The organism is Paenibacillus sp. JNU01 (genome assembly GCF_059130585.1).
In genome coordinates, this window is the sequence record NZ_CP169723.1 from 1,672,471 (window position 1) to 1,730,141 (window position 57,671).

Annotated in this window: 51 protein-coding genes (2 of these 51 only partly in view); 14 read left to right on the top strand and 37 right to left on the bottom strand. The window is 46.9% G+C overall.

The genetic code is table 11. The features are described from left to right. Together NLBNIHML_RS07145 and NLBNIHML_RS07150 are read right to left on the bottom strand one after the other, a co-directional pair. Positions 1-230, bottom strand: the 5' portion of a protein-coding gene (locus NLBNIHML_RS07145; protein ID WP_253438881.1) for a sugar phosphate isomerase/epimerase family protein. The gene continues 739 nt to the left of window position 1, outside the view; the window shows 230 of its 969 coding nt (coding positions 1-230); the start codon lies at positions 228-230; the stop codon falls past the left edge of the window. Positions 231-431: 201 nt separating this feature from the next. Continuing rightward, positions 432-1,544 (bottom strand): Gfo/Idh/MocA family protein, encoded by a 1,113-nt coding sequence (locus NLBNIHML_RS07150; RefSeq protein ID WP_339235559.1) that lies wholly within the window; start codon positions 1,542-1,544, stop codon positions 432-434. A gap of 190 nt (positions 1,545-1,734) precedes the next feature. On the opposite strand from NLBNIHML_RS07150, the gene NLBNIHML_RS07155 reads away from it, so the two are divergent. Beyond that, entirely contained in the window at positions 1,735-2,553 is an 819-nt protein-coding gene (locus tag NLBNIHML_RS07155; RefSeq protein ID WP_017687546.1) for an AraC family transcriptional regulator, read from the top strand. A 25-nt stretch (positions 2,554-2,578) separates the two neighbouring features. Here the strand turns inward: NLBNIHML_RS07155 and yxiS are convergent, their stop codons facing one another. Both yxiS and NLBNIHML_RS07165 read right to left on the bottom strand, forming a co-directional pair. Continuing rightward, a complete protein-coding gene (gene yxiS / locus NLBNIHML_RS07160) occupies positions 2,579-2,893 on the bottom strand; it encodes a protein YxiS (RefSeq protein ID WP_091028755.1) in 315 nt (104 codons plus the stop codon). 32 nt (positions 2,894-2,925) lie between these two features. Continuing rightward, a complete protein-coding gene (locus NLBNIHML_RS07165) occupies positions 2,926-3,864 on the bottom strand; it encodes a Gfo/Idh/MocA family protein (RefSeq protein WP_494354083.1) in 939 nt (312 codons plus the stop codon). A gap of 199 nt (positions 3,865-4,063) precedes the next feature. Here NLBNIHML_RS07165 and NLBNIHML_RS07170 point away from each other — a divergent pair, with 199 nt between their 5' ends. Beyond that, complete coding sequence (locus NLBNIHML_RS07170) at positions 4,064-4,675, top strand: TVP38/TMEM64 family protein (protein WP_342570587.1); 612 nt, start codon at positions 4,064-4,066, stop codon at positions 4,673-4,675. Between the two features lie 180 nt (positions 4,676-4,855). Continuing rightward, a complete protein-coding gene (msrA, locus tag NLBNIHML_RS07175; protein ID WP_339235569.1) occupies positions 4,856-5,818 on the top strand; it encodes a peptide-methionine (S)-S-oxide reductase MsrA in 963 nt (320 codons plus the stop codon). Positions 5,819-5,876: 58 nt separating this feature from the next. Here msrA and NLBNIHML_RS07180 read toward each other — a convergent pair whose 3' ends face one another. Continuing rightward, positions 5,877-6,677, bottom strand: a complete 801-nt coding sequence (locus NLBNIHML_RS07180) for a lipid II flippase Amj family protein (RefSeq protein WP_494354084.1) — start codon at positions 6,675-6,677, stop codon at positions 5,877-5,879. Between the two features lie 317 nt (positions 6,678-6,994). Here NLBNIHML_RS07180 and NLBNIHML_RS07185 point away from each other — a divergent pair, with 317 nt between their 5' ends. Further along, entirely contained in the window at positions 6,995-7,465 is a 471-nt protein-coding gene (locus NLBNIHML_RS07185) for a DUF2188 domain-containing protein (RefSeq protein ID WP_339256249.1), read from the top strand. Between the two features lie 205 nt (positions 7,466-7,670). Here NLBNIHML_RS07185 and NLBNIHML_RS07190 read toward each other — a convergent pair whose 3' ends face one another. Then, the gene (locus NLBNIHML_RS07190) at positions 7,671-8,405 is read right to left on the bottom strand and encodes a YitT family protein (protein ID WP_494354085.1); all 735 of its coding nucleotides are present in this window, start codon (positions 8,403-8,405) and stop codon (positions 7,671-7,673) included. Positions 8,406-9,255: 850 nt separating this feature from the next. Here NLBNIHML_RS07190 and NLBNIHML_RS07195 point away from each other — a divergent pair. The 4 genes from NLBNIHML_RS07195 to cysK all read left to right on the top strand — a co-directional run bounded on the left by NLBNIHML_RS07195 (position 9,256) and on the right by cysK (position 12,632). Further along, on the top strand, positions 9,256-10,293 hold the full coding sequence (locus tag NLBNIHML_RS07195; RefSeq protein WP_339235578.1) for a nucleotide-binding protein: 1,038 nt from the start codon (positions 9,256-9,258) through the stop codon (positions 10,291-10,293). After that, a complete protein-coding gene (locus tag NLBNIHML_RS07200; protein ID WP_017687536.1) occupies positions 10,290-10,523 on the top strand; it encodes a hypothetical protein in 234 nt (77 codons plus the stop codon). The genes NLBNIHML_RS07195 and NLBNIHML_RS07200 overlap by 4 nt, the downstream gene beginning before the upstream one ends. A 423-nt stretch (positions 10,524-10,946) precedes the next feature. Further along, positions 10,947-11,330 (top strand): YhjD family protein, encoded by a 384-nt coding sequence (locus tag NLBNIHML_RS07205; protein ID WP_253438912.1) that lies wholly within the window; start codon positions 10,947-10,949, stop codon positions 11,328-11,330. Between the two features lie 345 nt (positions 11,331-11,675). After that, positions 11,676-12,632 (top strand): cysteine synthase A, encoded by a 957-nt coding sequence (gene cysK / locus NLBNIHML_RS07210; RefSeq protein ID WP_494354086.1) that lies wholly within the window; start codon positions 11,676-11,678, stop codon positions 12,630-12,632. A 573-nt stretch (positions 12,633-13,205) separates the two neighbouring features. On the opposite strand, the gene NLBNIHML_RS07215 is transcribed toward cysK, so the two are convergent. Then, positions 13,206-15,170, bottom strand: coding sequence for an ATP-dependent DNA helicase (locus NLBNIHML_RS07215; protein WP_494354087.1), 1,965 nt, complete (start codon positions 15,168-15,170; stop codon positions 13,206-13,208). 251 nt (positions 15,171-15,421) lie between these two features. Here NLBNIHML_RS07215 and NLBNIHML_RS07220 point away from each other — a divergent pair, with 251 nt between their 5' ends. Both NLBNIHML_RS07220 and NLBNIHML_RS07225 read left to right on the top strand, forming a co-directional pair. Next, the gene (locus NLBNIHML_RS07220) at positions 15,422-17,014 is read left to right on the top strand and encodes a catalase (protein ID WP_494354088.1); all 1,593 of its coding nucleotides are present in this window, start codon (positions 15,422-15,424) and stop codon (positions 17,012-17,014) included. Positions 17,015-17,667: 653 nt separating this feature from the next. Further along, positions 17,668-19,047, top strand: coding sequence for a right-handed parallel beta-helix repeat-containing protein (locus NLBNIHML_RS07225; protein ID WP_494354089.1), 1,380 nt, complete (start codon positions 17,668-17,670; stop codon positions 19,045-19,047). A gap of 176 nt (positions 19,048-19,223) precedes the next feature. On the opposite strand, the gene NLBNIHML_RS07230 is transcribed toward NLBNIHML_RS07225, so the two are convergent. The 3 genes from NLBNIHML_RS07230 to NLBNIHML_RS07240 all read right to left on the bottom strand — a co-directional run bounded on the left by NLBNIHML_RS07230 (position 19,224) and on the right by NLBNIHML_RS07240 (position 21,188). Beyond that, the gene (locus tag NLBNIHML_RS07230) at positions 19,224-19,502 is read right to left on the bottom strand and encodes a DUF6809 family protein (protein ID WP_494354090.1); all 279 of its coding nucleotides are present in this window, start codon (positions 19,500-19,502) and stop codon (positions 19,224-19,226) included. 143 nt (positions 19,503-19,645) lie between these two features. After that, a complete protein-coding gene (locus tag NLBNIHML_RS07235; RefSeq protein ID WP_339235594.1) occupies positions 19,646-19,975 on the bottom strand; it encodes a hypothetical protein in 330 nt (109 codons plus the stop codon). A 4-nt stretch (positions 19,976-19,979) separates the two neighbouring features. Then, positions 19,980-21,188 carry a WXG100 family type VII secretion target gene (locus tag NLBNIHML_RS07240; protein WP_494354091.1) on the bottom strand — a complete coding sequence of 403 codons (1,209 nt, stop codon included), beginning with the start codon at positions 21,186-21,188 and terminating at the stop codon, positions 19,980-19,982. 653 nt (positions 21,189-21,841) lie between these two features. On the opposite strand from NLBNIHML_RS07240, the gene NLBNIHML_RS07245 reads away from it, so the two are divergent. Next, positions 21,842-22,408: a DUF4879 domain-containing protein gene (locus NLBNIHML_RS07245; RefSeq protein WP_339256259.1), complete on the top strand. Its 567-nt coding sequence runs from the start codon at positions 21,842-21,844 to the stop codon at positions 22,406-22,408. 474 nt (positions 22,409-22,882) lie between these two features. Here NLBNIHML_RS07245 and NLBNIHML_RS07250 read toward each other — a convergent pair whose 3' ends face one another. The 11 genes from NLBNIHML_RS07250 to NLBNIHML_RS07300 all read right to left on the bottom strand — a co-directional run bounded on the left by NLBNIHML_RS07250 (position 22,883) and on the right by NLBNIHML_RS07300 (position 34,098). Beyond that, on the bottom strand, positions 22,883-23,761 hold the full coding sequence (locus NLBNIHML_RS07250) for a prohibitin family protein (protein WP_339256261.1): 879 nt from the start codon (positions 23,759-23,761) through the stop codon (positions 22,883-22,885). Beyond that, entirely contained in the window at positions 23,739-23,897 is a 159-nt protein-coding gene (locus tag NLBNIHML_RS07255) for a DUF8570 family protein (RefSeq protein WP_472896615.1), read from the bottom strand. Before NLBNIHML_RS07255 ends, NLBNIHML_RS07250 begins: the two co-directional genes overlap by 23 nt. A gap of 263 nt (positions 23,898-24,160) precedes the next feature. Next, positions 24,161-24,913 carry a peroxide stress protein YaaA gene (gene yaaA, locus NLBNIHML_RS07260; RefSeq protein WP_494354092.1) on the bottom strand — a complete coding sequence of 251 codons (753 nt, stop codon included), beginning with the start codon at positions 24,911-24,913 and terminating at the stop codon, positions 24,161-24,163. A gap of 118 nt (positions 24,914-25,031) precedes the next feature. Next, positions 25,032-25,316: a hypothetical protein gene (locus NLBNIHML_RS07265; RefSeq protein ID WP_494354093.1), complete on the bottom strand. Its 285-nt coding sequence runs from the start codon at positions 25,314-25,316 to the stop codon at positions 25,032-25,034. A gap of 633 nt (positions 25,317-25,949) precedes the next feature. Beyond that, entirely contained in the window at positions 25,950-26,624 is a 675-nt protein-coding gene (locus tag NLBNIHML_RS07270; protein ID WP_494354094.1) for a hypothetical protein, read from the bottom strand. A 281-nt stretch (positions 26,625-26,905) separates the two neighbouring features. Next, complete coding sequence (locus NLBNIHML_RS07275) at positions 26,906-27,532, bottom strand: cell wall hydrolase (RefSeq protein ID WP_124116443.1); 627 nt, start codon at positions 27,530-27,532, stop codon at positions 26,906-26,908. Between the two features lie 724 nt (positions 27,533-28,256). Next, positions 28,257-29,474, bottom strand: coding sequence for an MFS transporter (locus tag NLBNIHML_RS07280; RefSeq protein ID WP_124116114.1), 1,218 nt, complete (start codon positions 29,472-29,474; stop codon positions 28,257-28,259). 113 nt (positions 29,475-29,587) lie between these two features. Next, positions 29,588-30,403 (bottom strand): carbohydrate ABC transporter permease, encoded by an 816-nt coding sequence (locus tag NLBNIHML_RS07285; protein WP_494354095.1) that lies wholly within the window; start codon positions 30,401-30,403, stop codon positions 29,588-29,590. A 143-nt stretch (positions 30,404-30,546) separates the two neighbouring features. Beyond that, a complete protein-coding gene (locus NLBNIHML_RS07290) occupies positions 30,547-31,419 on the bottom strand; it encodes a carbohydrate ABC transporter permease (protein WP_339235625.1) in 873 nt (290 codons plus the stop codon). 3 nt (positions 31,420-31,422) lie between these two features. Then, positions 31,423-32,697 (bottom strand): ABC transporter substrate-binding protein, encoded by a 1,275-nt coding sequence (locus tag NLBNIHML_RS07295; protein ID WP_339256283.1) that lies wholly within the window; start codon positions 32,695-32,697, stop codon positions 31,423-31,425. A gap of 216 nt (positions 32,698-32,913) precedes the next feature. Next, a complete protein-coding gene (locus NLBNIHML_RS07300) occupies positions 32,914-34,098 on the bottom strand; it encodes an LLM class flavin-dependent oxidoreductase (protein WP_339261470.1) in 1,185 nt (394 codons plus the stop codon). Positions 34,099-34,564: 466 nt separating this feature from the next. On the opposite strand from NLBNIHML_RS07300, the gene NLBNIHML_RS07305 reads away from it, so the two are divergent. Next, a complete protein-coding gene (locus NLBNIHML_RS07305) occupies positions 34,565-35,437 on the top strand; it encodes a helix-turn-helix transcriptional regulator (protein WP_494354096.1) in 873 nt (290 codons plus the stop codon). Between the two features lie 321 nt (positions 35,438-35,758). Here the strand turns inward: NLBNIHML_RS07305 and NLBNIHML_RS07310 are convergent, their stop codons facing one another. The 6 genes from NLBNIHML_RS07310 to NLBNIHML_RS07335 all read right to left on the bottom strand — a co-directional run bounded on the left by NLBNIHML_RS07310 (position 35,759) and on the right by NLBNIHML_RS07335 (position 44,115). After that, complete coding sequence (locus tag NLBNIHML_RS07310) at positions 35,759-36,682, bottom strand: hypothetical protein (protein WP_494354097.1); 924 nt, start codon at positions 36,680-36,682, stop codon at positions 35,759-35,761. Positions 36,683-36,690: 8 nt separating this feature from the next. Continuing rightward, positions 36,691-38,058, bottom strand: a complete 1,368-nt coding sequence (locus tag NLBNIHML_RS07315) for a nucleotide sugar dehydrogenase (protein ID WP_339256293.1) — start codon at positions 38,056-38,058, stop codon at positions 36,691-36,693. Positions 38,059-38,142: 84 nt separating this feature from the next. Continuing rightward, complete coding sequence (locus NLBNIHML_RS07320; protein ID WP_342570616.1) at positions 38,143-38,946, bottom strand: response regulator transcription factor; 804 nt, start codon at positions 38,944-38,946, stop codon at positions 38,143-38,145. Positions 38,947-39,231: 285 nt separating this feature from the next. Beyond that, on the bottom strand, positions 39,232-40,632 hold the full coding sequence (locus tag NLBNIHML_RS07325) for a glycosyltransferase family 2 protein (protein ID WP_339307069.1): 1,401 nt from the start codon (positions 40,630-40,632) through the stop codon (positions 39,232-39,234). A 22-nt stretch (positions 40,633-40,654) separates the two neighbouring features. After that, a complete protein-coding gene (locus NLBNIHML_RS07330) occupies positions 40,655-41,863 on the bottom strand; it encodes a HEAT repeat domain-containing protein (RefSeq protein WP_342570617.1) in 1,209 nt (402 codons plus the stop codon). Between the two features lie 26 nt (positions 41,864-41,889). Then, a complete protein-coding gene (locus tag NLBNIHML_RS07335; protein WP_494354098.1) occupies positions 41,890-44,115 on the bottom strand; it encodes a hypothetical protein in 2,226 nt (741 codons plus the stop codon). Between the two features lie 853 nt (positions 44,116-44,968). On the opposite strand from NLBNIHML_RS07335, the gene NLBNIHML_RS07340 reads away from it, so the two are divergent. Both NLBNIHML_RS07340 and NLBNIHML_RS07345 read left to right on the top strand, forming a co-directional pair. Continuing rightward, positions 44,969-46,213: a DNA polymerase IV gene (locus tag NLBNIHML_RS07340; RefSeq protein WP_494354099.1), complete on the top strand. Its 1,245-nt coding sequence runs from the start codon at positions 44,969-44,971 to the stop codon at positions 46,211-46,213. Then, positions 46,210-46,551 carry a YolD-like family protein gene (locus tag NLBNIHML_RS07345; RefSeq protein ID WP_339256301.1) on the top strand — a complete coding sequence of 114 codons (342 nt, stop codon included), beginning with the start codon at positions 46,210-46,212 and terminating at the stop codon, positions 46,549-46,551. Before NLBNIHML_RS07340 ends, NLBNIHML_RS07345 begins: the two co-directional genes overlap by 4 nt. 211 nt (positions 46,552-46,762) lie before the next feature. Here NLBNIHML_RS07345 and glsA read toward each other — a convergent pair whose 3' ends face one another. The 10 genes from glsA to NLBNIHML_RS07395 form a co-directional block, all read right to left on the bottom strand. Next, entirely contained in the window at positions 46,763-47,704 is a 942-nt protein-coding gene (glsA, locus tag NLBNIHML_RS07350) for a glutaminase A (RefSeq protein WP_339235652.1), read from the bottom strand. 139 nt (positions 47,705-47,843) lie between these two features. Further along, the gene (locus tag NLBNIHML_RS07355) at positions 47,844-48,326 is read right to left on the bottom strand and encodes a GNAT family N-acetyltransferase (RefSeq protein WP_339256303.1); all 483 of its coding nucleotides are present in this window, start codon (positions 48,324-48,326) and stop codon (positions 47,844-47,846) included. After that, a complete protein-coding gene (locus tag NLBNIHML_RS07360) occupies positions 48,313-48,492 on the bottom strand; it encodes a hypothetical protein (protein ID WP_339256305.1) in 180 nt (59 codons plus the stop codon). The genes NLBNIHML_RS07355 and NLBNIHML_RS07360 overlap by 14 nt, the downstream gene beginning before the upstream one ends. A 98-nt stretch (positions 48,493-48,590) precedes the next feature. After that, positions 48,591-49,826, bottom strand: coding sequence for an L-lactate MFS transporter (locus NLBNIHML_RS07365; protein WP_339243137.1), 1,236 nt, complete (start codon positions 49,824-49,826; stop codon positions 48,591-48,593). Between the two features lie 180 nt (positions 49,827-50,006). Beyond that, on the bottom strand, positions 50,007-50,801 hold the full coding sequence (locus NLBNIHML_RS07370; RefSeq protein WP_339235658.1) for a LytR/AlgR family response regulator transcription factor: 795 nt from the start codon (positions 50,799-50,801) through the stop codon (positions 50,007-50,009). A gap of 10 nt (positions 50,802-50,811) precedes the next feature. Next, a complete protein-coding gene (locus NLBNIHML_RS07375; protein ID WP_339243138.1) occupies positions 50,812-52,464 on the bottom strand; it encodes a LytS/YhcK type 5TM receptor domain-containing protein in 1,653 nt (550 codons plus the stop codon). 934 nt (positions 52,465-53,398) lie between these two features. Further along, positions 53,399-53,686 carry a stage VI sporulation protein F gene (locus NLBNIHML_RS07380; RefSeq protein ID WP_278299015.1) on the bottom strand — a complete coding sequence of 96 codons (288 nt, stop codon included), beginning with the start codon at positions 53,684-53,686 and terminating at the stop codon, positions 53,399-53,401. A gap of 114 nt (positions 53,687-53,800) precedes the next feature. Further along, complete coding sequence (recG, locus tag NLBNIHML_RS07385; RefSeq protein WP_339235664.1) at positions 53,801-55,846, bottom strand: ATP-dependent DNA helicase RecG; 2,046 nt, start codon at positions 55,844-55,846, stop codon at positions 53,801-53,803. Between the two features lie 10 nt (positions 55,847-55,856). Then, a complete protein-coding gene (locus NLBNIHML_RS07390; protein ID WP_339235667.1) occupies positions 55,857-56,720 on the bottom strand; it encodes a DegV family protein in 864 nt (287 codons plus the stop codon). Between the two features lie 76 nt (positions 56,721-56,796). Then, positions 56,797-57,671: the final stretch of a DAK2 domain-containing protein gene (locus tag NLBNIHML_RS07395; protein WP_494354100.1), read on the bottom strand. The gene runs 937 nt beyond the window's last position; only the last 875 of its 1,812 coding nucleotides appear in the window; its start codon lies off the right edge, out of view; it ends in the stop codon at positions 56,797-56,799.

The following is a 57,671-nucleotide window of genomic DNA, read 5'->3' on the forward strand; positions in this document are numbered from 1 at the left end:
TTACCGTGACAGCTCAGTGCACTAATTGTCAAACCACGTGACTCCACTGCATTTTTGAAGTTTTTAAGTGCCGTAGGATTGCTTAACAATTCATCCGGCTTACAATGTGCATTGCCTGGATGTCCGCCTGTTCCGATCTCTACTGCTTTTAATCCCTTGGATGCTACATAATCAAGAGCATCCTCCAATTTACGTCCTCCGAATAGTACCAAAAATACGCCGAGTTTCAAGTGCGATTCCTCCCTGGATTAGATATCGAATAATTGCTGAATTCATGAAAATTGAACTGTATACATTTACCGCTCAGAATCATATGCCTGTTTGCTTAGTGTGGAAAATCGAGAGTGTTTCTATCCTGAAATTGAACGTAAGAATACTGGTTATTCTTCATCATTCGTATGGGCATCAAGCGTTAACACTTGTTACTCATACTAGAGCGATTCCACGCTTTCAATCTCAGTTTGAACTGTGCGAGTTACTGCAAAAGCGTCATAGCTGCTCTCCAGATGTATGTGCTTGCCTTCAAGTGAAGAACGCTGGAATGAATGCATAGCTTCCAGTACGTGATAAGCGAGCTTGCCACTGGCTTTGTGTTCGCGTCCGGCACGAATGGATTCAACCATTTCGGTTACGCCGATGCCTCGTTCGTTTTGTCCACTTTCGAAGACTGGTTTGACTGTCTCCCAAGTGTCTTGACCGTATCTGCGAACCTTCACTTCCCCGTTAAAATAGTTGGGGTCCGGTACGCTAAGCGTACCTTCTGTACCGTAGATTTCAATACGTGGCAGATCCGAAGCTCCGCGAATATCGAAACTGGTAATCATGGTCGCAATGGCACCTTCTGCGAAATCAATGGTTCCTGCCAAGTGGGTAGGCGTCTCTACTTGCAACGCTGTACCTTCCTTCGGCCCGGAGCCGATCTTGCGATCTGCAATCTGTATGCCTGCCGAGGCGCTAATTCTGCGTATCGGTCCAAGCAGCGTAATCAGAGCGGTCAGGTAGTAGGGTCCCATATCAAACATCGGTCCACCACCTGCAACATAAAAGAACTCCGGATTAGGATGCCAAGCTTCCGGTCCTCCACCCATGAAGAATGAAGTCGCTGCAATCGGCTTGCCGATCAGGCCATCCTCAATCGCTTTACGAGCCGTTTGAATGCCTGAACCAAGGAACGTATCCGGTGCAGAACCCACGTACAATCCCTTTTCTTCAGCCAGTTCAACAACCTTGCGACCATCCTCAAGCGAAATTGCCAGCGGCTTCTCGGCATACACATGTTTGCCTGCTTCGAGTGCAGCCAGATCGGTCATGGCATGACTGCCAGGAACCGTAAGGTTCAACACAAGTTCAATTTCGTTATTTTGCAGCAACTCATCTACATTGTAAACGTTTGCGATATTAAATTCATCTGCCCGTTCCTGAGCGCGTTCACGAATCAAATCCGCAACAGCCACGACTTCAATGACCGGGTTGTTTTTGAGATTTTCCAGGTAGATGGCGCTGATGTTACCACACCCGATGATGCCTGCTTTCATTTTCTCCACTGTGACGTTCATCTCCTTACGCATGGTGAAAATCTGCGTTTGAATGGTTGAGATACATATGTTTTGTTGGATGTTTCCTGTTCCTTAAATCTAATACTATGGTATTCCGTTTCAGCTTCAATTAAAATGAATAATATGATTGAAACATGAACTATCTGGTCATAATTTTCAAATTGCAAGGAGTATGCCCATGCCGACAGATCAATCCTGCCAAGTTCTTACAGCAGGCTTTTCATTTCATCGTAAACCCTACGCTATGGTGCAGCCTGAAGGGGTCAAGAACTACCTGTTAAGACTGCAAACAGACGGACGTTGCCGTGCACGCATTGACGGGGACATGTCCCTGGTGGATGCGGGCGATCTGCTTCTTTTTGATCCTGATGAGCCCTATGAGCTGAGAATAGACAATGAAACCAATCCGATGGGAGAACGACTGGTGGAGAGTGGTGACTATCACATCTTCTTCAATGGTTCCTGGGTGGATGAGTGGTGGAAGCGTCACAAACGGCCGACACGGATCAAAGTCGAACTGACGGAAAGTCTTTTAGTCCTGTTTCGACAGCTCGTGCTGGAGCAACGCCGCATCTCTAATCCTTATCCGGAAATTTCAAGTTATTATATGCGAATTTTATGTCTCGAAGTGGATCGTCTGCTTGCGGAGCATCCAACGATAACCAATACCAATTATGTGGCTTATGAGATCAAGAACTACATTGAAGAAAACGCTTCCTCTTTATTCAAGCTGGATGATGTGGCAACACACATTGGCATCAGTGTCTCACGGGGTGTTCATCTCTTCAAAGAGGCATTTGGCAAAAGCATCATGCAATACACGCTTGACGTACGGCTGAACATGGCCAGGGAACGGATTATTTTCAGTCCAATGACCCTGGAGCAAGTGTCCGAATCTTCCGGCTTCAACAACTATACCTATTTCCATCGGGTATTCCGTTCCCGGTTCGGCATGTCCCCGAAGGAATTCCGCGTCATTCACCGGGAACAGATGTAATCATACCAGTATACGTAAGTTGAACTTATTTGCGCGCGGCTATGGCCTCAGATACAACCATCGCCAGATCTTCATTGCCAAACATGGACAACACTCCAAGTACCGTATCATCCGGGATCTCACCGGCTTCCTCCTTGGATACAATCAGCTTCTGCACCTGCTGCAAACGTTCGTTGCTCTGCTGATTCGGGTAGGCTTGCCGGTACATCTCTTCCGGGTCCAAACCATTATTCACACACCACTGGGCAAATACGAGGATCATCATCTCTTCTTCCTGTTTATAGGTTTCAATGACCGCTTCCTCGATTTGCTTGTTACGTTCCTTTTCATATTCATCCATGACGTGTAATCCTCCGTATGTGTATTCTCTAACTATTTGCGAATCAATTGTTCAGCCAGTTCATGACTGTCCATGACATGACTTGCACTGATCAGGCAATCATCTGGCGAGTCCAGACAAGCCAGGAAATTATCAACTGCTCCGCTAAAACCTCTGCGTGCTAACACGGTGTCCCAGCTCCCGAACGCTTCTTTGGTTTCCAGACTCCCCTGTTCCAAGTAGCTAATCGTGTCCATGTTCACCACTTCAGCAGAACGTCCACCACCATGCAATTCGACCTTCTCCAGATCTGCCCCAGCTTCACGCACCATATCGAATCGACCGTAGGCTGTTCTACCCAGCTTGGCCGTTCCGGTTGCATGCAGTAATCGGTCCAGATCATTCTTCCGAATCCATTGGTGAAGCAGCTCCACATTATGATTCGAGTACCACAACATCAGATCGAGCATATGGATGAGATCATCATAGATCGTTTCTGCCGCAGGACGATCCTGAATGCCTGTACGATGTTTGGTCACTGTCAGGGAGTCGAAGCCTTTTCCACCCTCCATCCATTGTTTCGCTTTTTGATACATCGGTGCGAATCTGCGGTTGAAGCCCACGGCCAGCAACAGACCTTGTGCCTCGGCAAAAGCAGTCATCTCTTCCGACTCCCGAAGCGTATAGGATAACGGCTTGTCTACATACACGGCTAATCCCTGTTCCAGACATTGCATGACAATGTCAAAGTGCGCTTCTGTTGCTGTATGTACAAACACTGCATCCAAGTCCCAGGACAACAGTTCTTTCAGATCCGTTGTTCCCCGTTCTAATCGATACGCCTCCTGAACGGCTTTGACCGGCTCCGGAGATCGGTTCATAATGCCTACAATCTCCACGTTCGGATGAGCGGTTAACAGCGGCAAATATACTTTACGTGCAATATCGCCGAGGCCGATAATTGCAACTCGTTTACGTTGGGTTGTTTCCATGATGATCATTCCACCTTCAGTTCGGTTCTATATTTCCACGTCCTATAGTGTAACCCTTCGGACAGCAACTTGCCAGTGATTGCAGCAGACTTCTCACGAATTGTTCAGACCATGGGCGAACGTGGTAAACTTATAATGAAAAGCAGTACAGATCGGGACACGACTAGACCTGCCTGATCTGAAAGGAGCGTTTGGGATTTTGCGAAAATGGTTATGGCTTCTGTTATATGTTTTACTTGCAGGAGTCACGTTTATTTACAGATATGAACTGCTGGCCTGGACCGATCTTCATCAGTCCATTCCGCTGTTACTCGCCATGGCAACATTGTTTGCTCTGGTGCCTGTAATTCCTTATAAGTTTGTTATTATCGCCTTTGGTTACAGTTACGGTACTACCACGGCAGCCTGGATATGCTGGCTTGGCACTACACTTGCTGCCATGCTCGTCTATGGCGGAGCAAGAACCATCTTCAGACATCAGGCGAGATCGTACCTCGAACGCATTCGAGGTCTGAGCCGTTTTACCACATGGATGGAAGCACATCCATTTATGGGTGTTATGTCGATGCGATTGTTGCCGGTCGTGCCTCAGATGGCCGTTAATATCTACGCAGGTATAACGTATACGCCATTCTGGGTCTTCATGGTTGCTACGGCTATTGGCAAAATGCCCGCGATTTTTGTTTTTGCCTATGCAGGTGCACAGGCTGAAACCTCGATCTGGCTGAGCTTGGCGATCCTTGCCGGATACCTGGTGTTCATGGCCATTGTATTGCTCCTATTTCGCTTTCGGTCACGAAACAAAGCCTGAATTCAGAATTCGCAAGTATTCAGATCCAGTTTGTTTTCAATCCTGCTTGGTTGGCTTGCCAATTCAGGATATAATAGAAGAGCAAGCCCAATGCTTGTGTTAACAGGTTAATAAAAATGGTAGATTGCTGGAGCTCGAACACGAGCGCTAAATCTTCATCAGAAATGGAGTGACTATAGCATGGAACAACATTCAAGTGAGTTAGCAACTTTTGCAGGCGGATGCTTCTGGTGTATGGTATCCCCCTTTGAAGAACTGCCCGGTATTCACAAGATTGTATCGGGTTATACAGGAGGACATACCGAGAATCCAACATATGAAGAGGTCTGCTCGGAGACAACAGGACATGTAGAGGCTGTGCAAATTACATTCGACCCTGCTATCTTCCCTTATAAGAAACTGGTTGAACTGTTCTGGCAGCAGATCGACCCTACGGATACAGGCGGGCAATTCCATGACCGCGGATCTTCCTATCAGACGGCCATTTTCTATCATAGCGAAGAGCAGCGCCAGATTGCCGAAGCGTCCAAAGCGGAGCTGGGACAAAGCGGGCGTTTTGACAAACCCATCTTCACGCCGATCTTGCCAGCCAAACCGTTCTATGAAGCCGAAGAACATCACCAGAATTATCACCGGAAGAACCCTGCCCACTACAAACGGTACAGCAAAGGTTCTGGACGCGTAGATTTCATCGAACGCAACTGGTCCGGCAAGGTGGACAAAGACGGACTGAAAGAGCGTCTGACGCCGCTTCAATATGAAGTGACCCAGAACAGCGCGACCGAACCTGCATTCCATAACGAATTCTGGGATCACCACGGTGACGGGATCTATGTGGACATCGTATCCGGCGAGCCATTGTTCAGTTCTACTGACAAATACGATTCGGGTTGCGGCTGGCCGAGCTTCACACGTCCATTGCGTGACCACAATGTGAAGGAAAAAACCGATCTCAGTCACTTCATGATTCGTACCGAAGTGAGAAGTCGTGAGGGGGATTCCCATCTGGGTCACCTGTTCAATGATGGTCCTGCCGAAGCTGGTGGAATGCGTTATTGCATCAACTCTGCGGCACTTCGTTTTGTACCCAAAGAAGACCTTCAAAAAGAAGGATACGGTGAGTACGCCGTCCTTTTCCAATAAGTTTGAATACCAAAAAGAGCAGTGGGATGATCCCGCTGCTCTTTTTGGTACTTTACAATCACATCATATTTACAATCCAACCAATCCAATACGCAAATGGAATTAATAACAGCTGTGCCACCAGTGTACCGAATAAACGGGATACGAGCATACAGCCATAAATCTGGTTCATGCGATCCAAACGGATCTCACCACGTAATGATCGGTCACTGAGCAAGGAAATCCGCGGATCAATCAGGATAGTTAGCAAAATAGTCGCTATGCCATTAATTAGCCCGGTCGATTGAGATGCAGCTACAGCCTGACCGGGGTAAAGGTACGCTGCATATAAGCTGGACAGGACACCCGTGGTATAGATTGCGGTTACCGCTACATTCAGCAGCATTAATCGTCTTGGCATCCCATGCTGTACCAATCGTTTGGCCATCTTCCAGGATGGCGGAGTGATGTAATACATTGCATTTCTAATCTTGCTTCGCTTCAGCATTCCGCGAACCATCACAGGAATGGAACCCGCTGCTTCAAAATGCACGACCATTCGGGATGAGAGTTTAACCATGGTCGGAAAACACAATATGGCTAATGCGGTTCCGATGGTAGCCGCCCCCATCAGCCAATGTAGTTGTGCTGCAAAGTGAGGATTAGCTCCACGTGTTGCGGTATCCACCAGATTACCTACCATCGGACCCTGAGCCATATTGGAAGTTCGAGAAACCAACAGCAAAATACCAGCCAATGAAATGGCTAGCGCGATTCTGCGCGTACGCAAGCCACCTAGACGAAGTGCATAAGATAGGCTTTCTGTTGCATGAATCAACATAGTGAATATCATCGGTATTGCCAGACTGAGGCTAAACATATGTATGTACTCCTTTATCTTCCTTTTGTTGAACTTATTTCTTTCATGCACAGCATTATACTCTTCTGTGTTCTAAAAGTATAGGAACGAGATCCTTCTATATTCGTTGTACTAAAGTATATTTACACTTGACACTCCGATGACAGAACAACCTTCCGATCGCTGTTATCCCCAGATTCTTTTGATTCCTTTATGCTTACGGAGTAGCTTTTCACAGAAAGCTTTTAGCTCTGCTTCTTCCCGTTCCTCTTCATCGTTTATCTCTTCCCTCACAGGGTAATATACAACTAATCCATTATTGTACAGGAGGGATTCATATGCCTTGGAACAAACAGGATTATCCGGTATCCATGAAGAACCTGGAACCACGTGTCAGACACAAAGCAATTGAGATTGCGAATGCGCTGCTCGAAGACGGGTATGAGGAAGGACGTTCGATTGCCATAGCGACAGCTAAGGCGGAAGAATGGGATGAAAATCATCCCACACCGGAAGGGTCGAAATCGAACTCCACATCTTCTTCCGAAAATTCTAACCATAAAGAGTCATCTTCCACGCAGCGTCGGCATTCCGAACCTGTCTCATCGTCCAAGAGTCATGACAACATTCATGTGGTGCCTACCGACTCCGGTTGGGCAATTAAGGAAGAAGGAAAGTCTACCTATCTGTCTACATTTGAAACGAAAGCTGAAGCTGTGGATGAAGCTAAAAAACGCAGTAGCCATCAACATATTCGCGCCATTATCCATAATCAGGATGGGCAGATTGCTTCTTCGATTAAGCCTTGAATGAATTGCATTACACCGGAAAATGGCCGTATTCATTGTTGGCTGTTATTCTACAGTTCAGCGAATAATTAATCATGATCTGGACGAAAACAACAAAATCCCTTTTGCTGCTGACATGCAGTCAAAAGGGATTTTGTATGAACGTAACCGTCAATTAAGATCTCAACAAGATCCATACAGGTTATGATTATTCTGAAACGTAAGATCAATGGGATACCCCTCTAACCACCGTAGTCCGCTGTGAAACAGCAGCAGCATTAACTGCTTTGGCTGCAGCCGATGGCATCGGCAATTTCACAGCCGAAGTTGTTACCACGGTTCCACGAGCCGGAACACTAACGACGTACGTAATGACTTTACTGGCGATCCATACGGCCAGAATCGTATATAAAGTTTCTTTTACCGGAAGAAAGAAAAGCGACAATCCCAATACAAAAGCATCACTGACAAAGAAAACGGTCCCCAACTTCCATCCCTTCCAGCGGCTAACCAGCACGGCGAGAATATCGTCTCCGCCTGTCGCTCCGCCGAAACGAAGCACAATCCCAGCGCCTACTCCAGTCAATACACCGGATAGAACTGCCGGAATCCACAGATTTCCGTTAAACGACAACACCAGTGTGGAGTATCGTTCAAAGCCGTCATAGAATAGGGAAAATGCAGCGACGCCAAGCAATGCCTGAATCATGAATTTCCAGCCTTTGAGGAACCAAGCCAGTATCATGACCGGAATGTCGAGCAACAACATACCGATGGCAGGCGATAAGCCTGTTGCGTATTTTCCGAGCAGGGCCAGACCAACAAATCCGCCCTCCGATAAATGATTCTGAAAGTTAATGTGATAATAGGCAAAAGCTAAAATAAATGTACCGAGCAGCATAATGGCGAATTTGATCGCCTCTGTTTTAACGTGTTGTAAGGTTAACGATGTTCTCTTCATTCAGGTTCCCTCGCAGTTTGTAGGTTGGTTTTTTAGACCGACCGTACCCTGCAAAAGGTAAGCCTGGAAGAAATCATCGTGTGTGTCCTTCGAATATTCATTCCAATCCCCTCTTTCGCAGAGTCAGCCGTTTTTTTGAACCGGTTGATGTACTCTACAAGGGGCGCTATGTGTATGAGAGATCGTAACGTTTCCAGATTGTCCTTGGGGAGATTGTCCTTCGGGGACTCATGGTATCCTGATCCTTTCTGTTCTGTTGTGGTTAGCTGTGCTTGGTTAAACATTATACTTTACACTATAATACATCGATAACAGTACCCTCTTCCGATCACTGTTATCCACGGAATTTTTTGATCCCATATTTTAAATGGGAAAATCCGTTGATAAAGGCGAGCACTTCGTTTCTTCAGACGGGTTCTGCACTCTTCGTTACCATGTAAAGATTCTGCTTAAACACCAAAGCTAACTTGCTTGTTCTTCTATTATATAACACCAACGTGACCGGGTCTAAACAGCGGACCCGTCAAATATGCGCATAAAGCAGCATCTGGGCTGCTCCAGCAGTCATACGGGCACACCAGGAGTAGCAATGCTTGCTAATGGTGCAACCTGCTCCTTTATTCTATGACCAAAGCTTCCAAAAATAACTGTCAGTCACCCAACTGTGACAAATTGGGGCCTTTTTTTATTTTCTTGTACTTTTTAAAGGAATCATTTCCCTTTCACACATACACTATAGCAAACGTAATCGGCTTATGATTTGTCCAGTTCAGACGTTTCCAGACTTACTCTGCTGTTTATGGTATAATATAACAATTGAATCCCACTACCGTTTAAGCGAGGCGGATTGATGAAAACGTTAAAGCCAAGAGTCTTTATTGGCTGCTCGCTGGAAGCGAAGCCGATTGCAGCCGCAGTACACGAAAACTTACGTTTTTCAGCTGAAGTTACCCCTTGGTATTCCGGGGTTTTTAATCCAAGCAGCTATACCATGGACGATCTGGAAGTAGAGGTACGCACGACTGACTTTGCGATTTTTATTTTTCATCCGGATGATATATCCAAGATTCGCGGGAAGTACTACGCGTCGGTCCGGGATAATACAATGCTTGAAATGGGTCTGTTTATGGGTCGTCTGGGACGAAAGCGTATTTTTTTCATTCTTCCTGAAGATATTACGGACATCAAGGACACGACCAAGATCGAAGGATTGCGGATGCCCACAGATCTGCTGGGATTAAATCCACTCGTATATGAAATCCGTTCTGACGGAAAGTGGGCACCAGCCGTGTCCGTGGCATGTTCCAAGATTGCAGACAGTATTGAGGAACAAGGACGCTGGAGTGATCCGGAATTGGAGAACATCATTGAGAAGCATAAGCGCACTGAGGGAGAAGCAAGGTTACAATTGCTTAAGTTGCTACGGTTCTTTAGGGAATTGCTGCGTACCCGCAAAGCAGATGCCAAAATGCTGGAACGAATGAGTGATGCCCTGCGTACTGCCTTTGTCTCTCATCCTCCATTCGCTGTACGTGGCACAGCCATATACCGTACAGATGACAGTGGTTATATTGAGCAATTATGTGGTAATGTTGGAGAACCGGGGAGAAAGTATGACTTGTCCGCTAATGACGACAAACAACCGGATGATCCCAAGCGCATCCTGGTGATTGATTCTTACCGGGAGAACAAGATCAAGATCAACCTATATGATGATTACCTTGAGAAAGAGTATCTGCTATGCTATCCTGTAGCCAAGAGGTATGTAATCACCGTTCACATTATTGGACATATTGAAGCGGATGAGGCGGTTTTTCAGCAGATTGACCTACAGAATCGTCAACTGTTCAACGCCATCAACGATTTGTTAGGAGGCGAACCGGAATGAAACCGGAAACGAAAAAAATAAGCAAGCGCTGGGGCAGCGAGAAAAAGGTACGCCTCAGTTCTGCGCCCGAATCATCACGACCGGTTCCGGAACCCAAGGAAGAAGATCGTTTCCACAAGCCGGCCGTACCGCTAACGACTATTGGGCCCTCCCTGAAGGGCAAGGAAAGACCTTATAAGGTCATCCTTGAAAAAGAGGCGTTCTACGAAAAGCCTCAATATCTTGCTTAATTTCTTAAACACGTCATTAAACCTGCCCCTGAATCGGCAGTATTCCATAGGCCCCGCCGCCCAAGGCAGGGGCTTTTTTGTTGCATATTTTTAGTAGAGTGAATTGCTTCCTCTCGTTGTCATAGCATCAGCGTATTAAGGCAAGCCAGCTTTACTTCTGTAGCAGACTGCACTGCATAAGGCTTATTTGGTTTATGGCCTTAGGTTTCCTGCAAAACCCATAAATTATACCTAATTTTGGATCGGGCTTGTCCTTAAATCCACAGCTTCATTCACGATCTGTATCCTCAGGAAAATACGTTAGTGCTTGCTTCCAATATTTCTCGGTTGTATTGTGTATCTCCATTACATATATTGATTATAATATAGGAACACATGTTCTGTAAATAAAAAATTCCAATTAAAGGTTAAGGAAGTGAACATATGACATCCTCAACTTCCGCCCCATCCCCTGCGGATGAAGACCATCGTCTAATTAAAGGTTTGGTTGTACGTACCCTATTGCTGGATGTACTTGAGCGAGATATTCGAACGTTGGATACACTTATGCTTAAGATGCCTGAAGTCTACATTCTTTCGCTGACCCGTATTCAGAACAATGTGCTCAAGGAAATGTTGGGTCTTCGCAAGCAGATGAGAATTCGCGGTGTCAAAGTTCTGGAAGAGAATCGTGAAGCTGATGGTATCGAAACTCTGTATATGTGCAGGGGGTATTGGCAACGGTTCTATATGTTATGGACGTTCGCACGCAATGAAGTCAAAAAAGAACTCAGTCGGCATCTGCAGATGGACTTGGCACAGAGCTGATGCAACTCTATTCCTATTGAACCGGAGCATACGCCTGTTGTTATCCAAACACATATGGATCTGCGTCCATCCGTCATTACGCTTGAATCCAACTCCTACTCGCTTTGTCCGATTCACTGCTCGTATGATTCCGCGCCCTCCGCTTAATTCAAAACAAGTTGACCACAGAAGGTTATGTTCATTAAGATGGAGGAGAGATAACCAACCATTCCAATAAGGCATGATCTAAATTCAATTCCTATACTAAAACAAGCATCCTGCCATTCATGGCAGACAGATTGTTCCGTAAAGTTTGAGTTCAACTGGATATCTCTCAACGTCTTATCAATCAAGGAGCTGTACTTCATGGATCTGAATACACATTCGATTAAACGAACACAAGCACATACAGGCATTGCTGCAGATGTAACCGAACTGATCGGCCAGACACCTGCCGTTAAACTGAACCGACTCACAGGCAGCGACTCTGCTGACGTATACGTGAAACTGGAATACTTCAACCCAAGTGGCAGCGTCAAAGACCGTGCCGCATATAACCTGATCGTTCAAGCTGAACGTGCAGGACTGCTTCTTCCCGGTGCAACCATTATTGAACCAACCAGTGGCAACACGGGCATCGGTTTGGCCATGAACGCTGCTGCCAAAGGATACAAAGCGATCCTGATCATGCCGGACAATATGTCCAAGGAACGCATCAACATCCTGAAAGCCTACGGCGCAGATGTGGTGCTCACCCCTGCTGCGGAGCGGATGCCAGGTGCGATCCGTAAAGCGAAAGAACTTCAGGCAGACATTCCGGGAAGCTTCATTCCCCAACAATTCGAGAATCAGGCGAACCCGGACATTCATCGTATCACCACAGCGCCGGAGATAATGCAGCAGATGGACGGAAGGCTGGATGCCTTCATCGCTACGGCGGGAACTGGCGGAACAATTACGGGAACCGGGGAAGAACTGCGTAAGCAGTTGCCCGATATCCGTATCTATGCGGTGGAGCCCAAAGGTTCTCCGGTGTTGTCCGGTGGCGAGCCCGGACCACATAAGCTCGTCGGTACAAGTCCGGGGTTCATTCCGGACATCCTGAATACCGACGTGTGGGATGCCATCATCCAAGTGTCCGATGAGGACGCACTGGATACGATGCGGCAGCTTGCTGCCCGGGAAGGGCTGTTGCTCGGCCCTTCCTCTGGCGCTTCGGTGTGGGCCTCCCTTCGCATCGCGAAGGAACTGGGGCCAGGGCACCGGGTGCTCTGCATTGCGCCGGATACCGGGGAACGGTATCTGAGCATGGATATTTTTTAACACAGCTAACATCTTTACACGTCAAAAAGGGGCTTCCATGTCCCACAAGCCATGAGCCCATAAGTTATAAGCTTGACAGAGGCCCTCCCTTATGAGCATTCATTTAGTACTCACACATGTATTGTTCATTTAGCGCTCATTGCTTCTAATGAACCTGAAACACGCTATTCGCTCCTATTTATGCAGGTTTGAAGTGTAACGAATCACAGCGGCGTTATTTCCCCGAATTGGGTTGATTTACGGGCTTAGAAGCTATTTTTGGCGGGATAACGTTACTGAGATTCGTTAGAATTTACATCTCTTCATTATCACCCCAATAAGGTATGATAGGTTCGTTAGAATTTTGGAGCGATTGGTAGCGAGGAGCGAGGGGAAATCCCTCGAAAAAAAGGGAAGAGAAGTACATTGAAGGAACCATCAAAATAAAAAATAAGCTCTTGCTCACATACGGATGGTGTATCCGCAGAGAACAAGAGCTTTTTTCTGATGGGAGCCATTTCGGCCCGGTTAGAACGCATAATCCAATGTAAATGTAGGATTTAGTACGATTTTGTATGATTTAGAATTCAGTCATTAGTGTGTCAGAGTTGTCCATTCCACACCTTCAGGGAGCAGAGCCGCAATGCGGTCTTTGGCTTCCTTTTTGGTATACAGGGATTCATCGAGAATGACCGCGGAACCGGAATCCGTGCTTGTCCGAATCAGACGTCCAAGACCTTGCTTCACACGCAGGAGCATATACGGAAGATCGATCTCTTCGTATGGTGCTGCGGACGCACTGCGTTTCGCGTTGAACACAGGGTCCTGTGGTGGATACGGAAGCGACCAGATCATCACGTTGGATAATGATGGTCCTGGAACGTCCAATCCTTCCCACAGATTGACGGAACACAACACACTTTCCTCATCCTGTTGGAACGCCGCAATCAGATCACTGATCTCCCGATCACCCTCATACATAAAGCGCAAACCTTCTGATTCAGGCACATGAACAATATCCTGCTTGAACGCGCGCAATTCTTCCATCGTACGGAACAGGATCAGCGCACGTCCCCCACTCTCCTGAAGCATGGATACTGCGTCGCGCATGCGATTTTCGTTCTCCGGGTGACCCGGTACAGCTTCATCGGTAATTTTCATCTTCATTTTGTCCGCATAATCATACGGGGAAGCCACCGAGAACGATACAAAATCATCAATGCCCAGGCTGTCCGCCACATAACGGAATGAACTGTCCACAGATAACGTTGCAGAGGAGAACACGATTGGAATACCTGTGTTGAACACACGCTCATTCAGCATTTCCTTCACGGTACGCGGCATGATCGATAATGTCGTCTCGTCTTCACTCTCTTCCGCCCAACAGATATAGCCGTCTTCCTTACGGAATAACGCAAGTGCAGACTGAATCATGTCCAAATGCTCTTCAACGACACGCATCTGGTACCCATCCAGCGAGAACAATCCACTTTCAAATACCAGTTCTTCGCCAATGGCATCCAATACGTTGGTCAGACGTTCAATCTCACGCAGAAGCGGAGCTTCTACCCGAACTTCTTTCCGTTCCGATCCCGGAATCGCCACCGTATACGTATCCAGCAGCGCAAACAGGCGTTCACTGCTCTCAATCGCTTCATCCACACGCTCAGCGAGGGATTCACGAATCTCACCTTCCAGCAGACGAGTCACGAGTTCCTCGAAAATACGGTGTTTCAGCTTGTAACTCAATGCGTTAAGGGCTGCTTCTTCCAGCAAATGTCCTTCATCAAATACAACTGAGCTGTGATCAGGCAGCAGTGGCAGTTGTCCCTCGCGTTTGCGCGCATCATAGGTCCAGACATGCTCCATGTAGTAATCATGGGAACAGATGATGATGTCTTTGGAACGACGGTAATGGTCACGCGACAGCGTCAGGCCGCAGCGTTGTCTTTTTGGACATACAAAACAATCCTGGAACGGGTCCCAGTTGATTTTGTTCCACTGACGATCGTTCAGATGTGGATACTGTTTGCGGTCACCATACGGATGGAAAGTCTGGAGCGTACCCGGCGTATTCACAAAATCCGGAAGGCTCTCGTGCACTTCTTCAATAACAGGCGCATCCTCATCGGCGAATCGCACCGCACTTAATTTGTTCAGACAGACGTACTGGTCCGGGGACTTGCCCAGACGTGCGTCCACTTCCAGATCCAGATGTGCAGCCAGCTTCGCAATATCTCCGCCGGGCTTCACAAGTTGTTCAATCAAGGACTCATCGGCACAGGCGATCACTGCCGGTTTGCCCGTATAACGTGCATAACAGACCGCGTAGAGCAGATAGACTAACGTCTTGCCTGTTCCGACACCGGCCTCCGCCATAATGGTCTTTTTATCTCCATAGGCCCGTTCGAGCTGGTACGCCATAAAAATCTGTTCATCCCGTACCTCGAAGCCGGACTCTGGCAAAATATCGTAAAAAACATCGGCTACCCACTCTCCCAGACGGGATACAAAAGGTTCAGCCGGATCATATGCAAAAGGATAACGTTGTGTAGACAATCCTAGGTCAGCCTCCATTCTTAGACGCGGTCCTCTTTCATTTTCCGTTCAAAAAAGGCCGCAGGGCAAAAGTTAATTATCTCATGCAGTAAGGCTGGTGACAAGCTTTTTTTACGAGGAAATCGAAGGGCAGTAGATTAGTTTTTTCAAAAGGTCGTTTAGATGTTCGTTGGTTGCCACAATGTATAGAACCTGCCCACAGGGAAAATATATACAGGAATCCAACTTAAGGAAAGGTGGCATTCCACTCCATGGATAACCATTCTTCACAATCCGAGCATTCCTCAGACCAATCAAGCGAGACTTTAACGGACCGACAGGGTCACCCCATCACAGACAATCAGAACGTACGAACCGTGGGCAGCCGCGGACCAACAACACTGGAGAACTATCATTTTCTCGAAAAGATCACTCACTTCGACCGCGAACGTATTCCGGAACGGGTTGTGCATGCCCGGGGTGCTGGTGCTCATGGCGTATTTGAAGCGTATGGCACGGCCGGGAATGAACCGGTATCCAAATATACACGGGCACGTCTGTTTCAGGAAAAAGGAAAAGAAACCCCCGTATTCGTTCGATTCTCAACGGTTATTCACGGTGGACACTCTCCCGAGACGCTGCGGGACCCGCGTGGCTTTGCCGTGAAATTTTATACCGAAGATGGCAACTGGGATCTCGTCGGTAACAACCTGAAAATCTTTTTCATTCGTGATCCGCTCAAGTTCCCGGATATGGTACATGCCTTCAAACCCGACCCGTTGACCAACGCACAGGATATGGAGCGGTTTTTCGATTTTGTCTCACTCAGTCCCGAAGCAACCCATATGGTGACGTTCCTCTTCTCCCCTTGGGGTATTCCGGCCAATTACCGTCAGATGCAAGGGTCGGGTGTCAATACATACAAATGGGTCAATCAGGAAGGCACGGGCGTGCTCATCAAATACCACTGGGAACCGCTGAATCAAGGCATACGTAACCTGCTGCAAAAAGATGCGAGCGAGATTCAGGGGCAGAATTTCAACCATGCCACGCTGGATCTGTATCATGCCATTGAACAAGGCGACTATCCCGAATGGGAGCTGTGCGTTCAGGTGATGGAAGATGGCGAGCACCCGGAGCTGGACTTTGACCCGTTGGACCCAACCAAGTTGTGGCCGCAGGATCAGTTTCCTTTTCTACCCGTTGGCAAAATGACGTTGAATCGTAATCCCGAGGATTATTTCAATGAAGTGGAGCAAGCGGCATTTGGTACAGGTGTATTGGTGGACGGGCTGGATTTCTCGGATGACAAGCTGCTGCAGGGACGCACCTTCTCCTATTCGGATACCCAGCGTCACCGGGTCGGTGCGAACTACCTGCAACTGCCTGTGAATGCGCCGAAGAACCGTGTTGCGACGAATCAAAGCGGCGGACAGATGCAGTATCAGGTGGATCGTGCACCGGGGCAGAATCCGCATGTGAACTACGAACCCTCCTCTCTTGGTGGGTTAAAAGAAGCGGCGCCACGCGGCCCGGAACATGAACCGTTGGTGGAAGGCAGGCTAGTGCGTGAGAAGATCGAACGTACGAATGATTTTGGACAAGCCGGGGATACGTACCGGGCATTCGAGGATTGGGAGCGGGATGAGCTGATCAGCAACATGGTCGATGCTCTAGCCCAATGCAAACCGGATATCCGGGAGCGCATGATCTCTCATTTTACCCAAGCGGATGCCGATTACGGTCGTCGTGTGGCGGAAGGACTGGCGTCAGTGCCTACCGATGATAGTGCGACAGTTCAACCGAAACATGAACCAAGTGTCGAGCAAGCGAAGAAGCGCAGTCGTGAGACGGACGGATATTAAAATGGACAGCGTTGTAGAACTCTCTTCTATGCATCGCTTATAAAGCATGAGATTGTTCGGACGATAAGTCCCAGCGTTGGTTTAATGGAGCATATCGCTTGATACGATGAGTCTTGCCATGCAGGACAGTGCCTACAATGATCAGATAATGCCACTTCGAACATCGCCCCAATAGTCTCGTTGCCTCTGGCAGCCGCTATGGGGCTTTTTGTTATGCGTTGATTGCCCCATCATTTCGATAGAGGGAACGGATTACGTTTATGCCCCTATTGGGTGTGTGCTGCTCTTTTTTTGAATATGCGAAGTTCATTTGGGTGGATTGAGGGTGAGTCTCGTGCCTTGAGGGTTGTAAAAGCATGCATCTCGAAGTTCATTTCAGATGATCCATCGTTAAATCAGGGCTACCAGCCAATGTCAGGATTACATGTAACCTGTGAAACCCCATGCACTGGGTACGACTACGCCTAACCTGCCTGTATCTTGACCCATCTGATCAAATGATTATTGAAGATAACGTTTACAACATTTACCATAAAACTATGCTGTACAGAGAGTAATCATCCCATCGCAATGAGCTACTTCATTGATGCATCTGTCTGGCATACCGCAACAGCTCACGCATTCTATTTTCCATTAACCAAGGAGGTCTACTAATGAAATTATTCCCATCCACATCTACTCATGTATCTGCACGATCTGTACATTCCCTGAAGGAGCGCTCCCTCAAATCAAAAATGGCCCAGATCTGTCTGAGTGCCGCATTCCCTCTTTTATTGATTGGTGGTGGATCAGTTAGCGCGGCCGATGTAATCGAGAGCAGCTTGCAAAATAATCCATCAGAAGCCGTGGCTACCTCAAGTGTGACACTTGCTGCGGGTGATCTCTATGTCTCCCCTAACGGCTCAGCCAGCAATCCGGGAACCATAAATAGTCCAACCTCGCTGGCTAACGCATTGACCCAGATCGCTCCAGGTAAAACGATCTATCTGCGCGGCGGCACCTACAGCTTCTCCCAGACCATTACCATAGAACGCGGTAACAGCGGCACCTCCTCACAACGTAAAAATCTGGTGGCGTATGGATCGGAAAAACCGGTCTTTGATTTCTCCGCTCAAGCCTTCGCTTCCACCAATCGTGGACTGCAAATGTTCGGAGACTACTGGTTCGTCAAAGGTCTTGAGGTGAAAGGTGCGGGTGACAACGGAATCTTCATCGGAGGTAGCTACAACCGCTTGGAGCAGATCGAAGCCCATCACAATCGGGATACGGGGATTCAAATGGGACGTTATGCTTCCACCGCCGCCAAGAGTGAATGGCCTGCGTATAATGAAGTGATTCGTTCCTACTCCCACAACAACTACGACCCGGATGACGGTGAGGATGCAGACGGTTTTGCCGCCAAACTGACCGTTGGCCCGGGCAATGTCTTCGACGGCTGCATTGCGGCCTATAACGTGGACGATGGTTGGGATCTGTATAGCAAAACGGACACAGGCGCCATCGGCGCGGTCACGATCCGCAACAGCATCGCCTACGCCAATGGTGCAACATCAGACGGTACCTCCACCTCCAACAGCGATGGTAACGGCTTCAAGCTTGGCGGCGAGAAGATTGCGGTGAATCATATTGTGGAGAACAACATTGCGTTTAATAACAAAAAGCACGGCTTCACCTACAACAGTAATCCCGGCTCGATCCAGATGAAAAACAACACCTCCTGGAACAATGGGCAAAGCAATTTTGCCTTTGATGTAGGCACCCACATCTTCACCAACAACCTGTCCTTCCAAGGCGGCGCCAGTGACAAAACAAGCGGAACCGACGTCAGCAGTACCAACGTCTGGTGGAAGAACAAAAAAAGCGAGAACGCCAAAGGCCTGCTCGCCAGCGCAGCCGACTTTGTCTCCCTCGTGCCTTCGGTCACGCGCAGCGCGGACGGAACGCCTGTTTTGGGTAATTTTCTGAAGCTTGCGGGTGGCAGTGATCTGGTTGGGTCAGGTACGCCATCGGGTACGAATATTGGTGCGCGGTAGGTTGTAGTGTAGGTGGAGTTTGAGTAGGACATGTGTGTTGAGTTCACATATGGATTAAAAGACGCTACGGAATAAACATAAAATCCCCTTCTCTATGCCAGCCAGATTGCCGGTGTTGGAGAAGGGGATTTTTGAGTTGCTATACATACACTGCTGACTTATAAATTGATAGATACTCACGGTTTGCATAAGACCTCAATAATGAGTTTACCGCCTGTACGAAAACCTTGCTCAAACGCTGCTTCAACATACATTGATGTGGATTGTCCGATCAGGTCTACCAGTTGTTCCAAAGCATCGTATTCGTTATCGGTAAGCTGTGTTCTGTAGTCTTGCATCAGGTCCGATATCTGGCGATTGATCTCCTGATATTCAGCTTGCTCAGGATGAATCGACTCGTCTAACCGCAAGTTCCCGTGAAACAAATTCTCGATCAGGTACATGTTATCCTTCATGGTAAGGTCACCTCAGGAAGATTGTACATCAAAAGAGCAGGTGAGATAGAAATTTAGCGGGAAATCCGCTAAGTATATATTAATACCAAAATTCTTCGTTAAGCTCTTAAGTCTAAGCCCTACTCGTAAGTGAGCTAACCTATCTATCCTATAAAAACAACAGCATCTTTGCGCTGAAATGCTAGGGGCAATTTATTTTGAAGAATTGTTATTCTTTCAAACATTTTATTCCTTTTTTCCTCAGTTAAGTTTTTTACCGCCCAATCTTTGATTTGAATTAGTTCCTCAATAATTGACGGTACATCTTCCTCCTCTACATCAACACCTGATGAAAAAAGGTCTGTCCATTGTAACCCTAGTGCTTCAATCGCAGGTTGCCAACATTCTTTAAAAAACGATTCTGTAGCAATGGGAACAAAGAAACTCTGTTCAAAATCATTTTGTGGTTCATATATTACAGCACTGATTGACATGCACTTATTCACCTCCAAAAGTAGCACTAAATTTGTAGTCTGGAAACTCTTCTTTTAGTTTATTAATGCTTTTGTTAACAGCTTGCCTCAATTTGGGTGTATCACCGTCTAGTCTAAAAACAAACTCTTTAATACCTTTTATTTCTTGAAGTGCCGGTATTTCCTGCGACCCATTCACAGTTGTTCTTGTCGATGTGGCGTTCTCTAGAGCAAAAATCCGATTTCGCGTTTTCGTAAGTATTTGTTTATCCGCGAATTCTTGTGGTGTTTGTGCAGGCAGTCCTGTTTTAGGATTAACTTTATGTAGACCTTGAGCAGACTTATCTTCATAAAAGACCCCTTTTTTCAAGTCAATTTCATCAAATTCACCAAGAGATTCTCCCCTTTTATTAATAATCTCAACCTCTTTTGCACTCTTAACCCCTGAAACATCACCCGTCCCCTTAATCTTACTACCTTTCCTTGCCTCAGCCGCTTCCAAATTCTTTTTAATCTTCGCCACAGCTGGATGAGAAGAAGGCAAGCGAAAGGGACCTTTGCCGCCTGGCATACTCCCGCGAACCATCTGAAATGCCATGAATAGTTGGCTAAACTTTAGGGAAGTTAGCATCATCTGAGCATACTTGTCGGATACAGGCTCGCCTGTGAACGGATCGATTCCCATTTCAAATGCCTTGATCTGCATCGCAAAAATATCTTCCCCTGACGGTTCAGCAGTTACAGCCTGCATTCGATTAATATCCAAATGCCCTTGATCTCTCTCATAAGCTTGGAGAGCAGACTGATCCGTAACTCCATTCTCGTTGACAGGCATCGACATCCACTTTCCAAAAACATTGACTTGTGCCATCCCATAGCCCTTATCATCCGAACCGGCATAATATCTTGCGTTTTCCGTCATCGCTACAGCGCCAACAGTACCAACGGCATTACCCAGACTCACCTTTTGAGCATCAGCATTCTCAAACCGCATGGCGATATCCTTAAGTTCCTTGGAGATGCCCACCATACTTTCCAGCGCCTTCTGCAATACAGGGCGCGACTGCTCAAATTCATAGAAGAATCGCTCCTGCGTTACACCCAGCCACATCTGCTGCAGGAACATAATCTGTCTTGAGAGATCCTCCCGTATATACTCCAATTGATGTCTCGCCTGATCTACTTGATTCGATAAGTCATGTAACTGTTCAGGGGTAACTTTAATGGTATTCATCCATTTTCACCGCTCATCTAATATATGATACAACTATGTTAGCAGAAGTTTAATGGCAATGATATCCGGCTAATCTCCTGATTTCCCTGCATCAATCCACGCTTAGAATGATCCATATCCGTCCTTCAGCCCCCTTCGATCTCTATGCAGGTGTATACATGTTCCTGAGGGTTCCTTTTATTTGACGCCTACAGGATACTGTAGCATCTTTACTGCGACGAGTAACACGCTTTAACAATTCATAGAATTAATAAATAAACTTGACTTGAATTGGTAATTAGAGGTACTATATGTTTATATAAATGGAATATATTTCAATTTGGATAATTATTTTGAATTTTATATTTTCACCAAAAGTATCAGGGCCTACCACAACTAAAATTTCAATTATTATAATTGAGTTTACCATTTTGTCTGCAACACATAATCATTGGCAGGCATTCATTTTACATATACATTCCTACTTCATAGAGTTTTCTAGCCTGTAGAGTTCTATCTCTTTATTTCTGTTTTCAGTAAAGAAAAAGAGGGAAGAACCACTTTCATAAGAGGGGAGGGCAAGGGGCTTTAATCTGCAAGCAGGTCTATTTGTCGTTATCCATTTTTTTGTAAAAAAAAGAATACCCATAACAAGAAAGGTGGAATTTATTACTATGAAAAAGTTGGTTGGTTTAGCTCTTATTCTTGTTCTCGTGCTTTCGTTTAATGTAGCTGCCTATGCAGATGGTGATGTGACTCAAGCCAAACCGTTAACAAAGGAAGAAATTATTAATTCCAAAGAATTTCGTGAAGCTGTTGAGGCTGCTAAGGCTGAATTTAAAGCGCAGAAGGCTAAAGATACGGGTGGTCCAGTTCTGTTTGCACCTGCTCCGAACGTATCTCACATTAATGTATACGGTGTTGTATCTCCTAATGGCGGTCAAGAAATTTACGGCTTCAATAACAACCCGCTCTCCACGACCAATGATCATGGTGGGGCTTGGATTCAGTGTATTACGTTCCAGATCGGTTATGACAGCAGTCACTTCGGCAAACTCGCTGGCAATACAATGACAAACAACTGGTCTGAAGCTATTGATCTAGACGGTGATCGTGTAATAGATGCTTTTGCCCATTCTTGGGTTTATGAATCTCCTAATACAACAGGCGGGCAATTTGTAGGTACGGTCTATTCCATTAACATCCCAACACAGTGGACCGCTTGGATTAATGTTCGTTAACAGGAAAGATGTAATCTGAATATTGGAGGAAATGGCTATCCTGGTTCTATCATGAGGAATACGGGAGGTAAGCCCAAAAGCTCATCAGCTTTGGAAACGAATCGGATCGCCCCAATATGATATGACTCTTCTGCTAACAATTACGTTAGCTTGATCAGGCGCAGGGATATTTATCGCTGCGTCTTTTCTCATTGTGACGTTATCCTAAGAGCAGTAGCCGAGCAAAATTGCCAAGCCAATGCCGAGCATCTTTTTGCCACAACAAGCCTGAACTTGTAGCCCAACAATGTCACGTACGTACTACTCTTGAATCCAAATTTTAGACTAAATGTATCCAATGCCTCTTGTCGTACCTCTGAAATGTATCAAAAATAAACAAGCCAGCCCACGATTGGACCGGCTTGTTCATTCGAATTTCAACACATTAAAACATTAATTTGTTGAGAAAGCAAGGCGTGCATTTTCAACCGCTAATTAGGGAGATACGCTTCCTGAGCCACTATTTTGCTCTACTTTAGTACCCGGTAATTGAATCATTGGCGTATTTGACCCACTCACATATGGAAGGGCTCCATCCCATTTCTTAATGGTTTCATATTCAACGAGTTGACTCGATAAGGATTGTTGAAGCTCTTTATTGGCTTTAGCTTGACCCTCTGCTTCGATCAATAGTTTGTCTGCATTACCTTGCGCTTCCACGCGCTTGCGTTCAGCCTCTTTTTTGGCAATCTCCAGTTCAGTCGTTTTACGTTCCAGTTCTTGAGAAGCTTCGACACGTTTATCGATGGCTTCCTGAGTCTTAGCGTCAGGTTGAGGAACACCTACGGTAACGTTGGATACGATAAAACCTAACTCTTTAACGTCATCAGAGAAACGTTGTTGCACGTCCACGCCTGCATCAGATGACTTTTCACCATACACATCAATGACTGTAAACTTGGAAATACCTTTACGAGCTGCGTCACGGAAACGTGTTTTGAGATATGTATCCTCAATTTCTTGAATGCTAATAGGCCCAAATGTGTTGAAAATAGAAGATACTTTACTTGGTTCTACTTGGTAGTTGTAAGCAAAATCGATGGTGATGTTTTTTCCGTCAGATGTAGCAATTTGAATATCTCTGTATTCCACCGTTTGAATTCGGATCGGATATTTGGTTACTTTATCGAACGCTCCAACCAGTTTCCACCCTTGACTCAGTGTGCTATCTTTTACCCCTCCATTGGGTGAATACACAACCCCAACATAACCATTAGGAATTCGTGTGACGAAGAAAGTCACCAATAATACTCCCACGATAATAACCAATGCAACTGTTATTGCCCCTACTCTAAACGTCTTTGAATTTTTCATCACCATTCTCCTCTTGTTTGAATTTATTGTATTTCTTCAGAATTCTACTACCTATTTTATTGAATAGCGGGATCATTAATGCCCATAGAATAAATGCTAGGATCAAGATTAAAATGATTCCCCCAATAAATGGCATATTCGTCCTCCCCTCTTTGGATGTAACCGAGTACAAATTTATAAATAGCAACTAATTATATCCTTCTTTATATATACTTTGTAAATTCATACTAGGTTTCAATGATATTCAGCGTCGCTTCCTGTAGACCTCTGTAGATACCAACATATTCGGAATAAGCCTGCCTTAGTCTTGCAAAAAAAAAGAGCCATCAAATTATTTGATGGCATTTACCAATGTGTAACTCTATACGAACCAAAATTTATAAACCATTGTACAACAGGCTACTGTCCCTCTGAATATATAAATACATAAGTACTCTCTTCCGACTTCTCTTCTGAAAAAACAAAACCTAACCGATCAAAGCTCTTGATATCCTCCACATCTGTAATTTTCCCCTCAGCCATATATCGTACCATCTCACCTCTGGCCATCTTGGCCCGGGTTGCCTTTTCAACAAGTTTTCCATCGACCATTTGTCCGAACACACAAGTGATCATCCGGGTTTCCTCTTTCAGGAAAGGCGTGATGTTCTTGCTATACTCTTTGGAAGCCAAATTCAGAATACAATTGCTTTCAGATTGAAGCTGATCCGCCAACTTGCTGCCCCAGAATTGATAGAGCGATTTGAAACCTGGACCTTGCAGCTTACCCTGCATCTCCAACCGATACGGGGTAACGCCATCCAGAGGCCGTAAAATGCCATAAAAACCGGATAATATGCGTAAATGCTGCTGAAGATACGCCAGTTCCTCATGTTGAAAAACACCCGGAGCCATATATTGATACTGAATGCCCTCATAGGCATAGATGGCTGGCGTAAGATTAGCTTTTATATTCATATTCTGAATCCGTTCCACGTTCTGTTCAGCGATTGCATCGTTACACTTCCACATCGCTTTGAGTTCGTCATAGGATAACTTTTGAAGCAAACTCAATAGCTGTTTTGATTCGTTTATAAAATGCGGCATCTGCGCGATAGCCATCAAATCGGTGTCGATCTTCATCTTTTTAGCTGGTGATATTATAATTCTCATCGTGCTAATCCATCCTTAATCTACCTTTGTTTTTGTCGTTATTCATTGTACAGGATTGGATGGGTAAATCCAATGGTGTTGCATATCATCCTCTATTATCTTAGTTCGTATGATTGAATTATTCATTCGGATCAGGCGTCAGCTGAATCCATTCATCTGCTCTATAGTAGATATATTCCTGCGGATTGTCCTTGAATCGGACGACAACAGGATACATCGGCATTTTGCTTCGACGAGCAGTGATGCTTATAATCGTATTTCCATCTATTCCTTTTTCGGCGGTTAAATATGTTCTCAAGTCATCCTCCAGCTGCTTCATATCACTCTTATACGAGCCATACCATGTAAAAGAAGCGATGACCACTAGTGCAACGATAACTAATGAGGTCTTTAGCAACTTCATTTTTACTCACCTCACTTAGCCTGTAATTTGTATTATCACTAATATCTATCTCTGCCTGTAACACCATTATTTGGTAACAATTATCTTCTCCGAGTTTCCTTCCCAATCAATCTGAACTATAAATTCATTCTCATCCAAAAATGGGGACATCCCTTCACCTTTTCCTCTGATATATATTATTAAAAGGTACTTCTCTCTTTGAATGAATATTTTCACTCATAAATTTGGTTTTAACTTTTTCAATTAATGAAGGATTATCTCCTAAGTACCTAATTTCATATTCATAACTTGCTACATCGCTATTACTTTGAACTGTACATGAAACACTCCAATTCGCACTCTCCCCTGTATATGAAGCGACTTTGTTTGAACAAGCGGATGCTGTCAATAGAAGAAAAAAAAGAAAAAAAAAACGATACTTTCTTCATAATAAATCCTCCTTTTTAGTCAAGCTATAGTAAATACATCTAAGCGAAATAGAGAATTAACATGAGTTTCAAGAAACCCTGATATTTCGTACTAAAAATGAAGTTCTAACATATTCATCAGTACTGATCTACATGTTTGTAAAATCGTTTAAAAATCGTTCTCAGAGGATATGTCACACTTGTTGTGACAATCTGTCAAAGTGAGCTATAACACTCCGTTCAAGCCACCGAATAATCTCCCTAGAATATTAAAATATATTATGATGAAAGATAATATTAAAGATATTGGTAGTATAATCAAATATTTAAGTCTACTCGTAGGAACAATAAATAATAAAACAATAGTCATGATTAGATATATTCCCATAAGTATTGGAATCAAATAATAATGAGTATGCTCCGGCAAGTATGCTTCGCGTAATTGATACCCTTCGGAAAGTAGAGCTGTGATTGGAGTGCATAAAACTAAACTAGATACCCATCCATTTCCACGTGCATACCACATCACATAAGCACACACCGGAGATACTACTGCACATATCCCCCAAAAAACGATTTCTCTCATGGGAAAGAAATGTAGGAAAAACACGGTGTATACATAATAAACGGTTAGCAGCGACAAAAAAAAGAAGAGTACTTTAGCTGCTGCTAGTTTAGGAGAATAACTAAAAACTGATATGAGTGTGGCAACAAAAATCCAAATACCTAGACGTCCACCGATATCATCAAATATAGGGTTAATCCCCTGAGTATCCACAAGCTTTGCCGCTAAGCCTAAAACTATCCCGATCGTTATCACAATTACGATTGAAAGGACATTTTGTTTTGTAGCTGATTGTTTTTCAACTCTAATTTGATTTAACTTATTATGTATTCCCATTTCGATCCTCCAACTTCCATAATTCCTATATTCTAACACATTCGATCCAACCTATTCGATTTGTTCCTCAGATCCATTTTGTAGATATCTCACTAATTACGGTTCTACGCATCAACTCATATCCGACTCTGGTTCTTAAGGAACAGAAACTTCTTCTTTATCGCCTGGGTACTAAACCTATAGATAAAACAAACCTCGGTAGCACGAACTGCATTCAGCAGCGTACAACCGAGGTTCACCCTTATTATCTCAAATATTAAACTACATCTCTCTACTTATACTCATCTCGTAAAATCATGCTGCCCAATGGTCAGCAACGTCGGCCTGCTCTTACTCCATACCGAAGTGGCAATCTTCGGATTGTAATAATACAGCGCTCCATTCGTCGGGTCAACGCCATTTAATGCTTTGCGTGCTGCCTTATAAGAGGTCGCCGTCGGCTTTGTATTAAACTGTCCATCGTCAACCGCCGTGAACTGCCCTTTCTGGAAAATGACCTTGGAGATCGACGACGGAAATGCATCCGAATGCACCCTGTTTAAGACAACCGCTCCTACAGCGACCTGTCCTTCAAAAGACTCCCCACGCGCTTCACCATGAATCAGCTTCGCCAACTGGCGCAGCGTCTCGCCCTCCGCTTTGGCTTTTTTGTTCAGCCTGTTCAGCGTTGCGGGACCTGCAACTCCATCCGCACTCAGTCCTTGCGCCTGCTGGAACTCGCGGACAGCGCTTTTGGTAATCGAACCATAATAACCGGTCATTCCCGCGTCAAAATACCCCAGGTCACTTAATTGTTCCTGCAATTGCAGCACATGTTCACTGCGAACGCCCTGTTCGAGCTTCTGTGCTCCCGCAGAAGGCGCTGCTACGGTCAACCCGACAGCCATCGCACAAGTTCCGAGAAGCATACCCACTCGTCCTGCTCTTTTGCCTGCCTTTCTCCCTCTCCGATGGGTTACTTTTCGGCTAACGGTGATAGGCTCTATGAAGTCAGCACTCAACTGCACATCAGACCCCTCATTTGTGCTACCGGCTCTAACCCGTACATCCTCACTGCCCGTGTACTCCATATTTTTCGTATACGTCATGTTATTCATAATATTAGTGACCTCCATCTCTTTCGTAGGTTTAATTTTATCCACAACATACACATCATACATTTCGTTTATCTCACTACGTCCATTACTGTTATTATCGCGGTACGCTACATGTATGTCGTTATTTCCATGTACTCGCACCATGTCAATCACGTTGATGTGGCTTCCATTTATGCTGTTCGCACGAGTCGCTTCACCCATCGTATTGTTTTCATTGAATTCACGCATCTGATCCATTTCACGCTTGGTCTGCATCTTTTCGTTACCCTCCATTTTCTGAATCCAGATCCTACTTCTTTCCCCTGAATCCTCACGGCTCTACATCCCGAGTGTCATTATAGGATATAGAAAAAGTGCCGTCTATCGGACCGATGGAGCATGTAAAAATGAGTCTTGGACACAACAAAAAAAGGCATGAGCCCATGGTCGTATCAGGGTCACACCTCTTCTTGTATCAACCTTGTACCGCTTGTCTAGCCCCCGTTTCCGTAGGCAGGCAGACCCGTACAAAAGTTGCGCTTGAATATAATGACAATTACTCGGCGAGTTCTTGTCCCTTCGTTTCCCGGCCCCAGAACAGCACAGCCGCTGCGCCAATGAGGATTGTCACGAAGAAAATGGTGAAAATCAGGCTGATTGCCACTTCACGCTGAACCAACATACCGACCATCAGTGGAGCAAGTACGCCACCGATCCGGCCTACCGATGTGGCAAGACCCACACCTGTCGAACGAACAGAAGTTGGATACAATTCCGGGCTGTAGGCGTACAGACCACCCCAGGCTCCCAGGTTGAAGAACGAGAGGCAGATCCCTGCGGCCAGGATCGTTGCTTCCGTTGTTGCCAGTCCGAACGCAATCGCACTGCACGCAGTCAACGTAAGATAGACAACAAGTACGAACTTGCGACCGTAACGTTCAATGAAGTACGCTGCGGTGAAGTAACCTGGTAACTGTGCGATCGTCATGATCAGCACGTACTGGAAGCTTTTAACCAACGTAAATCCTTTCGCCATTACAACCGAAGGCAGCCATAGGAACATGCCATAATAAGAGAAAATGACGGTAAACCACAAAATCCAGAGCATCAACGTTGTACGGCGATGTGGTGCTGACCAGACGGTAGCCACTTTCTCGCGGAACGTGATTTTACGAAGCTTGGCATGATTCTTATACCGCGGCGGGTCCTGAATGGCACGACGCAGATACAGTGCATAGAACGCCGGAAGTGCACCAATCGCAAACGCAATTCTCCATCCGTACTCCGGGATGACAAAGTTGGCAATGAGCGCGGATACAATCCAGCCCCCTGCCCAGAAACTTTCCAATAATACAACGGCACGTCCACGTTCCGCTGTAGGCATCGACTCCGATACCAGTGTGGATGCCACAGGCAACTCTCCGCCAAGTCCAATACCCGCAACCAGACGTAGTGCACACAATACGGCAAATCCAGTCGCTAATGCAGATAGACCGCTTGCAATCGTGAAGATTAACAAGGTCCACATTAGAATGGCCTTCCGTCCAAAACGGTCCGCAAGTGCACCTGCAAGCAAAGCACCGAGTGCCATACCGATGGAGTTAATACTCGTAAGCACCCCGACTTGTCCGGGACTGAGACTCCATTCCTTGGCGAGTGCAGCCACGATAAAGGAGATCATACCCACTTCCATCGCATCAAACAGCCAGCTCATACCGGCACTGAACAGCAGCTTGCGCTGCTTGGGATTCCGCAATACTTCCAGTTTGCTCATCACTTATAGCTCCCTTGATCTCTATGTAGTCACTCTGACACTAAATCATTATTATGCAGAATGCTCCAGAAATCAATGCAAAATAAGCTTTTCCTTCCGATTTCTACGATACCTCACCCCTTGAGTGAACCCGCTGTCAGACCTGCAACGAAGTAACGCTGGAGTAACAGGAACAGCACAATCATCGGAATAGCAGTGACAAGTACACCCGTGAGCATCATCGGATAGTTGGTTACATACTCCCCACGGAATTGCATCAGTGCGAGTGGTAAAGTCAGCTTGGACTTACTGCTGAGCATGAGCATCGGAATAAGCAAGTCATTCCATACCATGACGAGCAGGAACGTCGCTGTTGCCGCCAGCGAAGGTGCAGCAAGTGGCAGTGCAATCCGGGTATAGAGCCTCCATTCGTTTGCTCCATCCATACTGCCCGCTTCCAGAATCTCCGAATTGAGCATACGCATGAAGCCTGTCAGCATGAACACAGAAACAGGCATCAGCATTGCGGCGGATACGACAATCAGGCCCGTCAGACTGTCCGACCATCCAAGCGTCCGCGTGAGGGAATAGATTGGCAGCATGCTCACCTGGGAAGGAACAATTAGGCCTGCCACGAACAGCGCAAATACGATTTTGCCTACGCTGCCGCCCCAGCGGACAATGGCGTAAGCAATCATACTGCTCAGCAGCAGCTCAATCGCAACCGTTCCCAGCGTTACGACCATACTGTTCCCGAAGTATTGCCACATCGGCTGATTGCGAAACATTCCAATGACGTTATCCCACGTGAACGGGTCAGGCCAGCTGAATGGACTGGTGAAGAAGTTGCTGCTTGTTTTGAACGAAGATACAAATACAAAATATAGCGGCACAAGGATTAGTAGCGCGTACACCAACAGGATCAGTCGATTGAACCATTTTAAAACCATATAAACTCCCTCCCTTCTTTTTTAAGTCTATTAGGTCAACTTCGGTGCCGTTCAGGTTCGCCGTTCGGATGGAACGGAAACGACAAATACTTCTACATCTCATTCAGTCACGGCTCACATACTCACGAACACGCGTCCAATCTTCAATAGCTTACCCGGTCGGCACGAAGTGCCTTGAACTGCAACAGCGTCAAGAGCGCGAGCAGCACCAGGAAGATCATCGAACCGGCAGAAGCCAGACCAAATGAATAGCTGCCAAAGGCGGTATGATAGATATATGTGGTCAAAATTTCAGTTGCGTAGTTCGGGCCTCCGTCCGTCATGGTGAAAATGAGGTCAAAGGCCTTGAACGATTGAATGGTCGTATAGGCCACAACAATCGTTGCCGAAGGTGCCAGCAGCGGCCAGGTCACGGTACGGAATACCTGCCATTTGCTGCCGCCGTCCATACGAGCCGCCTCATATAATTCTGCCGGGATGCCTTGCAGACCCGCGATGAATACGATCATCATCTGTCCGGCATGTGCCCAGACTTGGACCGCAGCGATGGAATAGATGGCGATCTTGGGATCTCCAATCCAGTTACGGGCGATGCTGCTCATGCCCGCTTCATTCAGTCCATAGTTGATCAATCCAATGGATGGATCATACATGAACGCCCAGATCAATCCGACCGATACGGAAGACAGAATCGCAGGCAGGAAATATAATGCCCGAAGCACAATGCGTGTCTTGGTATTGCGTACCAGGAGCAGGGCCAGGACAAGTGAGATAAAGGTTTGTGCTATAACTACCGTTAACATGAACTCCACGTTATTACCAAAGGCTTTGCGGAATACGATGCTGCTGAGACTGTCCTTGTAATTATCCAGCCCTACAAATGCATACGACGGGGATACCCCGTCCCAATCCGTAAAGGAGTAGAACAGCCCCGTCAATGTAGGAAATACGAACAGTGCCACGTACAGCAGCAACCCGGGGATCAAAAACAGGGATAGCTGAATACGATTCTTCATCGTTTATTTCCCGATATGCTGATTAATGATCGCTTGTGCCTGCTGTGCTGCTTCTTCTGGAGAAGTGCCGCTCAGCACAGCCTGAATGGAGTTGGTTACAGCTTTTTGATTATCTCCGTTCAGGATGGTGAACCGTGGCTGGAACACGGTCTTTTTGCTTGCCCATTCTCCGGCTACCTGAAGCTCAGGCGTATCGTACTTCACATCATTCACCGTTACATTCTGTCCCGTCTGGTTGGCGTAGTCACTTGCTACATCGGGATTGCTCAAAAATTCAAGGAACTTCTTCGCTTCTTCCGGATGTTTTGATTTGCTATTCACCGCGAGCATGAATGTAGTGGTATGCACCCCTTCATACTTCGCTTGATCTGCACTTACCGTAATTGGTGCGAGTAGTTTTTGCTCCAGATTCGGGTTTTGCTGTTTGTTCTGAGCGAGTTGATATGATCCACTTGCCAGCATGGCTGCTTTTTCCTGAATGAACAATGCGCCTGCAGCAGGGTCTTTCGTACCCAGTGCATCTTGTTGGAAGTAACCTTTATCGTTCAATTCCTTAATTTGAGTCAACGTTTTCACCCAAAACTCATCTGTGAGTTTAGCTTCGCCCGCTTCTACTTTGGTAAAAATGTCGTCACTTGGTGCGTTGTTCATCACCATTGTATTCATGAATTGCCCTGGGCCAATGTCCGCTCCGGCAAAGGCAATCGGAATGATGCCATTGTCTTTCAGCTTCTGGCAAAGGGCCAAGAAGCCTTCCCAATCGGTTGGTGGCGTCAAGCCGTATTTTTCAAACAGTTTCACATTGTAGATTGGATCGTTATATACAAGTTGATACGGGATCGCATATTGCTTGCCATCATGCTGTCCTGCTTCAATCAGCTTCGGATTGTAAGCCGAAAGGAACGATGACCCGCTCAGGTCCGTGAACAAACCCGCTTTGGTGAAAGCTTCGAATTGTGCACCCGGGAAGGATGCAAATACATCCCCTACCGAACCGTCACTGATTTTGGATTGAACAGTGGACTGATATTGATCGGAGGGAAGCGTCTGCATCTCCACGTTGATGTTCGGGTTTTCTTTTTCAAATGCGTCTATGGTCTTGTTGAGTGCTTCGGAATCCTCTCCGCGCCAGTGCATAAAGCTGATCGTAACCTTGCCTGAACCTGAGGAGCCGTTATCTCCAGAGGGCGCGTTATCCCCACCGCCGCAAGCTGACAACAGGATGGACATCACCAGCATACTGACGAGCGGCAGGATCAATTTTTTATTTTTTTTCATGAAAGACGACCTCCTGAGGATGATTAATATGTTAACTAAAGAATGTTTATACTGAGCGCACTCCGATGACAGAATAACCTTCCGATCGCTGTTATCCCCAGATTTATTTGATTCCCTTTTATAAAAGGAAAAATCCGGGGATAAAGGCGAACGCTTCGCTTCTTCACGTTATTTCTGTCCTCTCCGTTTTCGTATAAAAAGATTAGTTGAACCTATTTAGTTAGTAGTAAATGAATGCTGCTTCTGTCTTGTTTTCCATTTCTCGCGAATGATCGGCATCACGGTCCGTCCGAAGATTTCAGCCTCTTCCAGATGCGGGTAGCCGGATAGAATGAAGGTCGTAACGCCGAGATCTCCATATTCCATCAAGCGCTCTGCGACCTGTTCGGCTGTACCTACAATGAGGATTGCACCGCCGGAACGCACAACGGACAAGCCTGTCCACAGGTTGGGACCTACGACAAACTGCTGCTTCTCGGACAGTTCCCGTAACTCGTTCTGTCTGCGTTGGTTGGTTGCATCCGTCTCGGCAAAAGCGGCTTTGGCTTTCTCGATCGCTTCTGGTGGTACTTTGCTAATAATCTCCCATGCTGCTGCCCATGCTTCTTCTTCGGTATCCCGAATGAGGACCTGAGCACGCATGCCGTAACGGAGCTGACGATCTTGTCCCGTTTCCTCTTTTACCTGCTGACGAATGACCTCAATCTCTTCGATCTGCTCCTGAATCCAGTCATGAGGCTCGCCCCACATGAGGAACGTATCTGCATGCTCAACGGCCACCTTCTTGGCAATCGGTGAACTTCCTCCCAGATAGAATGGTGGATACGGATTTTGTACCGTCTCAGGCATGCCTACCGGCCCTTTGAAATTATAATACTGCCCGTTGAATTCAGGATTGGGATCGTTGGATGCATCAGCTCCTGATTGTGTGCCACTTCCGGCAAACTCCGTCAGATTCAGTCCCGTTGATTGCGTCCATGAACGCTTCATGACTTCCATATACTCACTCGCGCGAACATACCGTTCATCATGCGCATGTGCGAGTGGATCTCCCAGTTCCTCCAGATCCCGAACCGAACTGCCTGTCACTACATTGATCATGGCGCGACCACCAGAGAGCTGATCCAGTGCCGCTCCCATGCGTGCAGCGAGTACGGGTGTAACCAATCCCGGGCGAATGGCAACAAGGGGACGCAATGTCTTCGTGTGACTCATTACTGCCGAGCCAACCACCCATGCGTCCAGACAGGCTCCCCCTGTCGGAATTAGTACGAATTCGAATCCTGCCTTCTCCGCCGTCTGTGCTACATCGATCAGATAATCCAGACTCGGCTCCCGCTCCGGGGCAACTCCCACATACTTACCATCCCCTGCTGTAGGCAAAAACCATCCAAACTTCATATCTTCTTGTTCGCTCACAAAAGTCAATCCCTTCTATGATAAATTGTTCTAAAAATGTTTCACTCAAGCACTTCGGTTACAGAAAACCTTTCGAGCACTCTTGTCCCCAGATTTCTTCTTATTCCCCTTTCATCGGGAAATCCGGTGACAAAGGCGCCCGCTTCGCTTCTTCAGGTCCTTTCTGTCCCCTCCGTTGTCGTGTCATTCTTTAAATTGATTTATTAGGCATATTCAGAATCAAATGCCGATTAATTAACTTGGTTTAATAGGTATGGACATCATATCAATTGATTTGTCTGTGAGCAATGTCATTTCGCGGCAATTTCATTTTGTCATTTTGTGGTCTTTTCTCAGATTTAGGTCTTGCTGATCTTGAATATGTATAAAACCCACCTGTATAATAGGTTATAAGTGAAACTTTTAGGATTTACAAACGATACTTATATACATTAAAGAGGTGTTCCTAATGACCGAGAGCATGAAGGAGGACCACCATGAGTTTTTGGATATTATTTTCTTCACTCCATCTGAATTCGAGAAAGCTGGTGGCGCCTGGCCGATTCGCATTGGCCGTAATATAGTCAAAACCAACTATCATATTGGCCCGCGTACCACACCGTATCATTATTTGCTGTTTGTGCTAGAGGGGGAAGGTACATTCATACAGGATGGACAGCGTCATTCCCTTCGTGCCAGGGATGCCTTCTGTCTGTTTCCCCATGTTACGCATGAGTACTGGACAGACCCGGAGCATACGTTGCAGAAAATATTTATTGCATTTGACGGTGCATATGCACCCGAACTGTTGTCTCGAATCGGACTTACACCCGACTCACCGTATCGGTCAGGTGTATTAACACCGGAGACTGCAAGTGCCATGCGCTCGTTCATGGAGGATGTTCGTAAACCGCAGGATGGAGCGAGCGATCTGGGACGACTCACCCGGTTTCTAAGCCTCTTTGACCGGATAGCGCGTTCCCCTGCAACCAAAGGGTTGCAACCGGATTCAGCCACACCTTGGCTCCAGAAAGGCAAGGAATACATGGATATTCATTTTGCAGGTGGCATCTCCGTGGAAGGTGTGTCCGCTCATGCGGGTGTGGATCGAACCCATTTTGCCAAACAGTTCCGCAAAGCCTATGGTCTGTCCCCCGTACAATACATCCAGCAATTAAAAATGAATCAAGCCAAACGTCTACTCGTGCAGACGCCGCTAAGTTTAACTGAAGTGGCTCATTCCGTGGGTTATCCCGACTTGTTCTCCTTCTCCAAAGCGTTCAAAAAGCAGGTTGGACTGCCACCCAATCGCTATCGGACCACAGAAAACACGAAACAGTAAGGGAGCGACCTTCCGCTCCCCAACCTATAAAATTAAGCCACGTGTACCACGCCTTGTATGCGCTTGTGTACAATGTCCCCTTTACCGAACAACGTGCACAAAAGGACTTCGAAGAAGCTTTCCATAAAATCGAAACAGCCTTGTTAGATGAGAATTACAGTGGATTTTGCAGCACTCTTGTACATCATAGTGCTGCAAAACCCATTGCTTAATCCATCACCAAAAAAGGCAAGCCCCATCTACCTGGGACTTGCCTTCTTTCTATACTATAGTTTGATTCAAGTATCATGCAGGAATCAGGGACTTTTCACTGACGTAACGCTATTCCTTTTTCTCATCCTTACGCGCAAGTGGAATACCATTCTCCTTCGCATACCATGCTTCATAATGATGCACAGCCACACCTGCAAAAGAGGAATGGGAAGAACCGAGATCGAACACCTTGGCCATTTCTTCATTCATGTTGCTAACGGGTTTACGGAAAAAGGTCAGGTGATCCCCTTCGTGTGTATCCGCAAGTTCTGCGCCAATCCAGACTTTTTTGCCGAGATCATCCGCTTCGTCCAGTTCTTCCTTGGACAGATCATACATCTGCTGCCCGCTATCCCGATAAGCCATAATCGCCACTGCATCGAAGTGGGAGATAACCCAGCGACTGAATGTACCCTCACCTTCCGCCGACTGACGGGCATCAAGCCAGAACGGAATGGCAGCGCTCATGTACAATCCCGCGGCCTCTCCCGCTTTCGTCCAAGCCTTCATGTTGTCGCTCCACTCCGCAATGACGCTGCTCTCTTCGTCCTCCCAGCGTTTCAGCTGATACGGCTCCACATCCAGTTGAATACCTTGGAAACGTTCATTTTTGGCAGAAGCTGCATTGTAGGCTCTCACTCGCTCGATAAAAGCAAGTCCTTCATCCCGCTTCTGCTCATAGGCCCAGTCTGCATGGCCGTTAAGTCCATGCACTTCAATCTCAGCCTGCCGGGCAGCCGCAATGAATTTGCGGTATGTTGCATCAGGCACCTCATCCTGGATTTGCAGGAAGATGGTATCCACACCCTGCTCTTTGGAAAAGGCAATAATCTCAGGGGCCTGTTCCGCAATAATGGACGCGTCCCACAGCCAGGTCGCTTTGTGTTCCTCCGCCGAGAACCATTTGAACATCCAGGACAGAAGCAGCAGGCACAACACCACAGCCAGAATGGCCCATTTCGCCATCCCCACCAGCTTGCCCCGTTGCTTCATATATTTCCTCAGACGAGCAACGCTTCACTTGGTTCAAACACAGGATGCTGAACCGAGTGACCAATTTTGTAGATGTGCGGATGTGTGTACGAACGGAATGCATTACGTGTATCCAGAATCGGCACACCCATCTCGGCAATATCAAAGTAAGGCAAATCGCTGTGGTTGGTGATCAACACGATGCAATCGTATTTCTTGAACTGTTCCAGATTGAACGCTTCGCTGTGTACCGTCTCCCCATGCTTGTCCTTGAAGGAATCCGCGTGTGGATCATAGTAGCTTACGTTGGCTCCACTTTCCTTGAACAGTTCATATACTTCCAGTCCTGGTGATTCACGCAGGTCGGCAATATTCGGTTTGTATGACATACCGAGCAGCAGGATATTGGATTTACGTACAGATTTCGCGTATTCGTTCAGAATCGTTGACGTTTTGTTCAACACATAATATGGCATGTTGTCATTGGTCGATTGCGCCAGTTCTATGAATTTGCTATAGAAACGGAAACCTTTGGCTTTCCACGACAGGTACATCGGATCAAGCGGGATGCAGTGTCCACCGATCCCTGGCCCTGGATAAAATGGCATGAAACCAAATGGTTTCGTTGCTGCCGCATCAATTACTTCCCAGATATCGATGCCCATGCGGTCGCACATCATCGCCATTTCATTCACAAAGGCAATGTTTACACTGCGGAATGTGTTCTCCAGCAGTTTGGACATTTCAGCCACTTTTGGCGAAGATACCGGTACTACGGTCTCTACATACTTGCCATACAGTGCGGTTCCAAGTTTCAGGCAAGCTTCGGTTGTGCCCCCGATCACTTTCGGTGTATTGAACGTTGTAAAACGTCCGTTGGACGGGTCTACGCGCTCAGGCGAGAAGCACAGGAAGTAGTCTTTGCCTGCTTCATGTCCAATTTTATCCAACTCATCCTGGATCAGTTCCTCGGTGGTACCTGGATACGTGGTGCTCTCCAACGTAATCAGCATGCCTGGTTTCATATGCAGTTTGATCTGATCTACAACCGTCTCGATGTAAGATGTATCCGGGTCCTGATTCTCACTGAGCGGTGTCGGTACACAGATGCTGAGTGCGTCAATGACGCGCAGCATGCTGTAATCTGTCGTTGGCTGGAAGCGACCGCTTTGCATTACTTTTTTCAACTCATCGGACGAAATATCGTGAATATAGGAATCCCCTTGATAGATACTCTCTACTTTGGACGCATCCAGATCAATTCCGATTACCGTGAAACCTTGATTGACCATTTCCACGGCAAGTGGAAGTCCTACGTAACCGAGCCCGACAACGCCGAGTACAGCTTCTTTATTTTCAATCGCATTCAGTAATGTGTGGAATTGTTGATTCTCCATGATATTCCCTCCGGGTAGTGTATTTGATGGTGCTTCAAATCCATGTAAATAGATGGTTATCTGTCTGTTGCTCTTTTTTATCTTCTAATGCAGGCAGCGTCTGATTCGGGCATCCAGCTCTACGGGCGAGAACGGTTTGGTCATGTAATCATCGACCCCGCTGCGGAAGCATTGACTGATCGTTTGCTCAACACGTTGCTCGGTCAACACGACAATTTTGGGCGGTTGCTCCATCTCCAGATTCTGAATATGATGAATGAACGGCAGACCGTCGATGCCATACAGATTCAGTTCAGTGAGCACCAAGTCCGGTGTGACTTTCTCGATCAAGTCCAGTGCAGCCAGTCCATCTACAGCCTCATAGGTTTCGTATCCCTGCATTTTCAAACGCAACTGCAGGAATTCCCGTACCGTAGGATCGTTGTCCACAATCAAAATGCGTTCCGGCTCGTCCGCTGTATTGTCCAGCGTGTAGATATGAATCTCCGACGAATCTACGAGCTTCGAGGATTCAGCCATATGCTGAATGGTTGCTTTCGAAGGGCGCTCACCCTCTGCAAAACTGGCCAGTGTGATCTGTGGATCGGCACCAGGTACGGTCTCTTGAAGCTCATGCTTGATCCGAAGTCCTTTATAATGAACCTCATCCAGTGACAACCCCGGCAGCAGGACGGCAATCGCCTGTGTCGCCCCATCCTTCCACACCTGGAAGGCAGACTCGCTCGTCTGTTCCAGATGTGTCCTGACCTGCTGCTCAGGTTGAGCGTGTCCTGCACAATGGATGAACATTAAGCCGCATGTTTCGGCACCCGTTTCCTTTAATCCCTGTTCTACACTTCGGTACACATTAACGGCAGCCTCACGCTGCAATGTCGCCGTATTTGGCATGTTCTTTTCCACCCTTCTCCTCGATTATCTATACATGTTCAAAATGTTATTTACACTGACACTCCAATGACAGAACAACCTTTTGATCGCTGTTATCCCAGATTTTTCGATTCCTTTTAACAAGGGGAAATCCGGGGATTACATATGCTTTCGATGCAGCTTTCTTTCAAAAAGCTTTTAGGCGCACGCTTCGCTTCATCAGGTTATTTCTGTCCTCTCCGTTATCGTGTAAATATTTAGTTGAACATCTATATTGCTGTTACTGTATTACCATGATCTCTGTACTTAAGCGGCTTCGCTTGTTTTCTTCTCATCCTCGGACCAGCTTTGACGTGTCATGGTCCCCCATGAGTTGTTGTTTTGCAGGAACTGCACATGTCCCTGCAATCTCCACAGTACGCCCAGCTGATGGTAACCCACGAATTTCAGCGCGGAGTAGACCAGCATTTTGACCAGATCGGAGAGTTTGTTGTAACGCTTGAAAGCAATCTCCTCCAGGACAAGTGCGCCTACACTCAGCAGATAACCACTCACGAAGTTCAATAGTCCGAACAGAAGCAGGATTGGCCACTGGGTCATATCCAGAAGGACATATCCAGCGAGAGCTAGCAGTCCGGTAATTCGGAAATACGGGTTGAGTGCTTCAAAAATGACGTTATACGGCATCGTTACCATACCCATCACTTTGTATTTGGGATTGAACAGCATGCCTCGATTCTCCAGCATGTTCTTCAGGTTCCCACGGCCCCAGCGCTTGCGCTGACTGGACAAGATCCGGTAGGAATCGGGGGCTTGTGTCCAGCAAACAGCCTCAGGACAGAAGGCAACCCGGTACTTCAATTTATTTTCCAGCATATAACGGTGCAGCTTGATAATGATGTTCATGTCTTCCCCGGGATAACCATCCCGATACCCACCTACGGCAATTACAGCATCCTTACGGAACATGCCGAAAGCACCGGAGACAATGATCAGACCGTTCATATGACTCCAACCAATCCGTCCGCCCAGGAAGGCTTTGAGATATTCAATCGACTGGAACATGGGCCAGATTTTGCGCGGCAGCGATACATCTTGCACTGCCCCGTTTTCGATTTTGCAGCCATTGGCGATCCGTACATCTCCCCCGATGGCTACTGTCTCTTCCGGATTCTCCATATACATGCGTGCCATGCGGATCAGAGCATCCTTCTCCAGCAATGAATCGGCGTCAATGGAAGAGATCAGCGGATAATGAGACAAGTTGATTCCTGCATTGAGGGAATCTGCCTTCCCGCCATTTTCCTTGTCAATGACATACAGATCAGGGAACTCCGGATTATGGTAAATCCCGCGAATTTTCTGACAGGCGATCTTGCCCCGAATCTTCGTATTGGGTACCGGCTTCAGGCGGTATTCATCCAGCAAAATCTTCAGTGTGGAGTCACTGGAACCGTCATTAACGACGATTACTTCATAAGTTGGATAATTCAGCGTCATCAGACAGTTCACATTTTCAATAATCGTCAGTTCCTCGTTGTATGCCGGTACCAGCAGAGAAACCGAAGGCACCAGTTCCGATCCTGACAAGGTATTATATTTGGAATAATGCGACCGGCGGAAGATCGTCCAGATGTTACGGAACGATAAGGCCAGGATGGAAAAATAGAGCGTATTGACGAAAACAACATAGTAGATTGCGACCATGCCGTAGATTAATAATAGATCCCTAAGCAGTGTAATCCCCTCCTACCGTAGCGACACCTGTGCGTTTCTTGCTGGTTCTGTTCTCCCGTACAGGCCCAAAATAACGATCGTACAGCAGTCTTTTTTTGTTATGAGCAATCATCTGCTCTACAGCTCTGTCATCGGTTCTCGTGTGCTGCATGGTACTCTCGATCTGCTGCATCGCAATCTCGCGTTCAGCACCTGTTCCTTGTACCGCAGCCTGACACAGCGCTTCAAATCCCGGTTCGCCAAGCTTACTCAGACTCTCCGCACTGTTATAACGAACTCTCCAGTCTTCATCCCGCAGCGCTTTGCGCAGCAGTGGAATACTACCCGATGCATGCTTCGAACCGAGTGCTTGCACCACTTCGGCACGAACTTCCGGGTCAGTGTCCTGAATCAGCTTCAGAATCGTCTCATCCCGCAGTGCCGGACTTGCGCTAAGATACAGCTTCACCGCCTCGGCACGTACATCCTGATGTTCGGCTCCTACAAGTCTGTCCAGTGCAGGCATGACTTCAGGCACAGCCTGTCCCCACATCGCAACGAGTCCGACTTTGACAAAATCCGGATTCCGATCTTCCAGCAATTCGATTAGAATTCTGCTGGTATCCAGACTGGTTTCAAGCAGAATATCTGCTGCAAGATGGTGAATGGACTTGCCTTTGTTCAACAGCAACGCCAGCATGTCTTTTAGTTCCCCTTGCCGGGTTGTACATCTTGCGATGGAGCGACCAATCATAATGGCCATCGGCCCCGGCTTCTCATCCTTCAGCAATTCCATCAAGCCGGGAACAGCTTCTGGACAACGCATGCCACCCAAGCGATAAGCCGCATCAATCTGGCGACCGTAACGCAGACGGCCTAATTCCTTCAGATCATGCTCTACAAATCCTGCTTCACGGCATAGTGCAATTAATTTGTCGCGATATTCACCCTTGAACTGGTCGATCCATTCAATCAGCCTGTCCTGAATAACTCTGCGTTCCAGCGGAGCCAGCTTGCCTGGTGGCAATCTCAGCGGGCTATTCTCGGTTAAGGCCGTTTGCAGATAAGTGAAGTAGTCGCGCTGTTTTAATTCATAGAACGCCGTCTTGCGTCGTTTGCCGTTGTGGGACATTTTCATGGCAAACAATACGATGACGCCTACAACAACAAGTGCGATACAGATGTACAAAAACAGATAGGCCAAAGCCAAACTTGGAAACATGTGAAAAGGTCCTCCTTTATACTCATTTATTCGATCTGAAAACTAGGAATTTTCTCGTAGCTCTTCTTCATTTTTTCGTAGCTAAGCTTCAGCCGTTCACTATACTGCACCTGCTCCCAAGGCTGCCAGCTATATACCGGCAAAGTCTTCAGATCCAGGGTTGTCTGTTCACCCCCAGGCCAAGATACTTTCTTCGTGGCGCGGTCCGTTAACCATGGAATGAGGGTGACACCTTCCACAGCAACTGTGGAGAACTCACGTTCATTCTTGAGCGGTCCATAGTCAATCGCTTGCAGTGAACTCGGATCACCGAATCCAAGTAACATCCAGGGAATTCGCATCTCCACCTGATTGCCGTTATACTGCCATGCCGTTAACGAATCCGTGTCGGACTGACCGGGAGCTGTCGTTCCCCGTTTCAAAGTTCCGACCTTTTCATTCATGAATGGATGAGCAGATCGGGTATCCGGCGGTGTCATCCTCAGGCTGACTGCCAGATTCCATGGGTGGAACGGATCTGCGGTGTCTGACTGTTGATCTGGCAGCATGTCGTATCCTTCCTTGCCGTACAGGCGCTGATTGAAGTCATAATCCTTGGCAATCTCCACCTGAGATTCTTCATCCTGCCCCAGTGTAATCACCGTCTCAAGACCATCACTGAGCGTTCGGCCCGGGAGTAACTTATCAGGCTGACTGCCTCCAGCAAGTGTATCAGTCCCGATTCGCAGCACCGTCTGTTTCGGGTCAAAAGGTTGATCCAAGGTCAGCCCAATATACAGATAAGCTTCATCATGGGTCATCTTCATTTCTTGGATGCCGTCCACTTGGCCCTGCCAGGTCGTAACTTCTTCATCCTTCAGATCATCCCAGTCATCCAGTGATCCGTCGATGGTCAACTGTTCCTGTTTCCCCGGGTCCATGGCAAGCAGACCAAACATCTTCTCGTTTGTCAGCACGTTCAGCCAATATGCACGTCGATCAGCAGGAATTTCCAGTGGCATCGTGTTCCATGTTTTTTTGAACCATTCATCCTGCCACATGAACACAATGGCTCCCGAATATCCCTCATCATAGATATCCTGCGTCAGTGACGCGTCAATATCTCCCTGCTCTACTTCGTTATGTCCACCCTGATTCCGGCCTCCCATACCCAGATGGGAAATACCAAGAGAAGATGGTACGCCATACTCTGTAACCATTACAGGAATATCGGAAAACTCGGCTTTGAGTTTGCGCAGATAACTTTTGTACGTGTTGTACTCGCCATTCTCATCCTTGATGGTTTGGAGCGTTTTATCAATATGGAACAGATCCGGGTAATACGGGTACACATGGTAGGCTGCAAAATAACCTCCCTGCCACCCCTCAGGCTGAATATGCCGGGCATCCACACTGACGAGATCCTCTTCATACAGCGGCTCGCCGGGATGATCCAGCACATCGGTCGTTACCCAGTTGGTGAAGGTCATCGGATGCTCCCATCCATACTGCTTCTCCAGTACCGCCGTATGATCCAGCAGCTCTGCGAGCCAGTTCTCAAACGGTGATGCTTCTGGCGTAGCCGAGAAATGAACTCCCTTGTACTGCGGCACGTCCGCATGTTTCTCGTTTGTATTGTCTACCATCGCCGGGTCCCATTCCGTACCCACATGCCAGGCCATCAGATATTTTCCTGCATTTGTCTTGTATTTGCCGCTGGACTCTCCCTGCTTGGCCGGAATGTCCGCATCGCCATAGACAGCAGATACGGCCTTTTCAATCTCCTGCTTGAACGTCTGCTCAATATGGGCGGCGTAGGCATCCTGTTTCTCAATCAACTCTTCCTCAGGTGACCATATGCCCTGTATAAAATATAACGGTTGCTCCCGTCCACGGTTATATTCGACCAATGCGGTGTAGAAAATCGGTTCGTGAACCGTGTATACCCGAATAACATTGGCTCCCAGATCCTCGATCTGTTGGAACCACCGCAAATAATCCTCTTTGGTCAGCGGAAATTCTCCCGGGTAATGCCCCGGTGATGTTGCGCCCAGATTGACACCTTTGACGAACATCTCCCTCCACGTTCCATCCGGCCCGTATTCCATGAACCGGTCTCCATCGGTCTTGAATTTCATTTCCGTGCCGTTCTCCGCTGTGTACGTAACAAGCTTGGGTTGCATATAGTGCCATCCGGCAAATATCCCGCCGGTAACCACCACTGCGCCTGTCAACACCGTTAATAACCAGCGTCTTCGTCTTTGTCTGCTCATGTCGTTAGATTGCTCACCTCTCTAATATCATCCTGCTTCAACATCGAATGGTCCAACATGAAGTGCACGAATCATTCCGCTTCGGATGTCCGCTTGGTAGAGATGTCAGCGGTGTAGTTCTCACTATAGCGCTAAGACTCTGCATTTGTAACTAGGCTGATGGAAGCAAACATGAAATGGAACATTCTGCCCATGATTCGTAAAAAGCGCCATCAACGGGTACCCGAAAGCCTTCAGGGTACATCTGATTCCTGAACACTAATATCTGCTTGAATCGCATGGTTTGGATACCGTGCTGATCTTGCAATTCTGGAACCTTTATTGTTATGTGCAACGCGGGTACAGGCAACGTTTGCCGTTAGAACGCATACCCCATTAAACGCGAGTTATATTTTAAAGTTGCGGACGTTTTTACAGTATTAACCATAAAGATTACAAAATTGATACTATAGTCTGATAACGCATCAGCGATATTCCGCGTCACATCAAGGTTTTCTGAAAAGTGCAGAAAACCAAAAAAGGACATCAGTCCCCCTCTATAGGACTGTACCCATTTATAACCCTTTTACAAAAAGCGAAATGAACGCCCGGTCATCACCCTCAAGTCACGGATCTCTCACATTAAATGTAAAAAAGTGCATCTTATTTCCTAATTTCTGACTCTAATATGGTCTTAGGGCAATTGTGTCCAATTTGCAAAATAATTCCGGTTGCCGCATTTTAAATTGTCAGATATGCTTATAAAACAAGAACACTTGTTCCAAACTGTGAATTAAATGTTAAATAACGATATTCAAATGAAGATAATCCATGGTGAACAGAGTACCGCATCACGAATAAGGAGAGAAGTCTTATGTCCCGCCAAGACAGACGTGTCATCATGCTGGCTGACTGCCAGTCATTCTACGCCAGTGTGGAGAAGTCTGCACATCCCGAATACAAGGACCTCCCCCTCGTAGTCGCGGGAGACCCGGCCCGTCGCTCGGGTATTATTCTCGCAGCCTGTCCACTCGCCAAGTCCTATGGAATTACGACAGCAGAACGACTAGGCGAAGCACTCGCCAAATGTCCGGATGTCGTGGTTGTCCGCCCTCGGATGGCTGAGTACATTCGGGTGTCCCTTCATATTACACGCATCCTTCAGTCTTACACCGATCTGGTAGAGCCCTATAGTATTGATGAACAGTTTCTCGATGTAACCGGAAGTCTGGAACTGTTCGGCAGCCCCGAGACGATTGCTCGCAGCATACAATCCAGGGTGATGGAGGAGACGGGTGTATACATTCGGATCGGCATCAGTGATACCAAGGTCGTTAGCAAGATGGCCTGTGACTTGTATGCCAAAAAAGTCCCAGGAGGCATCTGCACGCTGCCCCGCAAAGACCTGCCAACAACCATCTGGAAGAAGCCTATACGAGACATGTTCATGGTCGGTTCCCGCATGGCGCAGCATCTCTACAAGATGGGGGTCCATACGATCGGTGATCTGGCCCAGACCCCACTGTCCCGACTCAGAGAACGTTGGGGTGTGAATGGCGAGGTACTATGGCGTATCGCTCGCGGTATGGATGATTCCCCGGTCAAACCCGGGACATATGCTAATCAGCAGCAGGGAATTGGACATCAGATGACGCTGCCCCGGGACTATGACTCGTGGGAAGATATCAAAGTGGTCCTGCTTGAACTGGCCGAACTCGTCAGTCGACGTTCCCGGGACAAATCACTTATGGGCCATGTGGTCTCAGTTGCATGTCGCGGACAGGATTATGATCGACCAACCGGATTCTCCCGTCAGATGAAGGTCAATGAACCCACCAACATTACGGACGAAGTATACGATGCGGCAGCAGCGCTGTTCCTGCGCCATTGGGACGGACTACCCATCCGCCGCATCAGCGTGTCACTGACCGGACTTGTACCCGATTCTGAAGTTCAGCTGTCCTGGTTCGATGACCGTGAACGCAAAAGAGAACTGGAACGTGCGACAGATGATATCAAGCGCAGGTACGGAGATACTGCCATTATGCGGGCATCCTCCCTCTGCTCGTCCGCGCAAGCCCATGAACGTTCTCATAAAATTGGAGGTCATTATAAATGAGTAAAAAACTGCAGCAAAACGGTATCTTCGAATCCTCACGCATGATGCTCCCCGAACACCGGGAAGCCTACATTCTTCATCAGGAACAACTTGCTCCTCGTACCCGCCCATCTCTGGATGCCCAGGCCGCGGAAGAAATGTCCCGTCTGCTCAGCAACTCGATGATGCTTGGAGATAGAGTCACCATTACGTTGTTTCACGAACATGACGATATCCGTTACACGGGACAGGTGCTTCGGCTGGACCGTCCTGCCCGTACCCTCAGACTACGGATGGAAGATGGGTCCCGGGATATTCAGATGAACCTCATTACAGATGTGGCCCTAGCCGATGACTGAGGGCGTTTATACCTACCCCAGTGTTGTGGATTCTCCATGATAGGTGCACCTTAGTCGTTACATTCAGGACTGTCTTCCTACACATCCTGATGAATACCAAAAGCAGCCGACGAAACATACCCAGGCCATTCACTTCGTTCAAAAGAAGTAAAATATCGGATACGTGATTCATCGGCTACATATAAGGGTATGGCTTTTTTTTAGAAAACTTTTAGAAAAAGCTCCAGTCGAATTCCTTGGACAGACGCTCAAGCAGATGCACGCCTGCAAGGCTGTTACCTTTGCGATTCAGAGCGGGTCCAATCACTCCAATACCGAACTGTCCCGGTACCAGAGTCAATATCCCACCGGAAACCCCACTTTTGGCGGGCAAACCGACTTCAATGGCGAATTCACCTGACGCATTATACATCCCACAGGTCGTCATGAAGGTTTTCGCAATCTGTACATACCGACGAGGGATGAGTTCTTCACCCGTAATCGGATCGGTTCCATCATAAGCCAAAACCAGTGCCATGCGTGCCAAGTCCGCACAGGTCACTTCAATGGAACAATGACGGAAATACACGGCAAGTACATCTTCCACGTCATCCTTGATCACACCATTATGCTTCAAGAAATATGCCAGTGAACGATTCAGGTGCCCACTCTCCGACTCGGACTTGAATACATCCTCGTTATAACCCAACTGATCATTATGCGCGAGCCTACGGAAGAACTCCAGGATGCGCCGTGATTTCTCCTCTTTGCAATCTCCTCCAATGAGGGAGGACACCGTAATCGCGCCGGCATTGATCAACGGATTGAACGGAATTCCGGGTTCAACCAGCTCGAGCTTGATCATCGAGTCGTAATCATCGCCTGTAGGTTCTTTTCCTACATTAAAGAAGACTGCTTCTTCTCCATGATCCATTAAGGCCAGAATTAAGGTGAAGACTTTGGAGATACTTTGCATCGTAAATGGCACACCGCAATCCCCTGCCGACACATGATTGCCTTCGGCGTCCATGATATGTATACCCAGCTCATCCTGAGAAGCTTTGACAAGCTCCGGGATATAAGAAGCGACTTTACCTTGCCCTGTGTGCAACCGACTGGTCTCCAGCCACTCCGGCAGTAAATCATTCAGACGCTCCATGGTTGTATTGCTCATATGTCATCTCCTCCACATCTCTATATGTACCTCTTGCATGAAATGTGCATGGTGAGCGCCCATATCATTAATGAGCAATGCGCTCCATCCATCCCATGCAAGAAGCCTCATATGTCTGATTACCCGCAGAACAGTTACTTTACCGCTTCATTTGAAGATCTAACTCCAAAATCTCACCAGGAAGACCATCATAATCCCCTGTCCAGGTGGATACAAAGTTCTGTCTGGTTAAAATCTGGCGGGAAGCGACGTTAGACGGATCGATAACAGCATAGAGCGATCCAATCCCTGCGGCTTGTGCCTGGATAATCAACCGTGACGCAATGGATGTCCCTTGGCCCTTGCCCCAATGTTCGGGCAGAATCATATAACCTATTTCAGCCCGATTCGGGTCTTTCTGATCTGGAATCAGTTTGGCATAGGCTACTCCCGCTCCTTCTTCACTGAATACTCGGTAATGTCCACATGTGGAACGTTCATTAAACTCCAGCATGGATTCGAATTGCGTTCTCGCCTCTTGCTCCGGTATTGCCCGTTCTGTAATCTGTTTCATCACTTCCGTATTGGAAACCAATGCGTAATAATCGTCAAAATCAGGTTGTGTGTATTTAATGAATTTCATGATATGCCTCCTCTGGGGTACATAACTTGGTCTTGGTGTTGTTGAATTCACCTAGAGTATAACAGAAGCGAATGATGGAATGCACACAAGGCACCCCACTTGCAGGCAGCCGGATGGTCCAAAAGGCCAACAGTCTGACCAGCAATTTGGCAACAATAGATACCAAAAAGCGGCCTCATCTGGAGACCGCTTTGTTTACTTTGTTTTTAATTTGCTTTTTAAGATGAAGAAATATTCTCTGTTCGGTGCTTCCAAAGCGTGCTATTAGCTTGCCCGTGATGAAGGCTTAAGGTTCATCTGTTTTTCACGTTGACGTTCACGACGACCTTGACCTGGAGGGGTAATGATCAGTGCGAGCAACAGGGAGACTGCACAGAGTACGGCAATCACGATGAAGGTTAGATGGAACCCGCCCAGCAGGGCGCTGATGAATGATCCTGCCAAAGCACCAAATCCAAAGCCCTGATAAATCACTCCATAGTTTTTGCTCTGATTTTTCAGTCCGAAGTAATCAGCCACAATCGCCGGGAATACCGTAATGTTACCGCCGAAGCAGAATGCAACGGCCGCCACACAGGCGAAGAAGATCCCGAAGGTCAATGGAACCAGACTAAGTGTCATGACAGCTACAGCTGTCACCAGCAGCGCACCAGCGATGACTTTCATTCGTCCCACTTTGTCCGACAGCGCACCGAGAATAATACGTCCTGCCGTGTTAAAGATCGCAACCATGGCCACTGCGTTGGCAGCTGTAGCTACATCTAGACCTGCAAGCTGTACACCGATATCTTTGACAATACCGATTAGATACAGACCGCTCATACACGCTGTGAAGAAAATAACGAACAACATGTACGCTTCTTTTGTACGCAGCATCTCTTTCACCGTGTAGTCCTGACGCGCCACCACTTGTTTCGGGCCATTCTTGCTTGCCGGAGCCTGTTCACGAACAACCGCTTCACGGATCAGGAATGATCCGGCAACCACCAGAACCAGAACAATAATGCCCCAGTACATAAATGCCTGAGCAGGACCAACGGCCCCGATCAATGCCGAGTTCACATATTTGAACAATAAACTACCGGTACCAAAAGCTCCGACTGAGATCCCTGAGATCAGACCTTTACGTTCCGGGAACCACTTGATCAGATTGGATAGCGACGTAATGTACGCTGTACCATCTGCAAAACCAACGACAAATCCAGCCAAAATGTACAGCAGAGTTAATGAAGAGACTTGGGAACTTAGAATAAGACCCAGCCCAAGCACAACCCCGGCCACACGAATCAGGCGCTGAAGACCCCAACGTTCCTGCAACCGCCCTGCAAACAATGTGGCAAATGCCAAAGCAAAACTGGTAATTGAAAAAGTTATCGCGACCGAGCTGACGTCCCATCCGAAACGATCAGACAGCGGTTGATTGAATAAACTCCACGTATAGATGGTTCCAAGACCCATTTGTACAATGATAGTCCCCAAAACAATAAGCCAGCGGTTCATTTTTGTAGGTGTAATTGTTGATGTAGGTGCTGATGAAGCGGATGAAATAGCTGCTTTCATCGTGATCTCCCCTTTGCCGATGTCATATACATGAATGCGTTCACAAGGTAATCATACATGAAAGGGGATTCATTACACCGTTTTGAGCATGAGTTGCATCAGATGCGGAATGAAATGCTTCTAGATGCGCATGAGTTGCCTGAACTCTTTGACCTTCCCGCGACTCACGGGCACTTCAGCTTCCAGATCGCGCAGGCGAAGCAGGTACGTATTGTTGAACCAAGGTACGATTTCACGGATTTGCGACAGATTTACAACGTACGAACGGTGGCAGCGAAAGAACGTATCCTGTGGCAGACGGCTATGAAAATCCGATATGCTCACTGGCATGGTGAACTCCCCATTTTTGGTATATACCTTCGTCACTTTCTCTTGCGCTTCCGCATAGTAGATATCTGCCGTATCCGTAACAATAATATTGTCATTCCGCAGCAGATTAATTCTTCTGTTGGTATGGGAATTCGTATCTCGTACCAGTTCACCGTGCGCAGCAGATCCGTCCTCCATAGGGGCTGGTTCATCCTCAACATATTGCTCCACTGGCGCATGATCACGTTTGAATGCTATCTCCAGCTTATGGAGCATCGCAGCGATTCTCTTCTCGTCATAAGGCTTCAAAATATAATCAAATGCCTCCAACTCAAAGGCTTCTGCTGCATGTTCCTTGTATGCCGTAGTAAAAACAATATAGGGTTTTGTTGCAAATTTCCCAATATGATGGGCCAGCATCATGCCGTCCAGCGAGGGAATATTGATATCGAGGAAAATGACATCCACTTCTTGTTCCTGCAAAAATTTCAGTACATCCAGCCCGTCTTCAAGGCGATCCACCACCTCAATCTGGCTATGTTCCTGGATTAAGTAATTCAATTCCTCGCTTGCCAGAATCTCGTCTTCCACAATAAGAGCTCTCATCGATCCATCATCACCTTGTTACGACATCTCCTTTGGGCACATCAAATAAAATATCGGTTCCTTGTTCCAGCCTGGTAATGGTTACACCTTGTCCGTAAATAAGCTTGACCCGGCGATGCACATTATACAGCCCGATCTGGTTACCAGGCATACGGTCATGGTAGACCCGTTCAATAATATCTGCACTGATCCCTGCCCCTGTATCGCTGACACTAATGCGAACAAACTCCGGATAATCCTGTACCCGAATTCGAACAGTACCCGGTCCTTTCACCTTGAGAATGCCATGAATAATGGCATTTTCGACGAGCGGCTGGATGACAAGACTCGGAATATGCACCGCGACCTCATCAATCTCATAGATTACATTCAGTCGGCTGCCAAAGCGGGCTTTCTCAATCTCTACATAATTACGGACCTGCTCCAGTTCCTTATGAATATCAATTAACTCATCCGACAGTTCCAGATTGTACCGCATGTATCCGGATAGATTCACAATCAGCTCCCGCGCACGATCCGGTTTGGTTCGAATGGACGAAGCAATCGCATTTAGCGCATTAAACAGAAAATGAGGGTGAATGGTTGTCTGTAATGCACGCAGCTCCGCTTTGTTGGCAGCAGCCTTGATCTCCTCTACCCGCGATACCTCCATCTGGGTCGAGATGATCTGCGACAGACCTACAGCCATCGTTTGCAAAGGATACGTAATTTTATAGGCTTTGCGATAATAGATTTTGAGCGCACCTGTAATTTCTCCTCGTTCTTTAAGCGGAATGATTAACAGCGAGTGGATATCCGGTGTTTTCTCATCAATGACATCATTACTGATTGTAATCTCCCCGCTGGAGATCGTCTTCTTGGTCATCTCACTTATAATTTCATTACCAATATGATATCGTTCCTCACCAAATCCTACATATGCCAGTACATTCCGGGTATCCGTAATCGCAACGGCATCTGCCTGAATATCCTCCTGAATAATACGGCAGATTTTGCGCAGAGAATCCTCGTCAATGGAACGGAAGTACGGCAAGGTTTTGTTAGCAATCTCTAGGGCGAGCTTCGCCTGACGAGCTGCAATCATTTCCTTTTCCCCTTCAACACTCTGCACCAGGAGCACAATCAGCCCTATGTTGACTTCACCCAGAATCATAGGCAGCGCAATCTTCGAAACAATATCTGCACCCAATGGATCGGGATAGGAAAATAGCAGGATCAGTAACATCGTGAGCGCTTCACAGATCATACCTGCTCCAATACCGATGATCCATCGCTTAGGCTTGGGCGTGTACTTATGTATATATCCGGATACCAGACCCGCCAGGATACTCGTGATTAGACAAGGTATAGCTGTGACACCATCCATATCGATCAAATACCGATGTACACCTGACACAATCCCCGTAATAATACCCACAGGCGCCCCGAACAAAATACCACCCGATAGCACCGCTATAATGCGGACATTCACCAGTGAACCTTCCACATTAATGCCCGTATACGTTCCGAAGATGGCAAAAGCACAGAATAACAAGGTAACCGCAATAGACTCCTGCCACCTTAATTTCCCCTTTTGCAGAATCTGCCTAAACCTCGGCACCCTCGACAGAAAGAATAAAAATATAATCAACAGCGCCGCCCGTTCAAATAAACCAAGCAGCATCGTAAACATCTCCAATCGTACTTCCTCCACATCTGTCTGAAAATAAAAGACATGTCTCATTGTAATGCCAATCCGCCACAACATCTATAAATTAACTCTGATTCACACAACTAACTTGTATGCAACAGTTTACCGCTCCCCCTGGAGGAAAGCAAAGTACATCCTGTGACAATCAAAAAAGGGAATATGTGAAGATCAACCATCACCTCATATTTCCATAAAATCAACAAATACAGAAATTCCTATGATATAATTAATGACTTGTCATGTTATTCCAATTGGTCAAAAATTAATTACAGAAAGGTGTTCAAGCATGCTTGCCATTATACTCCTAGGTTCACTTCTGCTTTTTAGTCTAATATGGCTTATCCTATATGGCGTCTCCAGACGATCGAACGATCCTGATCGCTCAACAAGACTTGTCCTGCAAATGATTTTATTTATTTCAATCCTGGTCTTACTTGTGCAAGACTACATCCTGAAAGAATTGCCTTCCAATAGCATTATCATTGTAGTTCTAATCATAACTTTAATCATCTCCAGCTCTTTTCCTCATCAAAGTAAGAGTGCAGCAGATAAAATTACATAATCATTCCATTTAATGCCCAACTAAAACCTCCATCATCCCAACTGCTCTCCACCACAAAAAAAGGGTGTTCCAGCATGTCATACATGACTAGTGGAACACCCCTTCCTAAACTACCAAACAATCATTCATGTAATTTGGTTTTTCTAAAGTACTTTCGTTTACACAACAACGGAGAGGACAGAAATAACCTAAAGAAGCGAAGTGTGCGCCTTTATCCCCGGATTTTACCCTTGGAAAGGGTCAATCAGAAAATCTGGGGATAACAGCGCTCGGAAGGTTATTCTGTCATCGTAGTGCCCCCGTGTAAACAACTCTCTTTAGTTAAACCAACATTACATCGAATCCCTACCTAAACATCCCCCACAGCTTAATCAAATGAAACGTATTGTTCGGATCAATCTTCTGCGCGAGTACAAACGCAACAAACTGCTCCTCCTGTGCCGCAGAAAAATTCTCATTCATAATGACTGCGGAAGACTTGACCAGCCTTCTGACCTTGGCCTTATCTTGCAGATCAGACTTGGTCACCCCATCAATCAACTTTTTGATACGCTCTTTAACTGCGGGGTTTTTCATCTTTAGTTTGATCCGCTCCACCAGTTGCGGACTAATTCCATATTGTTGGTAACCCAAAACGTATAGCACCTCCCAAAAAATGAACTCACTTCTTATTCATATGTCGGGAGGGCTTGTACACTTGTCTTTTTTTACAAAGGTAATATGAAAAACCAGCTATCAAAGCAAGCTTTAGTCAATCAGATCACCCTTAAATACTTGCTGTTGCTGTAGGAAATCACGCAAAGGTGCATAATCCACAGACGTCCAGAAATTTACTTCCGCAATCAACTGGGATACATCATCTCGGGCTTGTTCCAGCACAGCAAAATCGGCAACCATATCAGCAAGACGGAACTCGGGCAATCCGCTCTGTTTGGTACCAAAGAAATCACCCGGACCCCGGAGATCGAGGTCCCGACGAGATACCTCGAATCCATCCTCCGTTTCCGTCATGACCTTCATACGTTCCTGTCCGACCTCTGTCTTGGGATCAGCAATGAGTACACAATAGGATGCATGGGCCCCACGACCAACCCGACCACGAAGCTGATGCAGCTGGGACAGACCGAAACGGTCCGCATCCATAATGACCATTAACGTGGCATTCGGCACATCGACCCCGACCTCCACAACGGTGGTGGAGACCAGCAGCTGAATATCATTGCTATAGAAGTCACGCATCATCTCTTCTTTCTCCGCAGCCGTCATCCGTCCATGCAGCAGACCTACACGATATTTCGGAAAGTTCTGCTGCATCTGCACATGCAGATCAATCGCGTTCTGCACATCCAGCTTCTCCGACTCTTCAATGAGCGGACAGATCAGATAGGCTTGACGCCCTTGATCCACTTCTCTGGAGATAAACCCGAGCACCCGCTCCATCATATCGTGCTTGACCCAATACGTAGAGATTGGAATCCGTCCTTTCGGACGTTCTGAGATCGTGGATACCTCAATATCCCCAAAAGCCGTAATCGCAAGTGTCCGTGGAATTGGCGTAGCCGTCATCGTTAACACATCTGGATTATATCCTTTGCGTCGTAAAACGCTGCGCTGATTCACCCCGAAGCGATGCTGCTCGTCCGTCACCACAAGGCCCAGATCACGGAAGAAAACATCTTCCTGAATCAGGGCGTGTGTGCCCACCACGATATCCATCATGCCCATTTGCAACGACGCGATCAGATCTTTACGTTTACGCCCATTTACACTGCCTGTTAACAGGCCTACAGTTACCCCAAACGGTTCAAACAGCTTTTGCAGTGAACGCATATGCTGCTCCGCCAGAATCTCTGTAGGCACCATCAGAGCCCCTTGAAAACCGGATCGAACAGTCGTGTATAGCGCAATTGCCGCAATAACCGTTTTACCCGATCCTACATCACCCTGCAATAACCGATTCATTGCATAAGGCGAACGCATATCATGCAGAATTTCAAGCTCCACCTTTTTCTGAGCATCTGTCAGTTCAAATGGTAAACTGCGTACAAACTCACGAATCGTTGTATTGTCCGTGGTATGTACCACACCATCCATCCGATTCCGGTTGAGCGCACGATACGCCTGCATTTTCAGCTGGAACAGAAACAGTTCTTCATACACCATCCGCTGTCTGGCTTGTTGGCCTTCCCGGTTGTCCTGTGGACGATGAATTCCCGCAATCGCCTGCTTTCGCGGCATGAAGCTGTATTTCCTCATCAAGGACTGGGGAAGAATCTCGGGAATCATATCTCCGAATTGGATTAATCCCTGATTGATCGTTTTGCGCATCCATTGTTGCGTCAGCTTGCCGGTTACTGAATATACAGGTTGCAGTGTACCTGAACGCCCATCGCCTTTATCGGGAAACTCCGAGTCGGTAACTGTCATCTGCATGCGTTTTTGTTCCCACTTCCCCGTAATCACAATCTCACGATTGGGCGTAAGCTGTTCTTTGAGAAAATGGCGATTGAACCAGGTCGCTGTAATCATCCACTCTTCCGTCATGATCTTACAGGTGAGACGGGACTTTTTACCGTATCGTTGTAATACAGGAATGCCCATCACCTGTCCCTGGACCGTAATCTTGTCCCCATCCTTCACTTCACTAAGCGAACGCAGACGATAGTCCTCATAACGGAACGGATAATATTCAAGCAGGTCTTTAACAGTAGAGATGCCAAAGGCGTGAAGCTCTCCCTCTTTGAGAGCACTCACGCCGTTAATTTGCTTAACAGATATTTCTTCCAATTTCATGTCTAATCCCTCATTCCGGAACAGGCCACATAAAGATCGCAATGACACCAGGTCCAACATGACTGCCAATTACGGCTCCAATATTGGTATAGATCACTTCATTCACTGTAAAATGACCACGCAGCTGCTCTGCACAAGCGATCGCTGATCCCGGGTCAGCGGTATGACCTACCGCGAGGTTAACCCGTTTGCCTGCAAGATCCTTCTGGAACAGCTCAATAATGCGTGCCATTGCCTTTTTATGACCTCTGACTTTCTCAACTGCGTAGATAACGCCTTCTTCATCAATAGACAGGATCGGCTTAATGTTAAGCAACGTTCCCAAGATGGCTGAAGCTTTGCCAATCCGACCGCCTTTTTGCAGATACTCAAGGGTATCCACGAGAAAGAACAATTTACGAGATTTTTGCATCTCTTCAATGGCAGCAGCGATTTCGACTGCTGACTTCCCCTGTTCGGCAAGTTCAGCAGCCTGTACCACCATTAGACCGTATCCATACGATGCTGACTTCGAATCCAGCACGGTGATGTCACCCTCACGCTCCAGCAAAGACTTGCCAAGCATGGCCGATTGGTAGGTACCACTCATGCCGGATGACAGGTGGATGGATACAATCGGGCGTTCCGGGTTCTCATCCAGAAGTGATTGATATACATTCATGAAATCAGTTGGAGAAGGCTGTGAAGTTGTAGGCAACACAGAAACCTTCTTCAATTTTTCGTAGAACTGTTCCGAAGTCAGATCAACGCCATCTGCATAAGTCTCTTCACCGAACAGAACGCGCAACGGAACAATATGAATCCCGTATTTGCGAATGAGTTCTTCGGGAATATCCGCCGTACTGTCTGTTACTATCGCAACCTTGTGGCTCATGACTCTCCTCCTCTTTGCCAGAGTGCTATTGGTACCTGTTCAAAAACTCAATAAGAGACGTTTTGAACAACCTTTATTAGGACTCTATGGAGAACAAATAATAATACACAGGCTGTCCTCCACGATGTACCTCTACCTCAGCATCAGGATACTCTACTTCAAGCCATGCAGCGAGGGCAGCAGTAACCTCAGGGTCAGCTTCGTCCCCTTCAAGGATCGTCACCACTTCATCTCCGCTCTCCATCATCTGCTTGAGCAGACCTTCACATGCTTGAAGCATGACTTCATCCGTCGCTACAATTTTGGAGTTATGAATACCAATATAGTGTCCCGCCTTGATATCCAATTCATCATATTGCGTATCACGAACCGCATGAGTTACTTGACCGGACTGTACCCGGCTGATGGCCTCCAACATTTGGTCACGGTTCGTTTCCGCAGACTCATCTTCCTGGAATGCAAAAGCAGCAGCCATTCCCTGTGGAATGGTCTTGCTCGGAATAACCGTAATTCGGCGCTCATCTTCAAGCAGTTCACGTGCCTGCTCCGCAGCCAGTACAATATTCGAGTTATTCGGGAGTATAAATACCTGCTCCGCAGCAATGGAGCGAACGGCTTTTACAAAATCTTCCGTGCTCGGATTCATCGTCTGTCCACCAGACAGAACAACATCGACGCCAAGACTTTGGAAAATCTCTGCAATACCGTCACCGGAGGATACCGCAATAAAACCATACGGTGCCATCTCATCTGCAGGAAGCACAGCTTCTTCCATACTGCGTGCTGCCTCACGTGGAATCTCTGCAAACAATTCAGGTGATGGAGCAATATCCATGCCTGCTGTCAGGAGATCCCGATGCTGTTCACGCATATTGAGAATATGAATCTGTGTAATCTCACCATAATGCAGTGCCAGATTCAACACATCGCCTGGAGTTTTGGAATGGACAT

Excerpts from the sequence above, each read along its gene's own strand:
- NLBNIHML_RS07205 (WP_253438912.1), top strand. The coding sequence starts at position 10,947 with ATGACATCCTCAACTTCCGCCCCATCCCCTGCGGATGAAGACCATCGT.
- NLBNIHML_RS07355 (WP_339256303.1), bottom strand. The coding sequence starts at position 48,326 with ATGAAATTCATTAAATACACACAACCTGATTTTGACGATTATTACGCA.
- NLBNIHML_RS07320 (WP_342570616.1), bottom strand. The coding sequence starts at position 38,946 with ATGCCAAATACGGCGACATTGCAGCGTGAGGCTGCCGTTAATGTGTAC.
- recG (WP_339235664.1), bottom strand. The coding sequence starts at position 55,846 with ATGAAATTGGAAGAAATATCTGTTAAGCAAATTAACGGCGTGAGTGCT.
- NLBNIHML_RS07265 (WP_494354093.1), bottom strand. The coding sequence starts at position 25,316 with ATGAAGTTGCTAAAGACCTCATTAGTTATCGTTGCACTAGTGGTCATC.
- NLBNIHML_RS07295 (WP_339256283.1), bottom strand. The coding sequence starts at position 32,697 with ATGAAAAAAAATAAAAAATTGATCCTGCCGCTCGTCAGTATGCTGGTG.
- NLBNIHML_RS07245 (WP_339256259.1), top strand. The coding sequence starts at position 21,842 with ATGAAAAAGTTGGTTGGTTTAGCTCTTATTCTTGTTCTCGTGCTTTCG.
- NLBNIHML_RS07270 (WP_494354094.1), bottom strand. The coding sequence starts at position 26,624 with ATGGGAATACATAATAAGTTAAATCAAATTAGAGTTGAAAAACAATCA.
- NLBNIHML_RS07345 (WP_339256301.1), top strand. The coding sequence starts at position 46,210 with ATGAGTAAAAAACTGCAGCAAAACGGTATCTTCGAATCCTCACGCATG.
- NLBNIHML_RS07305 (WP_494354096.1), top strand. The coding sequence starts at position 34,565 with ATGACCGAGAGCATGAAGGAGGACCACCATGAGTTTTTGGATATTATT.
- NLBNIHML_RS07340 (WP_494354099.1), top strand. The coding sequence starts at position 44,969 with ATGTCCCGCCAAGACAGACGTGTCATCATGCTGGCTGACTGCCAGTCA.
- msrA (WP_339235569.1), top strand. The coding sequence starts at position 4,856 with ATGGAACAACATTCAAGTGAGTTAGCAACTTTTGCAGGCGGATGCTTC.
- NLBNIHML_RS07225 (WP_494354089.1), top strand. The coding sequence starts at position 17,668 with ATGAAATTATTCCCATCCACATCTACTCATGTATCTGCACGATCTGTA.
- cysK (WP_494354086.1), top strand. The coding sequence starts at position 11,676 with ATGGATCTGAATACACATTCGATTAAACGAACACAAGCACATACAGGC.
- NLBNIHML_RS07285 (WP_494354095.1), bottom strand. The coding sequence starts at position 30,403 with ATGGTTTTAAAATGGTTCAATCGACTGATCCTGTTGGTGTACGCGCTA.
- NLBNIHML_RS07300 (WP_339261470.1), bottom strand. The coding sequence starts at position 34,098 with ATGAAGTTTGGATGGTTTTTGCCTACAGCAGGGGATGGTAAGTATGTG.
- NLBNIHML_RS07335 (WP_494354098.1), bottom strand. The coding sequence starts at position 44,115 with ATGAGCAGACAAAGACGAAGACGCTGGTTATTAACGGTGTTGACAGGC.
- NLBNIHML_RS07250 (WP_339256261.1), bottom strand. The coding sequence starts at position 23,761 with ATGAAAAATTCAAAGACGTTTAGAGTAGGGGCAATAACAGTTGCATTG.
- NLBNIHML_RS07325 (WP_339307069.1), bottom strand. The coding sequence starts at position 40,632 with ATGGTCGCAATCTACTATGTTGTTTTCGTCAATACGCTCTATTTTTCC.
- NLBNIHML_RS07280 (WP_124116114.1), bottom strand. The coding sequence starts at position 29,474 with ATGAGCAAACTGGAAGTATTGCGGAATCCCAAGCAGCGCAAGCTGCTG.
- NLBNIHML_RS07255 (WP_472896615.1), bottom strand. The coding sequence starts at position 23,897 with ATGCCATTTATTGGGGGAATCATTTTAATCTTGATCCTAGCATTTATT.
- glsA (WP_339235652.1), bottom strand. The coding sequence starts at position 47,704 with ATGAGCAATACAACCATGGAGCGTCTGAATGATTTACTGCCGGAGTGG.
- NLBNIHML_RS07240 (WP_494354091.1), bottom strand. The coding sequence starts at position 21,188 with ATGAATACCATTAAAGTTACCCCTGAACAGTTACATGACTTATCGAAT.
- NLBNIHML_RS07390 (WP_339235667.1), bottom strand. The coding sequence starts at position 56,720 with ATGAGCCACAAGGTTGCGATAGTAACAGACAGTACGGCGGATATTCCC.
- NLBNIHML_RS07310 (WP_494354097.1), bottom strand. The coding sequence starts at position 36,682 with ATGAAGCAACGGGGCAAGCTGGTGGGGATGGCGAAATGGGCCATTCTG.
- NLBNIHML_RS07375 (WP_339243138.1), bottom strand. The coding sequence starts at position 52,464 with ATGCTGCTTGGTTTATTTGAACGGGCGGCGCTGTTGATTATATTTTTA.
- NLBNIHML_RS07190 (WP_494354085.1), bottom strand. The coding sequence starts at position 8,405 with ATGAAGAGAACATCGTTAACCTTACAACACGTTAAAACAGAGGCGATC.
- yxiS (WP_091028755.1), bottom strand. The coding sequence starts at position 2,893 with ATGGATGAATATGAAAAGGAACGTAACAAGCAAATCGAGGAAGCGGTC.
- NLBNIHML_RS07365 (WP_339243137.1), bottom strand. The coding sequence starts at position 49,826 with ATGAACCGCTGGCTTATTGTTTTGGGGACTATCATTGTACAAATGGGT.
- NLBNIHML_RS07235 (WP_339235594.1), bottom strand. The coding sequence starts at position 19,975 with ATGTCAATCAGTGCTGTAATATATGAACCACAAAATGATTTTGAACAG.
- NLBNIHML_RS07155 (WP_017687546.1), top strand. The coding sequence starts at position 1,735 with ATGCCGACAGATCAATCCTGCCAAGTTCTTACAGCAGGCTTTTCATTT.
- NLBNIHML_RS07180 (WP_494354084.1), bottom strand. The coding sequence starts at position 6,677 with ATGTTTAGCCTCAGTCTGGCAATACCGATGATATTCACTATGTTGATT.
- yaaA (WP_494354092.1), bottom strand. The coding sequence starts at position 24,913 with ATGAGAATTATAATATCACCAGCTAAAAAGATGAAGATCGACACCGAT.
- NLBNIHML_RS07315 (WP_339256293.1), bottom strand. The coding sequence starts at position 38,058 with ATGGAGAATCAACAATTCCACACATTACTGAATGCGATTGAAAATAAA.
- NLBNIHML_RS07165 (WP_494354083.1), bottom strand. The coding sequence starts at position 3,864 with ATGGAAACAACCCAACGTAAACGAGTTGCAATTATCGGCCTCGGCGAT.
- NLBNIHML_RS07230 (WP_494354090.1), bottom strand. The coding sequence starts at position 19,502 with ATGAAGGATAACATGTACCTGATCGAGAATTTGTTTCACGGGAACTTG.
- NLBNIHML_RS07370 (WP_339235658.1), bottom strand. The coding sequence starts at position 50,801 with ATGAGAGCTCTTATTGTGGAAGACGAGATTCTGGCAAGCGAGGAATTG.
- NLBNIHML_RS07195 (WP_339235578.1), top strand. The coding sequence starts at position 9,256 with ATGAAAACGTTAAAGCCAAGAGTCTTTATTGGCTGCTCGCTGGAAGCG.
- NLBNIHML_RS07275 (WP_124116443.1), bottom strand. The coding sequence starts at position 27,532 with ATGCTTCTCGGAACTTGTGCGATGGCTGTCGGGTTGACCGTAGCAGCG.
- NLBNIHML_RS07185 (WP_339256249.1), top strand. The coding sequence starts at position 6,995 with ATGCCTTGGAACAAACAGGATTATCCGGTATCCATGAAGAACCTGGAA.
- NLBNIHML_RS07330 (WP_342570617.1), bottom strand. The coding sequence starts at position 41,863 with ATGTTTCCAAGTTTGGCTTTGGCCTATCTGTTTTTGTACATCTGTATC.
- NLBNIHML_RS07200 (WP_017687536.1), top strand. The coding sequence starts at position 10,290 with ATGAAACCGGAAACGAAAAAAATAAGCAAGCGCTGGGGCAGCGAGAAA.
- NLBNIHML_RS07220 (WP_494354088.1), top strand. The coding sequence starts at position 15,422 with ATGGATAACCATTCTTCACAATCCGAGCATTCCTCAGACCAATCAAGC.
- NLBNIHML_RS07290 (WP_339235625.1), bottom strand. The coding sequence starts at position 31,419 with ATGAAGAATCGTATTCAGCTATCCCTGTTTTTGATCCCCGGGTTGCTG.